Consider the following 57671-nt stretch of genomic DNA (forward strand, 5'->3'; position numbering starts at 1 on the left):
ATTGCTGATTTCCTTTCGGAAGTTTGTTTAAAGCTTGTAAATACTCTTCTTCAGTAAGAAAATCCCCTTTTTGAAAAGAAGATCCATCTAAACGGAACCCCAATCCTCCTTGAATAACAACATATCGTTCATAATAAATAATCATTTCAAGTTTCTTAGAAGGTAAACCCAATAAATATCCAATTTTATTAGGAGAAGATCGAAAACACCAAATATGAACAACAGGAACTACAAGACTTATATGTCCCATACGTTCTCTTCTAACTTTTTTTTCAGTAACTTCAACTCCACATCTATCACAAACAATCCCTTTGTAACGAATTCTTTTATATTTTCCACAAGCACATTCGTAATCTTTTACTGGACCAAAAATTCGTTCACAAAAAAGTCCATCTCTTTCTGGTTTGTGTGTTCGATAGTTAATTGTTTCTGGTTTTAATACTTCTCCATGAGATTCCTTTAATATAATTTCTGGAGAAGCAAATCGAATAGTTACTTTATTGAATTTATTGCTTTTTTTTCTATTCATTTTTATCATATTTATCATATAATATATAGAGATAACAAAAATTCATTCTTCTAAACGGATATCCAATCCTAATCCTTTTAATTCATAACAAAGAACATTAAAAGATTCTGGATTGTTAGGGTCAGGCATTGGTTCTCCTTTCACAATAGATTCATAAGTTTTAGCTCTTCCAACTACATCATCGGATTTAACAGTTAAAATCTCACGTAAAATATTGGAAGCCCCAAAAGCTTCTAAAGCCCAAACTTCCATTTCTCCAAAACGTTGACCACCAAATTGAGCTTTACCTCCTAAAGGTTGTTGAGTAATTAAAGAATAAGGTCCTATTGAACGTGCATGCATTTTATCATCTACCATATGACCTAATTTTAACATATATATCACTCCTACTGTAGCAGGTTGATCAAATCTTTCCCCCGTCCCTCCATCAAATAAATAAGTGGTTCCAAAACGAGGTATTTTCGCTTGATCTGTATGTTTGCAGATTTCTTCCATAGTGGCTCCATCAAATATAGGCGTTGAAAATTTAATATTTAATTTTTGTCCGGCCCATCCTAATACAGTTTCATATATTTGTCCTATATTCATTCTAGAAGGAACTCCTAAAGGATTTAAAACAATATCTACAGGACTTCCGTCTTTCAAAAAAGGCATATCTTCTTGTCTTAATATTCGAGCTACTACTCCTTTATTTCCGTGTCTTCCTGCCATTTTATCTCCTACTTTTAACTTTCTTTTCTTAGCAATATATACTTTAGCCATTTTTATAATTCCTGAAGGTAATTCATCCCCAACAGTGATAAAAAATTTCTGATGTTTAAAAATGCTATTCAAATCATTTACCGCTATTTTATAATTATGTAAAATTTCTGATATAAAATTATTAATTTCTACATGATGAGTCCAATCAATAGAATGAATTCCTATATAATCCTTTATATTATTAAGTATTTTCATAGTGAATTTCATCCCTTTTTTTATAATTTCCTGTTTTTTTTCATTAAAAATAGAACGATAACACAATTTACCATCTAAAATAGATTGTAATTTTTTAATCAATAAATTTCTAAGATCTAAAAATTTTTTTTCATATTCTTTTTCTAAACAAGCTATTTTAATCTTATCTTGAATTCTAGATGTTTTATCCTTGATACTTCTAGTAAAAAGTTTTGTATCTATAACAACTCCAAATAATGATGGATCTGCTCTTAAAGAAGCGTCTTTAACATTCCCTGCTTTATCTCCAAAAATAGCTCTTAATAATTTTTCTTCTGGAGTAGGATCGGATTCTCCTTTTGGAGTTATTTTTCCAATAAGAATATCGCCAGGTTTAACTTCTGCTCCAACTCTTATAATTCCATTTTCATCTAAATCTTTAGTAGCCTCCTCACTAACATTCGGTATATCATTGGTAAATTCTTCCATACCTAATTTTGTATCACGAACTTCTAATGAATATTCATCTATATGAATAGAAGTAAACCAATCTTCACTTACTACTTTTTCTGAAATTAAAACAGCATCTTCGAAATTATAACCATTACATGGAATAAAAGCGGCCTTTAAATTTCTTCCTAAAGCTAGTTCTCCATTTTCTGTTGCATATCCTTCACATAAAATTTGACCTTGAATCACTTTCATTCCTTTTCTTACAATAGGTTTCAAAGTTATACATGTATTTTGATTAGTTTTTCTGAATTTGATTAAATCATAAATCTCAATTTTAGGATCAAAACTAACTAAATTTTCTTTATCTGTTTTATCATAACGAATAATTATTTTTTTTGCATCAACATATTCTACAACTCCATTTCTTTTTGCATTAATCAATATACGAGAATCTCTTGCTACTTGTTCCTCTAACCCTGTTCCTACAACAGGAGCCTCAGGTTTTAATAATGGAACCGCTTGACGCATCATATTCGATCCCATCAAAGCTCTGTTTGCATCATCATGTTCTAAAAAAGGAATTAAAGAAGCGGATATAGAAGCGATTTGATTAGGTGCTACATCTATATAATCTACTTGATTAGGTTTAACTACAGGAAAATCACCATCTTCACGAACTATAATTCTGTCAGATAAAAAATTTCCATATTTATCAATTGCATTAGCTTGTGCTATAATTTTACCTTCTTCTTCTTCTGCACTTAAATATTTTACTTTAGATTTTAAATCCACTTTTTGATTTGACACAATTCGATAAGGTGTCTCAACAAATCCCATATTATTTATTTTTGCAAATACAGAAAGAGAAGATATTAATCCTATGTTAGGTCCTTCTGGAGTTTCTATAGGACATAATCTTCCATAATGAGAATAATTTACATCTCTAACTTCAAAACCTGCTCTTTCTCTAGATAATCCACCAGGACCCAATGCTGAAAGTCTTCTTTTATGAGTGATCTCAGATAAAGGATTTGTTTGGTCCATAAACTGAGATAATTGATTTGTTCCAAAAAAAGTGTTGATTACAGATGACAAAGTTTTAGCATTAATAAGATCTATAGGCATAAAAACTTCATTATCACGAACATTCATTCTTTCTCTTATAGTTCTAGACATTCTTGCCAATCCAATACTAAATTGAGTATAAAGTTGTTCTCCTACTGTTCTTACACGTCTATTAGATAAATGATCAATATCGTCGACTTCTCTTTTAGAGTTAAATAAAGCATTCAAATGTTCTACTATTGCAATAATATCTTTTTTGGTTAAAACTAAATAATCAGGATCTATATTTAGACCAAGACGTTTATTCAAACGATATCTTCCTACAGGGCCTAAACTGTATCTAGCATCAGAAAAAAAAAGTTTATCTATAACACCTTTAGCTGTTTCTTCATCTGGAGGCTCAGTATTTCTAAGTTGTCTATAAATATATTCTACTGCTTCTTTCTCAGAATTAGTAGAATCCTTATGTAAAGTATTATAAATAATCGAATAATCTTTTTTTCTTCCTCCTTCCTTATGTAATAAAATAGTTTTTATTTCATGATGAATCATCAGATCAATATGTTCTTCTTTTAAAAGAACATTTCTATCTATAAGAATCTCGTTTTTTTCTACAGATAAAACTTCTCCTGTATCTTCGTCAACAAAATCCTCATGCCAAATTTTTAACACTCTAGCTGCTAAAGTTCTATTTAAAATATTTTTTTCGTTTCCTGCTATTTTCATTTCTTCAGCTAAATCAAATATTTCTAATATATCTTTATCTCTTTCATATCCTATTGCACGTAGTAAAGTTGTCATAGGCAATTTTTTCTTTCTATCAATATAAGCATACATAACATTATTAATATCTGTTGCAAATTCTATCCATGATCCTTTAAATGGAATAATTCTAGCTGAATAAAGTTTAGTTCCATTAGCATGATGGGATTGACCAAAAAAAACACCAGGAGAACGATGTAATTGAGATACAATTACTCTTTCCGATCCATTAAAAATAAAAGAACCAGAAGGAGTCATATAAGGACATGTCCCTAAATAAACATCTTGATATACCGTTTCAAAATCTTCATGCTCAGGATCTGTACAATATAATTTTAATTTAGCTTTTAGAGGGACACTATAAGTTAACCCTCTTTCGATACATTCTTCGATTGAATATCTCGGAGAATCTATCGAATAACCTTTAAATTCTAAAACAAAAGAATTTCTAGCATCGGAAATAGGAAAATTTTCTGTAAAAGCTTTGAATAATCCTTCGTTTTTTCTATCTTCTGGGTTCGCATCTAATTGAAAAAATTCTTTAAATGATTTGATTTGAATATCCAAAAAATCAGGATATTCCACTTGTTTTGCTACTGATGCAAAAGTGATTCTTTCTTTTTCTATATTCACCAATTTTAATTTAATGGACATTTTTTTTTTAAAAATGTAAATTTTTTATTTTAATTCAATTTCAGCTCCTATTTCTTCAAATTTATTTTTTAAATCTTCTGCTTCTTTTTTGTTTATAGATTCTTTAATCACACTGGGAATATTATCTACTAAATCTTTAGACTCTTTGAGTCCTTTTCCAGTAATTTCTTTAACTAATTTTACTACAGATAATTTAGAATTTCCAGATGATTTCAAAATTATGTTAAAAACACTTTTTTCCTCTTTTTCATAGGTTTTTTCTTTTTTAGATAAAGTATTTTCTATTTGAACTGAAGGAGCTGGTTCTATTCCATATTCTTTTTTTAAAATAGTAGCTAATTCATTAACTTGTTTTACAGTTAAATTAACCAATTGTTCTGCTATCTTTTCTATCATTTTTTTATTTATTTTTTAAAGTATAATAGTAATTCATAGGAAATTTTTATTCTTTCATAACTTTATAAGAAGATAAAGACTTTAAAACTTCACATATTTTATATTTTGTTGAATTTAAAAGAGATGAAACAATATCTTTGATTGAAAATTGAAGTACATTTAAAATTTCAGTTATGATATCTTCCTTAGACTTAATATGTAATAATAGGTTTAAATCTTTATTTCCACCAAAATAAAAAGATTCTTGTGCATAAGCTCCTTTTAAATAAGGTTTATCAATTTTTTCCTGAATGTGAAAATTTTTTATAATTTTTGAAGAAACATTCAAAACATTCAAATTTGAAAATAATATAGTTGTATTTCCATTCAAAATCGGAAAAAAAGAATCAAATTTTTTATTTTTTATTTTATTTATAGCTTTTTTTAACAAAGTATTTTTTACCATTTTCATTCTAATACTATGTTCATGAAAATTTTTTCTTAAAGCAGATATTTGATTAGAATTTAAATCGGACATATCCATCAAATATATTGTCTCGTTATTCGATAAAATGGAAACTAATTTCAACAATTCTTTTTTTTTATTTTTTTTATTCATTTGTTCACAAAACTTTTTAAATCTAATGGAATCCCATAACTCATGGTACTAGATAAATAAATACTTTTGATATAAGATCCTTTAGATGTAGAAGGTTTATTCCTAACAATTATTTTCATAAACTTTTCTAAATTATCTAATAAATATTTATGTGAAAATGAAACTTTTCCTACTGAAGCATGAACAATTCCATAACGATCTGCTTTGAAGGTTATTTTTCCAGATTTAATTTCTTCTATAGATTTTTCTGGATTTATGGAAACAGTTTCCATTTTAGGATTTGGCATTAATCCCTTAGGACCCAATATTTTTCCTATTGTTCCCAATTGATTCATTACAGAAGGAGTGGCAACAATAACATCTACATCTGTCCATCCAGATTTAATTTTTTCAATATATTTTAATCCAACGTAATCCGCTCCTGCTTTTTTCGCTTCAGATTCTTTATTTTTAGGAACCAAAGCTAAAATACAAACATTTTTACCTGTTCCATGAGGAAGCAAAACTGTACCTCTTACCACTTGATGTGGTAAACGAATATCTATACCAAGACGAACAGAAATATCAACAGAAGCATCAAATTTTACAAAATCAATTTCTTTAATAAGAAATATTGCTTCTTCTAAAGAATACTTTTTTTTATAAATTTTATCTATAATTTTCTTTTTATTTTTAGTTAATTTTTTTGACATACTGTATAAATGAAGTTTTGTTTTAACTATCAATAATTTCTATTCCCATAGATCTAGCAGTTCCGGATACCATAGAGATAGCGGATTCTATAGAAAAACAATTAAAATCTTCCATTTTATTCTTCGCAATCATTTTAATTTCATTTAAACTTATTTTTCCTATTTTAGAACGATTAGATTCTTTGGATCCTTTTTCTTTTTTCACTATATTCAACAATTGAATAGAAACCGGAGGTCTTTTAATTGAAAAAGAAAATGATTTATCTTCATACACTGTTATTACTACAGGACAGATTTCTCCTATTTTATCTTGAGTAACAGAATTATATTGTTTACAAAACTCCATAATATTGACTCCAGAACTTCCCAAAATAGGACCTATAGGAGGGGCGGGACTCGCTTTTCCTCCATTTATTTTCTGTATTTTAATTTTTTTAATCACTTTTTTATTTGTTCTAATCATGATTTTATTAAATTTTTTCTATTTGTGTAAAATTCAATTCTAATGGAGTTTTTCTTCCAAAAATTAAAACAGCTAATTCTAATTTTCTTTTCTCTTCATGAATTTTTTCAATTGTACCATTGAATCCTGTAAAAGGACCATCTATTACTTTAATTGTTTCTCCTACTACAAAAGGAATACTAATATTTTCATAACTTTCAGAAAGTTGATCTATTTTCCCTAACATTTTATTTACTTCTTCTTTTCTCATAGGAATAGGAGTTGCGGAAGCTCCTTTCCCTTCACTTAAAAAATTTATAACACCTGGAACATTTTTTATTGCATGAGCCGCTTCTCCTTCTAAATTTGCTTCGACCATGACATATCCAGGATAATGAACTTTTTCTCTATGAATTTTTTTTCCTTTTCTCATTTGTATTACTTTTTCTATAGGGACTAATACTTTTCCTATATGTTCCTGAAATCCATTATCTCTAATTTCATTCTCGATATATGATTTCACCTTATTTTCTTGTCCACTCATAGTTTTTATTACATACCATTTTCTTTCCAAATCACTCATAAAGAAAATAATTTTTTAATCAAAAAAATGAAAAAACCATCAACTCCATATAAAAATATGGATAAGATCATAGAGAGAAAAGAAATGATCATTGTTATTATTTGTAAATCCTCCCATTTAGGCCATGTTATACAATGAAAAAATTCGTTATAAATTTCTAAAAAAAAATTATTTTTTTTCATGCATATATGTATGAATAATCAATGCACGGACGGTAAGAATCGAACTTACGACCTTCGGTTTTGGAGACCGATGCTCTACCAACTGAGCTACATCCGTTTGCAATTCAAATTATGTTTTTCAAATCAATCAATCTATTATATGAATTACTTGTCCCGCACCTACCGTTTTTCCTCCTTCACGAATAGCAAAACGTAAATTCTCACTTAATGCTATCGGTTGATGTAATTCAACCTCCATAGAAATATTATCGCCCGGCATAACCATTTCTATTCCATTTGGAAGATGAATCTCCCCTGTAACATCTGTAGTTCTCAAGTAAAATTGAGGACGATATTTATTATGAAAAGGGGTATGTCTTCCACCTTCTTCTTTTGTAAGAATGTATACTTCCGCTTTAAATTTTTTATGAGGAGTTACAGATCCCGGTTTTCCTATAACCATTCCTCTTTTGATATCTTTTTTTTCTATTCCACGTAACAACAATCCTACATTGTCTCCTGCTTGTCCTTTATCTAAAATTTTTCTAAACATTTCAACTCCTGTTACGGTAGATGATAATTTATTTTCTCCCATTCCAATAATATCTACTAAATCTCCTGTGTTAATAATTCCACTCTCAATACGACCTGTTGCTACTGTTCCTCTTCCAGTTATAGTAAAAACGTCTTCTACAGGCATCAAAAAAGGTTTTTCCATTTCACGAATGGGTTCAGGAATATAATCATCCAATATTTTCATCAAATCTTTTATTTTTTCTACCCATTTTTTTTCTCCATTTAAAGCGCCTAAAGCTGATCCTTGTATAATAGGAATATTTTCTCCATCATATTCATACTTGGAAAGTAACTCTCTAATTTCCATTTCTACTAATTCTAATAATTCTAGATCATCCACTTGATCTACTTTATTCATAAATACTACAATTTTTGGAACGCCTACTTGTCTAGACAATAATATATGTTCTCTAGTTTGAGGCATAGGTCCATCTGTAGCCGCTACAACTAAAATCGCTCCATCCATTTGAGCCGCTCCTGTGATCATATTTTTAACATAATCGGCATGTCCAGGACAATCTACATGTGCGTAATGTCTTTTTTCGGTTTCATATTCTACATGAGATGTATTAATGGTGATTCCTCTTTCTTTTTCTTCAGGAGCATTATCTATTGCATCAAAACTTTTCTCTTCTGCTAAACCAATTTCTGATAATACCTTTGTAATTGCAGCAGTTAGAGTGGTTTTTCCATGATCAACATGACCTGTGGTTCCTATATTTACATGCGGTTTGTTTCGTTTAAATCTTTCTTTTGCCATGATAAAATTATTAAAAATATTTCTTTTTTAATAAGCCAACGGCGGGAATTGAACCCGTGACCTCTCCCTTACCAAGGAAGTGCTCTACCACTGAGCTACATTGGCCATACTAATTCTTATATTTTTATCCGATTCATATATAAATAAATCATATAAGAGCGGAAGACGGGATTCGAACCCGCGACATTCAACTTGGAAGGCTGATGCTCTACCAACTGAGCTACTTCCGCAATATGGGGAGAGCAGGATTTGAACCTGCGAAGGCAAAGCCAACAGATTTACAGTCTGTCCTCGTTAACCAAACTTGAGTATCTCCCCAAAAGCCGATGGAGGGATTCGAACCCACGACCCCGAGATTACAAATCACGTGCTCTGACCAACTGAGCTACACCGGCTATTCAGATTTGATTCGTAATAATGAAAATCAAGGCGATACAAATCTATAGAGATTTTTATAATTCTCAAAAAAATAATAAATCTTATAAAATTTTTACATTTGTATTGCCTTTTTAATTTTATGTTTAAACATGAATAATAAAAGTACACCAATGGATATTACAAGATCAGATAAATTAAAAACGGGTTTAAAAAATTGAAAATTATAACCTCCAAAAAATGGAACCCAATGAGGAATATAAGTATCTATTATAGGTAAATAAAACATGTCAACAACACATCCTTCCATCAAAGAAGCGTATCCTTCTGTATGATTTTTTTTAAGATGAAAAATATTAGAATTTATTTTAGATATTCCAAAATAAGGAACCCATTTTTTAGATTCTTGACTATAAATTGTACCTGAATCAAATAATAATCCATATAAAGCACTATCCAAAAAATTTCCCATAGCACCTGACAAAATTAAACTAATAGGGATAGTCAAATATTTAGAAGATCCTTTCTTAATATTTCTATAAAGAAAAATAGAAATCAAAAAAACTAAAAAAAGTCGAAAAATACTCAATAATCTTTTTCCATGATATCCTCCTACAAAATTAATACCATAAGCCATTCCTGGATTTTCTACAAAAAGAATTCGGAAGAAAGAAAGTATAGAAATTCCACTTCCTAATTCAAAATGAGTTTTAATATAAACCTTTAAAATTTGATCTATTGACAATACAGAAAAAATAATGAAAAAGAATTTTTTCAAGAATCTATTTATTTATTTTTTCAATCAATTTTTTCCCTTCAATACTTAAAGTAGTATGAGGAACAGCCATGAGACGTTCTTTAGGAATTAATTTTTTGGTGATACGACAAATTCCATAATCTTGATTTTCTACTCTAATTAAAGCGGAATTTAAACTTTTTATAAATTTTTGTAAATGTTCCACAATTTGAGCATTTTGTTCCTTACTCAAAGTTTCTGATCCATCATCAAAAGCTTTGAAAGTAGAAGAAGTATCATCTGTTCCATTATTTTTATCATTAGAAAATGATTCCTTAAAAATTGATAAATCTTTTTTTACTTTTTTCAATTTTTCAAGTATAAGTTTACGAAATTCTTTCCTTTCTTCCATAGAATATCTTTTTTGTTTTACTTGTCCTTTCATTTTTTTATATTTTCTACTTTTCGTATCTGCATATATAATATGAATTTTTCTTCAAAATATATTTTTTCTTCCTTCTCTTCATGTTCATATTCTTGTAATTCTTGGAAAGAAACATCGACAGCAAGAGTTTCTTTACAAAGAAAATCTTTATTTTTTTGTAAAATAATTTTAACTTTATCTTTGAAATAATGATTTTTTTTTACACTTATATATACAAATATTTTTTCTATTACATTATATTCTCGATTTTTTCTTAATTTTTGTATATGTCTAATTAATTCTCTTACAAATCCTTCTTCCCAAAGAGAATTTGTAATACGTAAATCTAATGCTATTGTAAATTCAGAATCAAATAAAACTGACCAATTTTTAATATATTCAGTAGTAATTTTTACATCTTCTAAAGAAAGAATCACTTTTTCTTTTTTTATAAAAAGAATACATTTTTTGTTTTTTTCTATTTCTCTAATTTTTTCTTGATTAAATTTTTTTATAATCTCAGAAATTATCTGAACTTTATTTCCAAATTTAGGTCCAATAGATTTGTAATTAGGTTTTATATGTTTTATAAATTCAAGATTTTTGTATGATGAAGGAAATTCTACTTTTTTTACATTAGCTTCTTGGAATAGAATTTCAGATGACTGTTTCAATTGGAAACGCATTTTATTATCATAAACAAGAATAAGCAATTTTTGCAAAGGTTGACGAATTTTTATTTTATTCTTTTTTCTTATAGAAAAAACCATGGAAATTATTTTCTGAATCCAAAACATTTTATTTTCCAATTCTTTATTAATTAAATTGTAATTATAACTAGGAAAACTTGTTAAATGAATACTTTTAAAATTTTCTTTTTCAGTAATAGAATTTAAATCCACATATAATTTTTCAGAAAAAAATGGAACTATAGGAGAAATTAATTTAGCGACAACAATTAAACATTTATAAAGAATTTGATATGCAGATATTTTATTTTTTGTATATTTCTCTTTCCAAAATCTTCTTCTACATAATCTTACATACCAATTACTTAATTTATCTAAAACAAAAGATGAAATCAAACGCGAAGCTTTAGTTGGATTATAATTAGTATAGTAATTGTCTGTTTTTTTAATAAGAGTGTTTAATTCAGAAAGGATCCAAAAATCCAATTCTGTATAATTGTTAAAACATTCTTCTTCTTTGTAAGAGAACCCATCAATATTAGCATATAAAACAAAAAAAGAATAGATGTTATATAATGTTCCAAAAAATTTATTTATAATAGTATGAATATCTTTTATATTAAATTTTAAATTATCCCAAGGTTCAGAATGGAATATAATATACCAACGTATAGCATCAGGACCATAACTATCTATTAAATCAAAAGGATTTATGGTATTCCCTTTACTTTTTGACATTTTACGACCATTTTTATCTAAAATTAATCCTGTTGATACTACATTTTTGTATGCTATTGAATTGAATAATAAACTACTAATAGTATGTAAGGTAAAAAACCATCCTCGTGTCTGATCTATTCCTTCAGAAATAAAATCAGCAGGAAATAATAAATTTTTATCTATATATTCTTTGTTTTCAAATGGATAATGAAATTGTGCATATGGCATAGCACCAGAATCAAACCATACATCAACTAAATCAGATTCTCTTTTCATAGGTTTTTCTTTAGGAGAAACCAATATAATTTTATCCAAAATGTGTTTATGCAAATCTATTTTATCATAATTATTATCACTCATATCATCTAATATAAAATCTTTAAATACATTATGTGACATAAATCCATATTTAATAGATTTTTTTATTTCAAATAATAATTCTTTAATTGATCCTATTACGATTTCTTCATCTCCTTTTTCTGTTCTCCAAATAGGAAGAGGGGTTCCCCAATATCTTGACCGAGAAAGATTCCAATCTTTTGTATTTTTTAACCAAGAATCAAAACGTTTTTTTCCTATAAAATCAGGATACCATTGAATTTTTTGATTCAAACTAATCATTTTATCTTTCATTTCTGTAGTTTTTATAAACCATGAATTGAGTAGATAATAAAGAATTGGTTTTTCTGTTCTCCAACAGTGTGGATAAAAATGAACATGTTTTTCCGTTCTAAATATTTTTTGTTCTTTTTCTAAAAAGAAAATTATTTCTTGATCTACTGAAAGAGTATTTTTTTTATTGTTCGTATTAAATTCATTTTTAACATATTTTTTTGAAAATCCGTGAGGAAAATTTTTTATAAATTTTCCTTGAAAATCAACTAAAGAAACAGGAATATTATCTTCATTTAAAACTAACATTGGAGGTATATTATATTTCTTAGCTACTATAAAATCATCTATGCCAAATGTAGGCGAAATATGAACTATTCCTGTTCCTTCATTTACATTAACAAAATCTCCTGTTATAATTTGAAATGCATTTTTTTCGTTATAGTAAGGTTTAAACCAAGGCAATAATTGTTCATATTTACTGTATATTAATTCTTTACCTTTAAATTTTTCTACTATTAAATAAGGAATTTTATGATTTTTTATATTAATATCTAATTCAGTTTCATTTGAAACAGAATAAAATTGATTTGATAATAATATTTTATGAATTAATTTTTCAGAAAAAACAATATTTTCTTTTGAAAAAGTATATGTGTTATAAGTTTTAATCAAAACATAGTCTATCTCATAACCAAAAGCTAATGCAGTATTGGATGGAATTGTCCAAGGAGCAGTAGTCCATGATATAAAATATATGTCTCCTAAAATATTTTTAAATTTTTTAGGTAAAGTATTTTTAATTGCTTTAAATTTCAAAAATGGAGACAATTGTTTTACTTCTTTATAAGTTCCAGTCATGTTCAATTCATGATAACTTAATCCTGTTCCTGCTGCAGGAGAATAAGGCTGGATTGTAAGTCCTTTATAAAGAAGATTTTGATCATATAATTTTTTAATTAGCCACCATACACTTTCTATATATTTTGCATTGTAAGTAATAAACGAATGATCTAAATCTATAAAATATCCTATTTTTTCCGTAAATAATTGCCATTTTTTCAATGATTTATTGACGAAACTTTTACAAAAATTATTATATTTTTCTATACTAATTTTTTTTCCTATATCATTTTTAGTGATTCCTAGATACTTTTCTACATTTAATTCTACAGGAAGTCCATGAGTATCCCAACCTGCTTTTCTAAATACTTTTTTCCCTTTAAGAGTATGGTATCTACAAAAAATGTCCTTTATAATTCTAGTTATAATATGATGAACACCAGGATTTCCATTTAAAGATGGAGGCCCTTCATATAAAATATAAGAAATAGTATTTTTTTTATGATCATAAAAAAAATTAGAATTATTTTGAAAAATCTTATGTTTTTTCCAATATTGAGATATTTCTATAGTTATTTGACTAAGATCCAATTTTTTATATTCTCTGAATATTTTTGACATAAGGTTATAAATAATAAATTAACAATCTTCTATTTTGATATATTTTAATAATTATATTTTGATAATATGAATAAAAACGAAATTTTTTATTGCAAAAAAAAAGAAGAAACTCCATTAATTAAGCAATATAATGATATAAAAACTAAATATCCAGATACAATTTTATTATTTCAAGTTGGAGATTTTTATGAAACTTTTGGAGAAGATGCTATTCAATGTTCTCAAACATTAAATATCGTTTTAACTAAACGATTCAATATGCATTTAGCAGGGTTCCCCTACCATTCTTTGAATACTTACTTACCAAAATTGATACGTTCAGGATTTCGTGTTGCTATTTGTGATCAACTAGAAGAACAAAAAAAAGGTAAAAATATTGTAAAAAGAGGAGTAACAGAACTTGTTACTCCAGGAGTATCCGTTGATGAGAACATTATATCTCCAAAATCAAATAATTTTTTAGCTTCTATTTACGTCGAAAAAAATAAAAATTTTGGGTTAAGTTTTTTAGATATTTCTACTGGAGAATTTTTTGTAACAGAAGATACAAAAAATAATATTTTGCAATATATAAAACGTTTTCATCCTAGTGAAATTCTTTTTCAAAGAAAAGAAAAAAATTTTTTTGATAAATTGTTAAAAGGGGAATATTATACTTTTCTTCTGGAAGACTGGATGTTTGATTATTCATTTGCATATGAAAAATTAACGTCTCATTTTGAAATGAATTCTTTAAAAGGATTTGGTATTAATGATTTAAAATTAGGTATTATTTCTTGTGGAGTAATCTTATCTTATTTACATAATACTCTTCACTTCAATATAAAACATATTTCTAATATACGAAGAATAAAAAAGGAAGAACACGTGAGTATAGATGATTTTACTTTTAGAAATTTAGAAATATTTCATCCTTTGAACAAAGAAGGAGTTTCTTTGATAAAAATACTTGACCATACTATTACTCCTATGGGAGGAAGATTATTGAAAAATTGGATTATTTTTCCTTTAAAAAATATCTTTCGTATAAGAAAACGTCATCAAATAGTGGAAAAATTATCTACTAATAACGTAATACGTATTTTTATAAAAACAAAACTAAAAAATGTTTATGATATAGAAAGAATAATTTCTAAAATAGCTATTGGAAAAATTTCTCCACGTGAAATGTATACGTTATATAAATCTCTTATTTCTATAAATGAAATACAAAAAAAATGCCTATCTCAAGGAGATAAAATTTTAACCAATATAGGAAACTCTTTTGAAGATTGTAATATTATATGTGAAAAAATAGCTAATACAATACAAGAAAATCCTCCACATAAAATTGAAAAAGGGAAAGGAAATGTTATAAATCAAGGTTTTTCTAAAGAATTAGATGAAATTCGAACAATGTATTTTTTTCAAAAAAAATATCTAGAAAAACTTTGTTCAATTGAGAAATTGAAAACAGGAATTAATAATTTAAAAATTGGATATAATAATATTTTCGGATATTTTTTTGAAGTTAAAATTTCTAAAAAAGAAAAAGTCCCATTACACTGGATACAAAAACAAACATTGACAAATTCTATTCGATATATTACTGAGGAATTAAAAAATTATGAATTGAAAATTTTCAATGCAGAACAAAAAATATTTTCTTTAGAAAAAGAAATATTTAATAATCTAATCAATCATATGTTAGATAACATAAAATCTTTACAAAAAAATGCAAAAACAATTGCAAAATTAGATGTACTATGCTCTTTTTCTAGTTTAGCATTAGAAAATAATTATATAAAACCTAAAGTCAATGATTCTTTACAAATATCTATAATAAAAGGACGACATCCTGTTATTGAAAGACAATTCATTTCCAAATCCTCTTATATTCCTAATGATATTATTTTAAATAAATCAAATCAACAAATATTAATCATAACAGGTCCAAATATGTCAGGAAAATCTGCTATTTTACGTCAAACGGCCATTATTATACTAATGGCTCATGTTGGAAGTTTTGTTCCTGCTAAATATGCGGAAATAGGATTAATCGACAAAATATTTAGTAGAGTAGGTGCCTCAGATAACATTTCTTTAGGAGAGTCTACTTTTATGGTAGAAATGAATGAAACAGCAAGTATATTAAACAATCTTTCTAAAAGAAGTTTTATTATTTTAGATGAAATAGGAAGAGGTACAAGTACTTATGATGGAATTTCAATAGCAAAATCGATCATTGAGTTTTTGCATGAAAAGAATTTTCGACCTTTAACTTTATTTGCTACACATTATCATGAATTGAATGAAATGAGTCTTTTTTTTAAAAGAATAAAAAACTATCATATTTCTGTAAAAGAAATAAATGATAATATTATTTTTATGCGAAAACTAGTAACTGGAGGTAGTGAACATAGTTTCGGAATTTATGTAGCTAAAATATCGGGCATGCCTATAGAAATCATTGAAAGAGCAAAAAAAATATTAAATTCATTAAAATTAAAAAAAAACAAAACGGAAATTAATAACAAAAAAGTTTTTTATTTATTAAAAAAAATAATTTGTTCTTTAAAAAAAATTAAAAATATTGATTCTTTATCATTACAAGATATAACTGGAAAAATTCACGAAATCAAAAATTTATTAGATTATTAAAATTTGCTTATAAAGTGTATTTGAATTAGTTTTGTCGCGAGAATAGCTCAGTTGGTAGAGCACGACCTTGCCAAGGTCGGGGCCGCGGGTTCAAATCCCGTTTCTCGCTTTTTTCTTATTTATCCGGATGGTGGAATTGGTAGACACACAGGACTTAAAATCCTGTGATCATTGTGATCGTACGGGTTCAAATCCCGTTCCGGGTATTTTTATTTTCTGTCGTAATTAAAGTAATTAGGTGATTCTTTAGTTATATTTACACTGTGCGGATGGTTTTCTTTTAATCCTGAATTAGTAATTCTTACAAATTGCCCTGTTTTCATGAGCTCTATAATTGTGGAAACCCCACAATATCCCATTCCAGAACGTAATCCTCCACAAATTTGATAAATAACATCTTTCATTTTTCCTTTATAAGGCACTATAGCTTCTATTCCTTCTGGAACAGATTTTTCGTTAAATTGAAAATAACGATCTCTACTCCCTCTTTTCATAGCTATTAATGATCCCATTCCTACATAAGTTTTAAATTTTCTACCTTGAAAAATTACTTCTTCTCCTGGAGCTTCATCTGTTCCCGCGAATAAACTTCCAATCATAACAGAACTAGCTCCAGCAGCAATAGCTTTAACTACATCTCCTGAATATCTTATCCCCCCATCGGAAATAACGTTAACATTCCTTTTTTTAGCATATTCATATACATCATTAATAGCTGTAATTTGTGGCATTCCTACTCCAGCAATAACTCTTGTTGTACAGATTGAACCAGATCCAATTCCTACTTTTAAAACACTAGAACCTGCATCTATCAAATCTCTTGCCCCCTCCATTGTTACTACATTTCCTGTTAATAATGTTATTTCCGGAAAAGAATTTCTGATTAATTTTATTGTTTCTAATATTTTACAAGAATGACCATGCGCTGAATCTATAGCTATGATATCTGCCCCTACTTTGACTAAAGATTCTACTCTTTCTATAGTTTTTTTATCTATACCAATAGCTGCACCTACACGTAAACGTCCTCTAGAATCTTTACAAGCATTAGGATACTCAATCAAATTATCAATGTCTCTAATTGTAATTAATCCCACTAATTTATTGTAATTATCTACAATAGGTAATTTTTCAATTCTTTCTTTTAATAAAATATTTTTAGCTTCTTCTAGAGTTATATTTTTTTTAGATGTGATTAATTTTTCTTTTGTCATTACTTTTTCTACTAAAGTATCCAAATCCGTACGATATTTTATATCTCTTCTGGTAATAATTCCTACTAATGAATGATCTTTTTCTATAACAGGTAATCCAGAAATTTTAAACTTTTTCATAAGATATTGAGCATATCTTAATGTTGAATTTCTAGAAAGTGTAATAGGATCGTCTATCATTCCACTTTCACTTCTTTTGACTCTATAAACTTCTTCTGATTGATTTTCTATATTCATATTTTTATGAATAATTCCTATTCCTCCTTCTCTAGCTATAGAGATAGCTAAAGATGATTCCGTTACGGTATCCATGGCGGCACTTAATATAGGAATATTCATAGTAATATCTAGGGTAAGACAAGTTTTAAGAGAAACTTCTGATGGAATAATTGAAGAATAAGAAGGAACAAGTAAAACATCATCAAAAGTAAGAGCTTCTTTTAAAATTTTTTTATTTAAAGACATAATTTTTTATTTTAAAATAATTTTGTATAAAATTAAAAAAACATAATATTCTTATTTTCAAAGTTTTTTTTTTGAAAAAAAAAAGAAAATTCAATTTTACTCCCCTTTTAAAAAAAAATACAAATAATGATATATTTTTTCATTCCAAATTTTTATATAAATTTGCCCAGAAAATGTAATAACTGAAATACTATCGATTATGATGAAAAAATTAAGAATTACAGTCACTACGATTTTGTTAGCAATATTTTTGTTTACTATTAGTTGCAATAACAAAAATAAAAATGAAAGTAACTCTGCGACTACAGAAGAGGAAAAAACAGCTAATAACAACAATGAAAATCAAACAGATTCCAATAACAACAATACACCTCCTGCAACTCCTAGTGAGGAGCCCTCAAAAAACAATAATGAGGAAAATAACAGCAATACAGCTGAAAAAGAAAAAGGAACAACTGAAGAAAACGATAAGAATAACAAATAAATAAAAAATAGGTATTAGCGAAAAAAAAGTGAGTTCACTTTTTTTTCGCTTTTCAACTTTTTACTCTTGCTTTCTTCCCTTTTAAGGATCTTAAATAATAAATTTTTGATCTTCTGACCTTTCCTTTCTTGTTTACTTCTATTTTTCGTATGTTAGGTTGATTGAAAATAAATACACGTTCTATTCCTATCCCTGCACTTATTTTTCGAATAGTAAATGTTTTAGTTAATCCTTTTCCTTGTTTTTTTATAATTACTCCTTTAAAAGATTGAATCCTTTTTTTTTCTCCTTCTTTAATTTCAAAAAAAACAGTGATTGTATCTCCTGAATGAAATAACGGAAAATGATTTTTAGATAAAAATTTATCTTCTGTGTATTTTATAATATTTTTAAACATAATTGATCATGATTTTTGAATATCATATATAATTTTTTTAGATAAAAAATCAGCTCTTTTTTTTGAAGTACTTTCTGAATGTATTCTAATAATATTTTCAGTATTCGATTTTCTTATATGTATCCATTCATTATGTTTAAAATAAATTTTAATTCCATCACTAAAATCCATTTTTTTTCCTTTATATTTTTTTCTTATTGTTTGTAATAATATTTTAATTCCTTCATGAGAACAAAATCGAATTTTTTTTTTCGACATAAAATAATTGGAATATCTTTTTTTTAATTTAGATAATGGAATATTGGAAAGTTTAGCTATTTGAGTTAAAAATAATGCAATTCCAATCAATGCATCTCTACCATAACGTAAATTAGGATAAATAATTCCTCCATTTCCTTCTCCTCCAATAACTGCATGAACTTCTTTCATTTTTTTTACAACATGTATTTCTCCAACAGGAGTAGAATAATAAGGAACTCTTTTTTTTATGGAAAGATCTTTTAATGCATGAGAAGATGATAAAGTAGAAACAATAGGACCTAATTTATTTTCCAATATATAATCTGCTATAGATACTAAAGTATATTCTTCTCCAAAAAAATCTCCGTTTTCACAGACAAACACCACACGATCCACATCAGGATCTACGCAAATTCCTAAATTCGCTTTCAGATTCGTTACTTTTTTGCATATTTCTCTCAAATTTTTTTCAATAGGTTCAGGATTATGAACAAAATCACCATGAGGATCACAATATATTTTAATCACATGAACCCCCAAACATTTTAATAAAATAGGAACAGCTATTCCCCCCGTAGAATTAATTCCATCTACTACAATTTTTAATTTAGCTTTTTGAATAACATTTTTGTCTATAATAGGCAACGAAATAATTTTTTCTATATGTTTTTGAATGTAATTCGCTTTATAAAAAAGATTGCCTAATTTTTTATATGAAGAAAAATTAAAATGTTTTTTTTCTACTATATATAACAATTTTTTAAAATCTTCTTCAGATAAAAATTCTCCATAAGAATTAAACATTTTTAATCCATTCCAATTTTTAGGATTATGACTTGCCGTTAACATTACTCCCCCATCAGCTTTCTCATTTATAACAGCAATTCCAACAGTAGGTGTTGTAGATAAACCAATATTTACAATGTCCACTCCAAGACTTTGAAAAGTAATTATTAAAAATTTTTGAAATAAAACAGAAGAAACTCTTCCATCTCTTCCTAAGATTAGGATAAATTTTTTTTTCTTTTTATATTTTCTTTTCATCCAGGAAACATATCCTGCCGAAAATTGAATTATATCTATAGGAGAAAAACCAGTTCCAACCTTCCCACCTAATGTACCTCTTATTCCAGATGAAGATTTTACAAGTACCAAAAATAATTTAATTTTTTATTAAACAAAAATACAAAATTTAATATAGATAAATAGATAATTTGTGATTTATTCAAGTTCTATAACTTTTGTAGGATAGATTTTATGGATGAAGAATAAAGAAGAAAAAAATATTGTCATAAAACAAATAAAAATAATAGATAAATTGATAAAGATAATATGATGTATATTAAAATAAATAGGAACATAATCAATAAAGTATTCTGTTTTATTTAATGATATTAAATGAAATTTTTTTTGTACTATTAATAAAATGATTCCAATACAATTCCCTATAATTAACGAAGGAATCAATGTTTGTATGATATAAAACAAAAATATTTTATGTATAACTTTATTTTCAGCTCCTAAAATTTTTAAAATCCCTATAGTTTTAATTCTTTCTAAAAAAAGTATTAGAATAAATACAACCATATTAATAGTTATAGATAGAAAAATAATAAGACTAATAACAATAATATTTGCATCAAATATGTTTATCCATTTTACGATATCATAATTATTTTGAATTTTTTTTACTAAAAATTTTTTAGGTATTTTCTTAAAAATTTTTTTCTCTATATTTTCATAGGAAACAAAAATTTCAAATTTTTCTACTAAATCTTTTTTACATCCGTAAATTTTTTGAATAGATTTTATGTTCCCAATAATATATATATCATCAAATTCTGATATTCCAGTTTCATATAAACCAGAGACTTTAAATTTATCAGAAATCATAATAGGGCTTCCTTTTTCATCAAAAAAAAGAAAATTTATTTTAATGTTTGATCCAATATTTAATCCTAATGATAAGGATATTTTTTTAGATAAAATCACATTTTTATGATACAATAATTTTTTTTGATTTTCTGTAATTAAGAAATACTGAAAAAAAATAGGATTATAATTATTATATAATCCTTTAAATATATATCTATCTATTTTTTTATTTTTAGAAATAATCACATTATTTTCAGAAATTCCATGAATTTGTTGAACTAAATTAGATTTTAAAAATTTTTTTAATAAATATTTTTTTTTTACAGAAAAAAAAGGATTATTTTTTTCTGAATTATCCTTATGCAAAAGAATTTGTCCTCTAATATTTAATAGTTTGTCTTTTATAATTTTTTTAAATCCAAATCCTATAGAAAAAGTTAAAATAGCTATAATTAGACCAAAAATTATTGTTGTTTGTGTTATTACAACTATTATTCTAAGAGTTGGATTTTTTCTAAAATCTTTCCAAACTGTTTTTTTAGAAAAAAACCATTCAAAATTCATTTTTATTATTTTAATAATCTAAATATCTTCATTCAAAGAATTATAATCATCATTATTGGTATCTATTTCATTTTCATTATTAAATGAATCTGATAATGGATTACTTTCAAAATCGTCATAAGAATAAGAAGGAGATACAAAAAAATGTTCTTGATCAAGAACATTTTTTTTGTAATCTTCTTCCCAAACTAATGAAGTCTGTTTTTTTTCTTCTAAGTTTACAAACTTAGCTTGATCACTTATAAATTTTAAACGAAATTTGTCTAGTCCTCCATTTCTATGTTTAGCAATTATAATTTCTGCTTGACCTACACAAAAATCATTATCGTCATCTGAATCCCAAATTTTGAATCCATAATATTCGGGTCTGTAAATAAATAAAACTATATCTGCATCTTGTTCAATAGCTCCTGATTCCCGTAAATCAGATAATACGGGTCGTTTACTTCCTCCTCTTGTTTCTACAGCTCTAGAGAGTTGAGACAAAGCTATTATTGGGATGTCAAGTTCTTTGGCTATAGATTTTAGACTTCTAGAAATAACTGATATTTCTTGTTCTCTATTTTGTAATTTAGATCCATAATTATTAATTCCCATCAATTGCATATAATCTATAAATACTATTTTAATTCCATGTTGTGAAATTAAACGACGACATTTTGCACGTAAACTAAATATAGATAAAGAAGGAGTATCATCTATAAATAATGGAATATTCTTTAAATTTTTTGTTTTATGAAGTAAACGTTCCCAATCTAACTTAGATAAATTTGCTCTTTTAATTTTGTCTGATGAAATTTCGGTTTCTGAAGAAATTAACTTTGTAATTAATTGAATTGAAGACATTTCTAATGAAAAAATTATAATTGGAATTTTTTGATCTACAACTATATTTTTCACCATAGATAACATAAAAGTCGTTTTACCCATTCCAGGTCTGGAAGCTAATATAATTAAGTCAGAATTCTGCCATCCAGAAGTAATATAATCCAGTTTATGAAATCCAGAAGAAATTCCACTTAATCCTTCTTTTTCTGTTTTTTTAATTTTTTCAATAGCTTTTTGTATAAGAGATTGAGTTGTTTCATATTTTTTTTCTATTAAATATTTTTGATTAATTTCAAAAAGTTTTGATTCGGAATGATCTAAAAGATCAAAAACATCTGTATTTTCCTCATAACATTTTTGAATGATATCAGAAGATATACTGATTAATTTTCTTAAAATAAATTTTTGCAACACTATGCGACTATGATACTCTATATGTGCAGAAGAAATAACTTTTTGTGTTAATTCGATTAAATATAATTCTCCTCCTATTGATTCCAATTTTCCGATTATGCGAAGTTCATTTAAAACAGTATATAAATCTACAGGTTCAGAATTATGATACAATTTTTGTATGGCAAAAAATATTTCTTGATGTTCTTTTTTATAAAAAATTTCAGGAAAAAGTATATCAATAACTTCATCTAACCCTTTTTTATCTATCATAATAGCACCTATGATAGCTTCCTCTAAATCTAATGCTTGAGGAGGTATTTTTCCTTTTTTCGTTATTGAATTGAAAAAAAATTTATTTTTTTCTTCCTGTATAATATTTTTCATTATATAATTATGAAAATTTATTCATCAAAAAAACCAATAGAAATATACTTATTTTTTCTTTTTTTAATAATAGATTCTATATGGGTTTCAGATAATCGTTTATAATGTTTAATAATTTGTTTTTTTACAAGCTTGTATGCTTTTTCAGGACAAAAATGAGCCCCTCCTAAGGGTTCTTTAATGACATCATCTATAAGATTAAACTTATGCATATTTTCTGCTGTTAATTTTAATGCTTCTGCTGATTTTTCTTTATTATCGCGAGTCCCCCAAAGTATTGTAGAGCAACTTTCAGGAGAAATAACTGAAAACCAAGAATTTTCCATCATTAATACTTTATCTCCGATTCCAATACCTAAAGCTCCTCCACTTGCTCCTTCTCCTATAATTAAAACAATAATAGGAACTTTTAAACACATCATTTCATAAATATTTTTACCAATTGCTTCTCCTTGACCTCTTTTTTCCGCTTCAATTCCAGGAAAAGCACCTGGTGTATCAATAAAAGTAATAACAGGTTTTTCAAATTTTTCTGCTAATTTCATAAGACGTAAAGCTTTTCTATATCCTTCCGGATTAGGCATTCCAAATCTTCTATATTGTCTATCCTTGGTATTTTTTCCTTTTTGAGTCCCTATTAGCATAAAAGTATAATCTTCTATTTTACCAAACCCTCCTACTATAGCTTTATCATCACCAAAATGACGATCTCCATGTAATTCTATAAAAGAATCTTTTTTTGTTATGGAATGTATGTAATCTAAAGTATAAGGTCTATTTGGATGTCTAGATAATTGTACTCTTTGCCAAGGAGTTAAATTACTGTGTAATTTTTTAATGGTTTTTTCCAATTTGAATTGCAATTGATCACAAACTTCTTTCATGTTTATTCCACTGTTTTTTTCTATTAACACACAATTAACATATTGATCCTGAATTTCTTGTATTGGCTTTTCGAAATCTAAATATTCCATATTTAAAAAAAAAATAAAATGATAAAATTAGGGAGTAAATGATTGAAGAATATATTCTCGATTCATAAAAGAAATATATTCTGTGGATATTCCTTTTGGACATTCAATTTCACATGCTTTAGTGTTTGTACAGCTTCCAAATCCCTCCTCATCCATTTTTTTTATCATATTTATAACTCTTTTTTTTCTCTCTATTTTACCTTGAGGCAATAAAGCTAATTGTGAAACTTTTGCTGAAACAAATAACATAGCGGATCTGTTTTTGCATGCGGCAACACATGCCCCACAACCAATACACGTAGCCGCATCAAAAGCTTTATCTGCTTTTTCTTTTGAAATCGGAATCATATTTCCATCTATTGTTTTTCCAAATGTATTTACAGATATGTATCCACCTGATATAATAATTCTATCAAAAGAAGATCTATCTACAATAAGATCTTTAATTATAGGAAAAGGTTTTGCTCTCCAAGGTTCTACATATATAATTTCTCCATCACGAAAATTACGCATATGAAGTTGACAAGTAGTAATTGAATTATCTGGACCATGTGGTCTTCCATTAATATATAGAGAACACATTCCACAAATTCCTTCACGACAATCATGATCAAATGATATAGGATATAAATCTGGTTTTTTACTGCATATGATTTGATTGTTTAAAATATCTAACATTTCTAAAAATGAACTATTAGGAGATATATTATATATTTTATAAGTCTTAAAAGAACCTTTTTCTTTTCGATTTTTTTGTCTCCATATTTTTAACTTAAAATTCATAAGTTTTTTCATCCAATTATTTTTCTTTATTTATAAGAACGAGACTGTACTTTTACAAAAGTAAAATCTAAATTTTCTTTGTGCATAATTTCATCACTTATAGGATGATTCTCCCTGTATTCCCATACAGAAACATATTTATAATGTGTGTCATTACGAAGTGCTTCTCCTTCTTTTGTTTGATATTCTTCGCGAAAATGACTTCCACAAGATTCTTTTCTATTTAAGGCATCCATAGCCATTAATTCTCCCAATTCTAAAAAATCTGCTACCCGTCCAGCTTTTTCTAATTCAAAGTTTAATCCGTCATCAACATTTCCGGGAACAAAAACATTTTTCCAAAATTCATTGCGAAGTTCTTGTATATTTTTTATCGCTTTATGTAAGCCTAAATGATTTCTACTCATTCCTACATATTTCCACATAATATTTCCAAGTTTTTTATGAAAAAAATCAACAGACATATTTCCATTATTTTGAATAAATTTTTTAATTCTGTTTTTTACATTTTTTTCCGATATCTGAAATGCAACATGTTTTGTAGATATTTTTTCTGTTATACATTCAGACAAATAATCAGCTATGGTATATGGTAAAATAAAATAACCATCACCTAATCCCTGCATTAATGCAGAAGCTCCAAGTCGATTTGCTCCATGATCAGAAAAATTAGCTTCTCCTATAACATAACATCCAGGGATAGACGACATCAAATTATAATCAACCCACAATCCTCCCATAGTATAATGAACTGCTGGATAAATTTTCATAGGAGTTTGATAAGGATTACTATTGGTAATTTTTTCGTACATATGAAATAAGTTACCATACTTAGATTCCATTATCTTTTTTCCTAATTTCTTTTTTTCTAATGAATATAGATTTTGAATTCCAAGTTCATTAGCTTTTTCTTTTCCATATTTTTCTATAGAGAAACTAAAGTCTAAAAATACACCTTCTTTGGTTTCATTGTTTTCTATTCCAAATCCTTTATCACAACGTTCTTTAGCTGCTCTAGAAGCAACATCTCTTGGAACAAGATTTCCAAATGATGGATATCGTCTTTCAAGGTAATAATCTCTATCATCTTCGCTTATATCCTCTGGCATTTTAGACCCATTTCGTATGGAAATGGCATCTTCTAATTTTTTTGGAACCCATATTCTTCCATCGTTTCTTAATGACTCAGACATTAATGTTAATTTCGATTGATAATTTCCATGTACCGGAATACAAGTAGGATGTATTTGAGTGTAACAAGGATTCGCAAAAAATCCTCCTTTTTTATGAACTTTCCATATTGCACTAGCATTAGACCCCATAGCATTGGTTGATAAAAAGAATAAATTTCCGTAACCTCCAGAAGCTACAACGATAGCATGTGCTGCATGTCTTTCGATTTCTCCAGAAATTAGGTTCCTAGCAATAATCCCTCTAGCGATCCCATCTACTATAACTAAATCTAACATTTCATAACGATTATACATTTTGATTCTTCCTATTCCTATTTGTCTAGACATAGAAGAATAACATGCTAATAGTAGTTGTTGTCCTGTTTGCCCCTTTGCATAAAAAGTTCTAGAAACTTTTGTTCCACCAAAAGATCGAGTTTCCAAATATCCGGCATAATCACGAGCAAAGGGAACTCCTTGAGCTACACATTGATCTATAATATTAGAAGAAATCTCTGCTAAACGATATACATTTGCTTCTCTCGATCTATAATCTCCACCTTTTATCGTATCATAAAAAAGTTGATAAATTGAATCATTATCTCCTTTATAATTTTTTGAAGCATTAATTCCACCTTGTGCCGCTACAGAATGAGCTCTTCTGGGAGAATCTTGATAACAAAAAGCTTTAACTTGATATCCTAATTCTGATAAAGTAGCTGCAGCTGAACTTCCAGCAAGTCCTGTTCCAACAACAATAATTTCAATATTAGATCTATTATTAGGAGATACTAATTTTAAAGTAGATTTGTGATCTTTCCATTTATGAATTAAAGAACTGACTGGAATTTTTGAATTAAATTTATAGGTCATCAATTATTAATTATCATTCATTAAAAAAAAACCAAATAGCAATAATAGAAAATCCAGAACAAATAAACCATAGATATAAAGAACCAAATTTTTGTATCCAAACCGATTTTTTGTCATTGGATAATCCTAAAGATTTAAAAGAAGATTGAAATCCATGGTTTAAATGAATCCCTAAAATTAAAAATGAAAATACATATATAAATGTGTAAAAAGGATTCTTAAATAAACTAACAACTATATAATAATCAGAAATTATATGATTTGAATATTTCATAGGAATCATGAAATTAATAAGATGTAAAACTAAAAAACATAAAATTAAAATTCCTGTATATACCATTGTACGACTACTAAATGAAGTAGAAAAATAATAATTTATAGCGTAATCTACTTTTCCTTTTGTTTTTTTATTTTCTAAATGCAACTTAATTCCGAATAATATATGAATTATAAAACCTATAGCAAGTACATATTCCATAATTCGAATAAATATATTTTCTCTCATAAAAAAGACAGCATCGTTAAAAGCTTTTTCTCCTGAAAAAAGAAATAAGTTCACACTCAAATGCAATAGTAAAAAAATCATTAAAAAAACTCCTGTAGAAGCCATGATCACTTTTTTTCCAACAGAAGATTGAAAAAAATTGCAATGATTCACTGAAACTGAATATATTGTTTATGGAGTAAATATAAATAAGATATTTGAAATTTTTAAAATTACTTTATTTTCTAATTCTTTGTATTCTTTGTAGAGATTCTATAAGTAAATCTATATCTTTTTTTTCATTAAAAATACCAAAAGAAATTCGAATGGGCATTGTTTGATTTAATAAATTTATATCTGTTATTGATTGAATCACATGAGATTTTTTTTTACTATTGCAAGAACTTCCTTCAGAAACAGCTACACCCATTAAATCTAAATGAAAATATAATAAATAATCTTTTTTTTTTGTGGGATACAAAAAGTTTAATATAGAGGGAATACTTTTATCAAGATCATATGATAATCCATTAAAAATAATATTGGGAATTATTTTTTTTAATTCTGAAATGCAATAAGATTTTAAATTTTGCATTTTTTTTATATGACTTGTAAAATCGAAATAGGACAATCGTAAAGCTTCTGATAATCCTGCTATTCCATGTATATTTTCTGTTCCTGAACGAATACTATATTCCTGATATCCACCAGTCATAAAAGGTCTCATTTTTTTTAAAATATTATTTCTTATAAAAGCAAAACCTATTCCTTTCGGACCATAAAATTTGTGTGCACTTGCAGTAGCAAAATCAAAGGATAATTTTTCCATATTAATAGGAAAATTCCCTATAACTTGTATTGTGTCTGAATGAAAATAAGCATTATATTTTTTACATAAAAAAAATACTTTATCTATCTCTAACAAATTTCCAATTTCATTATTAGCATACATTAAACTTACAAGTGTTTTTTTATATATATTTTTTTTCAATATTTCTTCCATATTATTAAAATCTAATATTCCTTTTTCATGAATTGAAATAAAATCTACAGTTATTTTATATCTAATAGATAGATCTAAAATTGTTTGTAATACAGATGGATGTTCCAATTGTGATGTTAAAATATGTCTAATTCCTAAATCTAATATTGAAGATCTTAATACAAGATTATTTGCTTCAGTTCCTCCTGAAGTAAAAATAATCTCTGAAGGAGATGCTTGAATATTTTTAGCTATACAAATTCTAGATTCCTCTATAATAGAACGAGCTTCTCTACCGTAACTGTGTTGCACTGAAGAAGGATTTCCTAATGAACATTTTAATGTGTTTATCATAACTTTCACAACTTCGTTTCTTATAGGGGTCGAAGCTGCGTTATCCAGATATGCTCGTTTCATTTATTCTATTGAAAATTTTACATATACATACAAATATAATGTATTCAAATCCCGTTTGTTAAAAATGTTTTCTACATTTTTAATTTTGTATATTTATCATAGTTATATTGGGATTCAAATATTTAAAAAAAAAACTTTATAGCTCTTTATAGCTTTTATTAAATATTTATAATTAATAATGTATTAAAATGTCTATTTTATTTTTATTTAAATTGAGTGAATATGATAATAAATGTTGGATTTTCGGTCCTCATGGGGTTTATGATGGGAATTATTACATGTTTTTTTTTTGGGAAAAAAACTATATTAAAAAAATATATTCAATTATTAGAAAAAGCTAATTTTCATGCAAAAAATATCATAAATAATGCAGAAAAAGAAGGGGAATCTATAAAAAAAAAGAAAATGCTTCAAGTAAAAGAAAAATTTACAGAACTGAAATCTAAACATGAAAAAGATGTTTATTTAAGAGAAAAAAAAATAATTGATATCGAAAATAAAACAAGAGAAAAAGAAAATAGATTGTCTAAAGAAATAGAAATTTATTTTAAAAAAAATAATCGTTTGGAAGCACAAATATATGACTATGAAAAAAAATACAAGATTCTTAAAAAAAAACAAGAAGAATTTAAAAATATGCATATTCAACAAGTAGAATTACTTGAAAAAATATCTAATTATTCTTCTGAAGAAGCTAAAAACGAATTAATTGAAATTCTAAAAGTAGAAGCCAAAGCAAAAGCACAAACTCACATACAAAATATTATAGAAGAATCACAATTAACTGCAAAAATGGAAGCAAAAAAAATTGTTATTCAAGCAATTCAAAGAATTGGAACAGAACAAGCCGTTGAAAATTCCGTATCCGTTTTTAACATAGAATCAGATGATGTTAAAGGTCGTATAATCGGAAGAGAAGGAAGAAATATAAGAACTTTAGAAAAAGCAACAGGAGTAGAAATTATTGTAGATGATACTCCAGAAGCAATTCTTTTATCTTGTTTTAATCCTATACGAAGAGAAATAGCAAGATTGTCCCTTCACAAATTAGTTCTAGACGGACGTATACATCCAGCTAGAATTGAAGAAATAGTTACAAAAACGGAAAAACAAATTGAAGAAGAAATAATAGAAATAGGAAAAAAAAATATTATAGATTTAGGAATTCATGGAATACATCCAGAATTAATCCGAATGATAGGAAGAATGAAATATCGTTCTTCTTATGGTCAAAATCTTTTACAACACTCTCTGGAAGTTTCTCATTTATCAGGAATATTAGCTTCCGAGTTAGGATTAAATGCTAAATTGGCGAAACGTGCCGGATTATTACATGATATAGGAAAAGTTCCAGAAAACGAGTCAGAATTGCCTCATGCCATTTTAGGAATGCAATGGGCAGAAAAATATGGAGAAAATGTGGAAGTTTGTAATGCAATAGGTTCACATCATGATGAAATAGAAATGAAAGTATTAATATCTCCCATAATACAAATTTCAGATGCTATTAGTGGAGCTCGTCCTGGAGTCAGAAGAAATTCTTTTGAATCTTATTCAAAAAGACTAAAAGATTTGGAAAATATAGCGTTTAGTTTTGATGGAGTCAATAAAGCTTTTGCCATTCAAGCAGGAAGAGAATTGCGTGTATTAGTTGAAAGTGATAAAATTGATGACAAAAAAGCTTTTCAATTATCTTGTGATATAACAGAAAAAATAAAAAACGAAATGACTTATCCTGGTCAAATTAAAGTGACAGTGATCAGAGAAACTAGAGCTGTACAAATAGCTAGATAAAATAATAAAATTATGAAAGACTCTCCTATTACTTATTTTATTAAAAAATACTTTCTTCATTTTAATGCTTTAACTTTATTAGAAGCAGCTAAAGCATATAAATATCATATCCAAAATAATGGAAAAATGATGATTACATTAGCAGGAGCAATGAGTACGGCAGAATTAGGAAAAATTCTATCTGAAATGATACGAAAAGATCAAGTTCATATTATTTCTTGTACAGGAGCTAACTTAGAAGAAGATATATTGAATTTGATAGCTCATTCTTATTATAAAAAGATACCCAATTATAGAGATTTAACTCCTGATGAGGAAAAAAAATTTTCAAAAACAGGCTATTATAGAGTAACAGATACTTGTATTCCAGAAGAAAAAGCTTTTAAAAGATTACAAAAATATATCTTAAAAAAATGGATAAAAGCTCAAGAAAAATCAAAACGTTATTTTCCTCATGAATATATTTATCAATTATTAGAGGAAAATATTTTAGAACCCTATTACAACATAGATCCAAAAGATAGTTGGGTATTAGCTGCTGCTAAAAAAAATTTACCTATCATAGTTCCAGGATGGGAAGATAGCACAATAGGAAATATTTTTGCTTCATATTGTATGAAAAAACTATTAAACCCATTTCTTGTAAAAAATGGAATTGAATATATGATATATTTAGCAAAATGGTATCAAGATGAATCTGTCAAACATAAAATAGGTTTTTTTCAAATTGGAGGTGGAATATCTGGAGATTTTCCTATTTGTGTAGTTCCTATGTTATCTCAAGACATAGGATTTTATCCTACTCCATTTTGGTCTTATTTTTGTCAAATTTCTGATTCAACGACCAGTTATGGATCTTATTCTGGAGCTGTTCCCAATGAAAAAATAACTTGGGGAAAAATAGATAAGGAAACTCCAAAATTTATCATTGAATCAGATGCAACTATAGTTGCTCCGCTTATTTTCGCATATATATTAAATATGTAATTTATTTAGTATGTAACTTTGATAGATAAAAATATTTTTGTAATGAAAAATTTATATGATATTGTCGTTATTGGATCTGGTCCAGGAGGATATATATCTGCAATTAGAGCAAGCCAATTGGGCCTTCGTACTGCTATTATAGAAAAATATCAAGAATTGGGTGGAACATGTTTAAATGTAGGGTGTATTCCTTCTAAATCTCTTTTGGATTCTTCTAAATATTTCTCATTAGCTAAAAATAGTTATTCTTCACATGGAATTTTTTTTGAAAAATTATTTTTTGATTTCGGAAAAATGATGGATAGAAAAAATGAAATAGTAAGGAATATAAATAGTGGGATAAAATATTTAATGAAAAAAAATAAAATTGATTTATATCAGGGAATAGGTTCGTTTAAAACAAAAAATATTCTATCTGTTATAGATAAAATATCGTTTCAAAAAAAAAACGAAATACAATTTAAATATTGCATAATATCCACAGGATCTAAACCTTTATGTTTATCTCACTCTAATTTTGATATAGAAAATAGAATTATTTCATCAACAGATGCTATTAATTTAAAAGAAATTCCAAAAAAATTAATCATAATTGGAGGAGGAATAATTGGATTAGAATTAGGTTCTATTTTTAATAGATTAGGAAGTAAAGTTGTTATCATAGAAACAATGGATCAAATCATATCAAATATGGATGATTCTTTAAGTAAAGAAATGCGTAAAATATTAGAAAAATCTTCCATTCAAATAGAAACTTCTTTATCTGTTTCCAATATATTTAAAGAAAATCATGAAAAAATATCAGTTATTGCAAAACATCACCATAATGGAAAAAAAGTTAAATTCATAGGAAATTATTGTCTTTTATCAATAGGAAGAAAACCATATACAAAAAATCTAGGTTTGGAAAATATAAATATTAAAATAAATGAAAAAGGATTTATACTCGTAAACAATGATTTACAAACTTCTATTGACAACATATATGCTATCGGAGATGTTGTAGGAGGTAAAATGTTGGCGCATAAAGCTGAAGAAGAAGGATTATATGTGGTAGAACATATAGTAGGACAAAAACCTAATAAATTAAATTATGATTTAATGCCTTCTATAATTTATACTTATCCAGAAGTAGCCAGTGTAGGACAATCAGAAAATGAAATTAAAAAAAATAAAATAGAATATAATGTAGGGATTTTTCCTATGAAAATTTTAGGAAGAGCTCGGGCTAGTGGTTGTACTGACGGTTTTTTAAAAATGATTTCTCACAAAAAAACAGATGACATCCTTGGGGTTCATATTATTGGAGATCATGCTGCAGATATGATTATGGAAGCATCTGTTGCTATGGAATTTAGATCCTCTTCAGAGGATATATTTAGAATATGTCATCCTCATCCTACTTTTAGTGAATCATTTAAAGAAGCAGCTCAATTAAATTTTGATCGTCGTTCTATACATACGTAATCTATATGTATGTTAACACCAAAAAATAGTTTCTTTTCCTATTTTTTTTAAAAAATTATTAGTTTTTTCAAAATGTTTAGATCCAAAAAAACCCATATGAGCAGAAAAAGGAGATGGATGTGATGTTTTTAAAACGTAATGATTATGATTAAAATTAATTAAAGATATTTTTTTTTGAGCATATTTTCCCCACAAAAGAAAAACAATATTTTTTTTTCTATCAGAAATAATTCGAATTATTTGATCTGTAAAAAATTCCCATCCTATATTCTTATGAGATAAAGGATTATCTTTTCTTACTGTCAATATTGAATTTAACAATAATACTCCTTGCTCAGCCCAATGAATCAACGATCCACTAGTGGGACGTAAATTATTGTGAAAATTTGAATTCACTTCCGTAAATATATTTCTTAACGAAGGAGGAAGAGTAATTCCATCAGGAATAGAAAAACAAAGACCATCAGCTTGATTTTCTTTGTAATAAGGATCTTGTCCTATAATAACTACTTTTAATTTATTAAAAGAACAATATTTTAAACAAGAAAATATATTTTCTTGTTTAGGAAAACAAGTAAAACGATTATACTCAATTTTAAGAGTTTTTAACAATTTTATGAAATAAGGTTTATGATATTCATTTTTTAATAACAAATTCCAATGAAAATTTATATATTTTTTTAGCATGTATATTTTAATCTAAGCATGCAAAAAATTTTTCTTTTTAAGAAGGACCTCTTTATTTTCATAATTTTTATGATCCGGAATACAACATTTAACTGGACAAATCATAACACATTGAGGTTCATCGTAAAATCCTACGCATTCTGTGCATTTTTCCGGAACAATGAAATATATATTTTTTTCTTTTGGTTCTTGAAGTATAGTTGGATCCAATGTTTTGTTTTTTTTTAAAGAAGTCCCATCTGACATTCTCCATTTCTTTCCTCCTTCATAAATTGCTTGATTAGGACATTCGGGTTCACAAGCCCCGCAGTTTATACATTTTTCTGTAATTTTTATGGACATTAAATTTATTAAATAATGATTAAAACCTTTGATAAATTAGGATATTTTTTGAGAGAAGTTAAAAAATTTTATGCACATGACAAATATATTTCAAAAAATTATCAAAAATTTTTTCCTTGTTTTCAAAAAATTATTAATAAAATAGCTATTGTAAATCATTGGTTTAGAATAGAAGATTTATTAATAACTTTTCACCAATGGGGAGAAACTCTTAAAAAAGAAAAGTTAGAATGTTGGATAAATCAATATTCATTCGCAATAAATAAATCTAAAAAAATTCTTGTTATTATGCCTGGAAATATTCCGATGGTGGGATTTCATGATTTATTATGTGTTCTTTTATCAGGACATAAGATCATAATTAAATTATCTGAAGAAGACAATTTATTACTTCCATTTTTATGTAAGATAATAACACATGAAAAACCTATATTGAAAAATAAAATAAAATTTACAAATAACATTTTTCATGAAAAATTTGATTATGTAATAGCTACGGGAAACAATAATACAGCTCGTTATTTTGAATATTATTTTAGAAAATATCCTATTTTACTTAGAAAAAGAAGAACTTCTATAGCTGTATTACAAGGAACTGAAACAGAAGAGGAATTGATTTCTTTAAATCAAGATATGTTAACTTATTCAGGAAGAGGATGTAGAAATGTAGGAAAAATATTTATACCTCATAATTATGATATTCATTTGATTTTAAAAAGATCATTTATATCCGAATATATTACAGAAAACTATAAATATACAGATAACTATAGATATTATCTGTCCATCTATACGATGAATAAAGTTTTTTTTCAAAAAAATCATTTTATTCTTTTCAAAGAAGAAAAAAATTATCACAGTCCAATATCTGTAGTTTATTATGAGTTTTATGATAATTTAGATCAGTTAAAAAAAATAATTTCAGAAAACAATCTACATATACAATGTATAGTTTCTAAAAATATCATGAAAAAAGAAATTTCTTTCGGAAAAACACAATATCCAGAATTAAGAGATTATGCAGATGAAATTGATACAATTCAATTTTTAAATAGATAATATTTTAAGTTGATCTTTATCAAGATTAATTTTTTTTGATATTGTTCCTTTTATTTCAGGTGCTTTTAGTCCACTTTTTAATACTCTTTTGCATGTGAAAATACGGCATTCATCCCAAATATTTTCTTTAATAAAATTTTCTAAAGTATCTTTTCCTCCTTCCACTATTAAAGATAATATTTTTTTTTTATGCAAAAAATTTAATATTTGATTTATTATTTTCTTTTCATTTCCAAAAGAAATTTGAATATATTCTATATTTTTTAGGTTTTTCTTGTATTTTTCTGTAAATACAATAGTATGTTGTGAGCCATCCAAAATAAAATGAGAGTTAGAAATATTTAATTTTTGATCAAAAAAAATTCGAATAGGATTTTTTCCAAACCATTTTCTAACATTTAATTTCGGATTATCCTTTAATACAGTTTTTCTTCCTACTAGAATTCCATCTTCTTCAGATCTCCATTTATGATTTAATTGTCTAGCATATATTCCACTGATCCAATTATTTTTTTTATTTTCTGAATATATAAAACCATCATCACTTTGTGCCCATTTTAATATAATATAAGGACGTTTTTTTTTATAAAAAGTAAAAAAACGTTTATTTAAAATCCGACATCGATCTATTAAAACATTTTCTATAACTTCAACTCCATATTTTTTTAATTTTTTTATACCCAATCCTTTAACTTTATCACAAGGATCTTGTATTCCCACTACTACTCTTGGTATATTTTTTTGAATTATAAAATCAACACAAGGAGGTGTTTCTCCGAAATGAACACATGGTTCTAATGTAACATATAGAGTACAGTCTAAAAATAAATATTTATTTTTTATATTATTAATAGCCAAAAATTCCGCATGATATATTCCTTTTTTGAAATGCCATCCTTCTGACAAAACAAGCCCATTTCTCTCTATAACGCAACCAACCATAGGGTTTGGAGATGTAAGCCCTAATCCATTTTTAGCTATTTGTATAGCTCTTTTCATAAATATTTCTTTATATTTCATTTATGAATTTTATTTATATTTTCTATTTTTCCATATGTTCCACGATTCTTCTGCTTGAAGATATAACATTTCTAATCCATTTTTAATTAAAGCGCCTTTTTTTTCTGCCTTTTTTAAGAACAAAGTTTTGTTGGGATTATAAACTAAATCATAAAAATAATGTTCAGAAGAAATATATTGATAAGGTATATTTGGGCATAAATCTACATTAGGATATGTTCCTACAGGAGTACAATTTATAATGATTTTGTGTTCTTCCAATAAATTTTGATTGAGATCTTCATATACTAAAAAATTTTTATTTTTTTTCTTATTTCTAGATACATATTTATATGAAATTTGTAATTTTTCTAAAACAAATGAAATTGTTTTAGAAACTCCTCCCGTTCCTAAAATTAATGCTTGTAAATTTTTTTTATTTTTTTTTATAAATTGATTATTCAAATCTTTTTTAAAAGAAGACTCAAATCCTAAAACATCTGTGTTAAATCCAGTTTTACATTGATTGTAAATTTTTATTACGTTTACAGATCCTATAGATTTAGCTTCAGGAACTATTTTAGTTAAAAAAGGAATAATACTTGTTTTATAAGGAATAGTCACGTTACATCCTTCCAAATAAGGGGTTTTAAATACATACAACACATTTTCTATTTTTGGAATATCAAAAATTTCATAATTTGTATTCACAATAGATTCTTTTTGGAATTTTTCTAAAAAAAATTTTTGAGAAAAAGAATACTTAATATCTTTTCCTATTAATCCATAAATTTTTATTTTTTCATTCATGTTTTATAAATAAAAAAAAATCAAAATTTATTCTTCTTTTTTTAATTTCATACGTTCTCTATATTTTGCTCTTAGTATTTCATTTCTTCTTCCTTCAGAAGGTTTTATATATTGTTGTCTTTCTCTAAACTCTTTTAAAATACGAGTTTTATCAAATTTTTTTTTACATTTTTTTAAAGCTTTCTCAATGGATTCTCCTTCTCTAACCGTAGTAATTAATATCATAATAATAAATAATAATTCTTGTGGAAATTCTTGTGGACATTACCGGATTTGAACCGATGACCTCTACTCTGTCAAAGTAGCGCTCTGAACCTACTGAGCTAAATGTCCTTTAAAATCAAAACAAAATTATATATTTTTTGATTATAATTAACTTTTTATGACCTGTAATACTCTAAAAAAATCTATAAAATATTTAAAAGGATTAAGTTTAAAAAAAGCTTATTTATTTAATACTGAATTAAATCTTTATACATATGAAGATTTACTTTTTTTTTATCCTAAGGGATATATGCATATATATACATTAAATAATATATCAGAATTGTCAAATAATAATAATAATAATAATGATTTTGTACAAATATTAGGTAAAATAACTAAAATAGAAGAAATAAATTACAAAAATAAAAAAGGAAAAATGTTAATAGCATGTCTGGAAGATAAAACGGGTTTCATTGAGTTGATTTGGTTTCGAAAAAATAATTTTATAAAAAATATAACAAAAAATATTACAGTAATAGTTTCTGGAAGAATTAAATATTTCCAAAAAAAAATTCAAATTGTTCACCCAAATATTAAAGAATTTCAATCTTCATCCTCAATAAAAAACCATTCTATATTTCCTGTATATTCTATTCCTATAAATTTAAAAAAAAAAGGAATAAATAATTCTTTTATGATTCATTTATTACAAAATCTTTTAAAAGAGTTAAAAAATGATATAAACGAATTTTTTTTTCAAGATTTTATTAATAATAAAAAATTAATGTCAAGAAAAAAAGCTTTAATTCAAATTCATTTTCCAGAATCTTTAGATTCTTTATCACAAGCACAACATTCTCTGAAATTTGAAGAATTATTTATATTAAAACTTTTTTTTCTATATAAAAAAAAAGTATCACACAGTTATCCTTTTACAAAATTAGGTAAGAATTTTCATTTTTTTTATAAATATTTTCTTCCTTTTTCTTTAACAATAGAACAAAAAAAAGTATTTAAAGAAATCTGGAATGATCTGAAAAAACCCATTCAAATGAATAGATTATTACAAGGAGAAGTCGGATGTGGAAAGACTATTATAGCTATATTATCCATGCTTGTGGCTTTAGATAACGGATTTCAATCTTGTTTGATGGCTCCTACTGAAGTTTTAGCTATACAACATTACTATTCTATCAAGAAAATGTTTTCAAAAATTGGAATTAAAATAGCTTTATTAACAAGTTCTATTTCTGATTCTATACGAAAATCTATCTATCATGAAATATTAACAGGAAAAATCTCTATTATAATAGGAACACATTCTTTAATTCAAGAAAAAGTTCAATTTCAAAATCTTGGATTAGCAATAATAGATGAAGAACAACGTTTTGGAGTAGAACAAAGAGAAAAAATTTGGAAAAAAGATAATAAACCTCCTCATATTTTAATTATGACAGCAACTCCTATTCCTAGAACCTTAGCTAAGATCATTTATCATGATTTGAATATTTCTATTATAAGAAAACTTCCTTTAGGAAGAAAACCTATTAAAACCATTCATTTTTGGAATAAAAATAGAGATCAAGCTTTTCAAATAGTGAAAGATCAAATTTCAATAGGGAGACAAGTTTATATTATATATCCCACCATAAATACTTCTTTTAAATATAAAAACTTAATAAAAGGACATCAGGAAATCAGAGAAAAATTTAAAAATTTGGAAAATAAAATTGGAATTCTCCATGGAGAGATGAATTTTCAAGAAAAAAATATACAAATTAACCGGTTTTTACGTGGAGAAACTAAAATTTTAATAGCTACTACAGTTATAGAGGTTGGAGTCAATGTCCCTAATGCTTCAGTTATTATAATAGAAAATGCAGATTTTTTTGGATTATCTCAATTACATCAATTAAGAGGAAGAGTTGGAAGAGGAATTCATCAAAGTTATTGCATTCTTATTACTGACAAAAAAATCAGTGTCGAAGGTTTTTTTAGAATTAAAAAAATGTGTGAAACCAATAAAGGATTAGAAATCGCTAAAGAAGATCTAAAATTACGTGGAGGTGGAGATTTAATAGGAACTAAACAAAGTGGAAAAAATTATTTTCGTATTGTAAATCTGATCAAAGATTATAAATTAATAAAAGAAGTTTTTCCAATTGCTAAAATATTTTTTAAAAAAAATCCTAATTTTTTAAATAACACAAAAAATATATTTTATGAATATTATAGAAATAAATGGAAAATTTTTAAATAAAAGATTCCATGAATTCTCTGAATAATTCTCAACGTAAAATTATAGAAATTATTAAAGGTCCCATACTGGTTATTGCTGGAGCAGGATCAGGAAAAACTCGTGTTATTACACATCGTATTGTTCATATGATTCAAAATATAGGAATATCTCCTTCTAACATATTGGCTTTAACTTTTACCAAAAAAGCGGCTAAAGAAATGAAAGATCGTATTTCTAACATGATGATGAATCAAATAAATTTTGATCAAATAACACTAGGAACTTTTCATTCGATATTTTCCAGCATTTTAAGGAAAGAATCTCATTGGTTAGGATTAAAATCAAATTATACTATTTATGATCATAAAGATTCAGAGAATATCATAAAAAAAATATTAAAAGATTTCGAAACAAATTTATCTTTAAATTATAAAGAAATAAGAATAAAAATTTCTCAGTACAAAAACAATTTGTACTATTTTAAAAACAAATTTCAAAATAAAAAATTAGATTTTTTTACTAAAATCTATAAATCTTATATAAAACGTTGTTTTCAAGCAAATTCGTTAGATTTTGATGATATATTACTTTATACTAATCATTTATTTTCTTATTTCCCAAATGTACTTGAAAAGTATCAAAAAAAATTTAAATATATATTAATTGATGAATATCAAGATACTAATTTATCTCAATATACCATTATAAAAAATTTAGTCTCTCAACACAAAAATCTTTTCGTGGTAGGAGATGATGCTCAAAGTATTTATTCTTTTCGTGGAGCTAATATTTCAAATATTTTAAATTTTCATCTTGATTATAAAAATGCTAAAATTTTTCGTCTTGAACAAAATTATCGTTCAACCAACCATATAGTGCAAGCATCTAACAATATTATTTCTTTTAATAAAAATCAAATTTTTAAAAAAATATGGACAAATAATGAAAAAGGAGAAAAAATCAGAATATATTGTGCTTCTTCTGAACTAGAAGAAGCACAATATATTGCATCTTCTATTCTTTCAATAAAAAAGAAAACAAATTTACGATATGAAAATTTCGCTATTCTTTACAGATCAAACAGACAATCACATATTATTGAATATTCGCTTAAGAAAAATAATATTCCATATAATATATATGGATCCATTTCCCTTGAAAATAGAAAGGAAATTCGATATTTTCTAGCTTATCTTAGAATTATTGTGAATCCAAATGATGAAGAATCTTTATTACGCATTGTAAAAAAAGTGAACCAAAAAATAGTAAAAAACATTTTAAGTTTATCTAAAAAAATAAAAGGAATCACGGTTTATAAAATAATAAAAAATGTTGAAAATTATCAATACTTATTAAAAATAAGTAATAAAACAATAAATAGACTTAAAAATTTAATTTTAACAATAGAAAAGTTACGTATTAACGTAGAACAAGATCATGCATATACAATAGCAAAAAATGTAGAAAATTTTTTGTTAAAGGAAAATTATAATCATGAAGATTTTCAATATATACTTGATCATACATTTCAATATGTTCAAGAACAAAAAAAATTAAAAAATAATGGAGATACAAGTTTGTTTGGTTTTTTACGTTTTTTTTATTTGGAAATAAATGATGATATAAATCATGAAGAAAATAAAAATAATAAGGTTTCATTAATGACGGTGCATTTATCCAAAGGATTAGAATTTTCCATTGTTTTTATTGTAGGATTAGAAGAGAATTTGTTTCCCTTAAAGTCTGATTTTGAAAATCAGTTTAAAATAGAGGAAGAACGTCGTTTATTTTATGTTGCTTTAACTAGAGCTCAAAAAAAAGCTGTGCTTACTTATGCTAAGTATAGATTCATATGGGGTAAAAAAAAAGAAAATGTTCCTAGTCGTTTTATTAACGAACTTAATAAAAATTTTGTAGAGAATCAGAAATACATATCAAAAAAAAAAGAAATTCATTCTTTGAATCATTTTAATCAAGAAAATCAAAATTCTAGATATTTAGAAATAAAAAAAGGAGTAAAAGTTTTTCACAAAAATTTTGGAATAGGAACCATTGTAGAATTGCAAAATAAAAATCAAATAGCTTTAATAAAATTTAAACAATCAGGAGAAAAAAGAATTTTGATAAAATTAGATAAACTTGTTATTTACTCATAACAATAATTTATGGATGATTCAATAAAAATTAAATTAAATTTTTTTTTTCAAAAAATGATTTGTTTTGTAGCAATTATTTTATTTTTCATAAAATTAATTACTTGGCATATTACTTCTTCCCTTTCTATATTTAGTGATGCTATGGAAAGTTTAATCAATATCATAAGCGGTTTTATTGGATTATGCAGTCTTTATATATCATCTTTACCTAAAGATCAGAATCATCCATATGGACATGGTAAAATAGAATTTATATCAACAGCTATAGAAGGTGTTTTAATTTCTATAGTAGGAATTACTATTTTTATAAATACTTTTATACGTATTATTAAATATAACATGCATGAAATTCTTTTATCAAGACTAGATTATGGTCTTCTTTTAATGTCCTTTACCGGAATTATTAATTATTTTTTAGGATTTTTAGCTTGTAAGCTAGGACATAAAAATGGATCTTTAACATTAGTAGCTAGTGGAAAACATCTTCAAATAGATACTTATTCTACTTTTGGAATAGTTGTAGGATTAATTTTATTGAATATTACCAAATGTGCATGGATAGATCCTATTATTTCTATTATTTTTTCATCCGTAATTTTATATACAGGATTTCAATTATTAAGAAATGCTACAGCTGGTATTATGGATGAATCTGATAAAAAACTTTTAAAAAAATTATCTTTCTATCTAAATGAAAAAAGAGATATTCATTGGATAGATCTTCATCATTTAAAAATCATTAAATATGGAAGTGCATTACATATAGATTGTCATCTAACAGTTCCATGGTTTTTTAATATAAAAGAAGCCAATCAGGAAATCAAAAAGTTAACTCAATTAACTAAAAATGAATTTGGATATAAAGTAGAATTATCGGTTCACGTTGAAGCTTGTTCTAATAATCATTGTGCATTTTGTTTTAATCATTCTTGTCAAGTAAGAAAAAATATTTTTCAAAAAAGAATTCTTTGGACTTTAGACAAAATATCTTATTACAACAATAATACTAAACTTTAAATAGATATTATGGAATACAACACTAATCGTTTCAAATTGGTGATCCCAGAATATGGAAGAAATATTCATAAGATGATAGATTACGCTATACAAATAAAAAATAGAAAAAAAAGAAATCGTTGTGCATGGGGTATAATAAAATTAATGACAAGTTCTGTTCATACTAAATTTAACAAGTCAATCTCTTTTTTTCAACATAAACTATGGAATCAATTATTTATTATGTCTAAATACCAATTAGATATTGATACACCTTTTCCTAAACCCAATTCAAAAGAAACCTATAAAATAAGTTTTTTTAATAAAAAAGTAGTATACCCTGAATACTTAACTAATTTTAGATATTATGGAAAAATAATAAGAAATATGATCCATGCAGCAATACGTTGCAAAAATACGCAAAAGAAAGAAGGATTATTTTATGCGATAGCTAATACCATGAAAAAAAATTATTTAAGATGGAATAAAAGTATGGTAGAAGATGACGTTATATTTAAAGATTTAAAAAAACTGTCAAAAGGAAAAATATGTTTGATGAAAAATACAGATCCGTTATTACAATGTTCTCATATTTTGAAATATAAAAAAAGTATTATTAAAAATTAGCTAAATCACTATAATGGGGACTTTTATAATAAAAGGAGGATCTTCTTTAAAAGGAGAAATTAAACCTCAAGGGGCGAAAAATGAATCTTTACAAGTGTTATGTGCTGTATTATTAACTCCAGAAAAATTGAGAATTCAAAATATTCCAGAAATAGGAGATGTTAAATGTTTAATGCAAATTCTTAAAAATTTAGGAGTTTCAATAAAAAAGAACGGAATTGGAGATTATACTTTTCAAGCAAAAAATATAAATATTGAATATTTAAATACGAAAAAATTTCGTGAATATGGAAAATCCATAAGAGGATCAATTATGATTGCTGGGCCTTTACTTGCTAGATTTGGAAAAGTTTGTATTCCAATTCCTGGAGGCGATCGAATAGGTAGACGACGTTTAGATGCTCATTTAACAGGATTAAGATTGTTAGGGAGTAATATTCATTATGATAATGAATCCAAATATTTTGATTTACGCATAATAAATAAAAACAGTTTGACTGGAGAGTATATTTTAATGGAAGAAGCTTCTATTACAGGAACAGCTAATGTCATTATGGCGGCCACTCTGGCTAAAGGAAAAACTACTATTTATAATGCAGCTTGCGAACCTTATATTCAACAGTTGTGCAAATTATTAAATAAAATGGGAGCAAAAATTAAAGGAATAGGATCGAATTTGATTAACATAATTGGAGTAAAAGAATTAGGAGGATGTACCCACACTATACTTCCTGATATGGTTGAAATAGGGAGTTGGATTGGGTTAGCTGCTATTACTTGTTCTGAAATTAGAATTAAAAATGTTAGCTGGAAAAATTTAGGAATCGTTCCTAACACATTTCAGAAAATGGGAATTAAATTGGAAAAAGATAAAGATAACATTTATATTCCATCACAAAAATATTATAAAATTAAAAAATCATTAAATAATGTAATATTAACAATATCTGATGCTCCATGGCCTGGATTAACTCCAGATTTATTAAGTATTTTAACGGTAGTCGCCACTCAAGCTAAAGGAAGTGTTTTAATTCATCAAAAAATGTTTGAAAGCAGATTATTTTTTGTAGATAAACTTATTGAAATGGGAGCTCAAATTATATTATGCGACCCTCATAGGGCTACTGTAATAGGACTAAATCATAAATCACCTTTAAGAGGATCTATATTAAATTCTCCAGATATAAGAGCTGGAATCTCTCTTCTTATAGCTGCTCTTTCTGCTAAAGGAACCAGTATAATTAAAAATATAGAACAAATAGATAGAGGATACGAAAATATAGATCAAAGACTACGTGTTTTAGGGGCAGATATTATAAGAATGAAATGAAATGATCTAAATCGATTTTTTAGCTTTTATTTTGATTTTTAAAAAAAATAAACTAAAAAAATTTTTTTTCTCATTTTAAATTATGAAACAAAAACACAAAAATTCGTAATTTTAATTTGATCAAAATATAATATACGTTTAATGTTCTTTTTTTTAAACAAAAAAATGAAATGCGTTTTTTTTTGTTACATATGAAACATGTGTTTTATTTCAAAATCACATAACTTTATATATATATCATAAATAATATAAATAGATAAATTGAATGAAAAAGATCAGAAAAAAATGAAAAATTATGGAAAAATTTGAATATATAACTAAAAAAGGATTAGAAAAGTTACAAAAAGAAATAGAAAGACTAGAAAATATAGAACGGCCAAAAATATCCATGCAAATAGCGGAAGCTAGAGATAAAGGAGATCTATCAGAAAACGCAGAATATGATGCCATAAAAGAAGCTCAAGGTTTTTTAGAAATGAACATAGCCAAGTTAAAAAAAAAATTATCCAATGCACGTATTATAGATGGATCACAAATTAATAGAACTAGAGTTTCTATTCTTTCTACTGTAAGAGTCAAAAATTTAACCCATGGAGGAGAACAAATATATACTTTAGTTCCAGAGGGAGAAGCAGACTTAAAATCAGGAAAAATATCGATAAATACTCCTATATCAACAGGATTACTTGGAAAACAAGTAGGACAAATAGCTCATATTAAGTTACCTAATAAAATGATACTTGATTATGAAATTTTAGAAATAGCATTTAATGAATAATAATAATATTTTTCAGAAAATAATTAACAATGAAATTTTAGCTTATAAAGTAGCAGAAAATTATGATCATCTAGCTTTTTTAGACATTTATCCTATAAAAATAGGACATACTTTGATCATACCTAAAAAAAGTAATAGAGATAAAATTTTTTCTCTATCGGAAAAAGAATTTATCTCTATTATGTCTTTTACAAGAAAAGTAGCTATAGGTATAGAAAAAGTTATTCCTTGCAATCGTGTGGGGATATTTGTTATGGGATTCGAAATTCCTCATGTACATATTCATTTAATTCCTATGGATAAAGAAAGTGATGGAAATTTCTCCAAAAATAGAATGGTTTTGTCTTCAAAAAAATTTCAAATTTTATCAGAAAAAATAGAAAAATCTATTCAAAAAATATAAACAAAGATTATTTGGAATGATTACAATGAAATAATATTTTTAATCCTTTTATTGTGTGTAATTTATCTTTTATATGAATTTTTTTTGTTAAAGGGGTATATATATGAGAAAGACCTCCGGTCGCAATAACAAAACAATTTGTTTTCAATTCTTGATTAACTCTATTTATTAACCCTTCAACCATGCTTAAACACCCATATATGATTCCACTTTGAATACATGTTTCTGTATATTGTCCTAATACACTAGAAGGTTTTTTTAATTCAATTTGTGATAATTGTGCTGTATTTCCAATTAATGCCATTAAAGAAGTATTAACTCCAGGAGCAATAATAATACCTTTAAGTTTTCCATATTTATCGGTACAAGTTAAACTTAATGCCGTTCCAAAATCTACTACTAAAGTAGTATTTTTGTTTTTGTATAATGTATGGGCAGCAATAGCGTTAGCATATAAATCTGTCCCTAACTGATGAGAATAATGTTTTACAGAAGAAACTGAGTTTCTATCAACAATAATAGGTTTTATTTTATGTATTTTATACAAAGATTGTTCCACAATATTTGTAAGAGGAGGAACTACAGATCCAATAACAATATTTTGTATAAATTTATAAATTATGCCATATTGATTATAGATATTTTTAAATAAAAAAATATATTCATCTAACGATCTATGTGGATTACTATTAATGATCCACGAACAATTACATTCTAAATTAGAATTGTTATCAAATAGGCCAAAACGAAGACTAGAATTTCCAATATTTATTGTTAATAACATGATTCATTTCATTTTTGAATGTTAGAAAAAAAAATGAATTTTATGTAATTTCATACATATCATACATACATAAAATTATATATATGACTAATATTTGTAAAATAAATTTAAAAATCAAAGGAAAAGGAATTCCTATCGTATTATTACATGGATTCATGGAAAGTTTAGAAATATGGAATTATATATATTGTAGTATTTCTAATAAATATAGAGTTCTTTCAATTGATTTTCCAGGTCATGGAAAAAGTATTTTAACATTAAAAGAAAATACAGTTTTTACCATGGAAAAATCTGCAGAAATTGTAAAAAAAATTGTAGAAAAAGAAAATATACAAAAAGCTGTTTTTGTAGGTCATTCTATGGGTGGATATGTTGCTTTAGCTATGGCAGAAAAATATCCAGAAATGTTTTTAGGTTTATGTTTACTACATTCTACAACAGAATCAGATACACTTGAAAAAAAAAAAGGACGCATTCAATCTATTCAATTGGCCATTAATAATTATCCATTATTTATCTCTACAAGCATAAAAAGATTATTTCATCATGAAAAATTTTTTTCTTTACAAAAAGAGATTACTTTTGTAAAAAAAATTTCTTCATATACCTCTATTAATAGCATTATTGCTTTTTCAAAAGGAATGTTCATGCGAAAAAATAGAAAATTTTTGCTAAAAACAACTAAATTTCCAAAATTATATATAGCTGGTTTATACGATTTAATTCTTGATGTAAAAAAAATTTATGAAGAAACTAAATATGGAAATAAAACTTATTTTTTTGCAATTCCTACAGGTCATATGGGGCATATAGAATATCCTAAAGAAGTAATAAAAATATTAGAAAATTTTATAGATTTTTCTATTATTAAAAATTAAGATATAAGTTTATTTTGTTTAATAAAAAAAAATTACGTGAAAAATATTTACATATGAGAAAATCTATTTCTCAAAAGGAAATTATAAAAATGAGTTATGAAATTTTTTTTCAACTAAAAAAAATATTTTTTATATGGGAAAAAACATATTATCACATTTTTTTACCCATACGTGAATATAAAGAAATTGATACATTTATTATTATCAATTTTTTACTAAAAATAGGAAAATGTGTTACTGTTCCATGCTCTAACTTTCATAAGTTATCCATAGAAAATTGTTTATTACATGAAAATACTATTTTAATAAAAAAAAAATATGGAATTCTGGAGCCTATTTCTAAGCATAAATACATTATTTCGATATCTATTGTAGAAGTAATATTTATTCCTTTATTAATATTTGATTCAAGAGGGTACAGAATAGGTTATGGAAAAGGTTTTTATGATAGATTTATTCCTTTATGTGAAAAAAATGCTATTAAAATAGGTTTAAGTTTTTTTTATCCTATAAGAAAAATTAAAGGTATACATAAAAACGATTTATTAATAGATATAGGAGTCACTCCCGATCATATTTTTTTATTTAAAAAATTCAATTCAAAGGAAAACTTTGAAAATATCCCAAGTAATGATAAACATCATAATTAAACTCATAATTACAAATCCATAAATAGTACAACGTTCAATAATTTCTTCATTTATTTTTTTTCTTGTTATCATTTCTATCATGATAAATAATATGTAACCACCATCTAATGATGGGATAGGAAATAAATTTAAAAAAGCTAACCAAATGGATAAAGTAGCAGTTAAAGTCCAAAAAATATCCCAATTCCATTTAGATGGAAATTCTTTAGCTATGGAAAAAAAACTACCTATTTGTTTATAAGCTTTAGTTTCTATATGGAAAACATTTTTCAAAAAAAAGATTTGATTTTTTAAAACATCCCAAGCTTTTTTTATTCCGTAAGGAATACTCTCAAAAAAAGAGTAATTCTTTTTTTCAAAGAAAAAAATTTGATCCAAATCCATAAAATTTTTTAAATAAATTCCTAAAATTCCTTTTGAGTCTAAAAAAATTTCTTTTTGAATAAATTTTCCATTTCTATTAATGGATATTAATATGTTTTCATTTTTATATTTTGATAATAAATCTTTCAATTGATCAGAAAAAAGAACAAATTCAGAATTAATAGCTAATATTTCGTCATTATTTTTTAATCCATATTTTTCGGCTTCAGAATTTTTTATCACATAATTGATTATAGGGGGAACACGAGGTTTAATAAAAAAATTAAGTTTTTTTCTATCAAAAAGAAATTTTTTTTTGCTATTACTTAATGATAATTTTATAATATTTCCCATACGATCTACAGTAATAGAATTACCCAATAGAATTTCTTTAGGAATATCATTGAAATATGGAACATATTTTTCGTTGACGAATAAAATTTTATCTCCATTTTTCAATCCGATTTTCTCTCCTAAAGAATCAACTTCTATTCCATATTTAACATTTTTTGTAGGAAGAGAAGTTTCTCCATATTTAAACAATAAAAAAGTAAAAATAAAAACGGATAATAATATATTAAAAATAATTCCTCCAGAAATGATTAATAGTCTTTTTATCGCTGATTTAGAACGAAACTCCCAATTTTTAGTTTTTTTTTCTGATTCTGATAAAACATTTTTATCATCCATCATCATTCCAGATATTTTAACATATCCCCCTAAAGGTAACCAACCTATTCCATAAATAGTATGTCCTATCTTTTTTTTTAAAATAGAAAACCAAGGATCAAAAAATAAAAAAAATCTCTCAACTCTTACTTTAAAAACTTGAGCTATAATAAAATGACCTAATTCATGAACAATAACCAATATAGAAATGCTAAGTAGCAATTGTATAGATCTAATTAAAATTGATGACATTTCTAAAATTTAAAAAATAAAAAAGATAAATTTAAACCTTTATTACAAAATAAAAATATATTATGAATTTATCTAATCTTAAAAAAGGAGAAAAAGGAATTATTAAGGGATATAAAAATGATAATTTTCCCATAAAATTATTAGAATTAGGAATTTTACCGGGGGTAAAATTCGAAATACTTTTTGTTTCTATTTTTTATGATCCATTGTGTATAAGCTATGATCAATCTTGTTTAGCCTTACGAAAAAAAGAAGCTGAAAATATCATAATAGAACCTATTTAATTAGAATAGAAAATAATGCCAAAAATTAAATTAGCGCTTGTTGGAAATCCAAATGTAGGAAAAACTTCTTTGTTCAATAAATTAACTGGACTCAATCAAAAAGTTGGAAATTATGTAGGAGTTACAGTGGACAAAAAAATAGGATATTTTCATTATGAAAACATATGCTATAAAATTATAGATCTTCCTGGAATTTATAGCATATATCCTTCATCTGAAGATGAAGAAGTAGTTAGCAGATTGCTAAGCAATACAAATGATTTAGATTATCCAGATAAAATCATAATAGTAGCAGATTCCTCGAATATAAAAAAAAGTCTTCTTTTACTTAGACAAGTCCAAGATTTAGGATTTCCTGTTCTTTTTGTATTAAATATGCTTGATGAAGCAAAAAAAAAAGGAGTATTCATCAATGTAGAAGAATTGAAAAGATTTATTGTAACAGAAATTGTATTAATTAACGCAAGAAAAGGAATAGGATTGAATGAAATTAAAAGAAAAATAAAAAAATTAAATCAAAAAACAAAAGAAACCTATTTCTTCAATCCAGAATTACATTATTCTCTTGCAATTAATGATGTGAAAAATAATTACCAAGTAAACACTTATAAGGCTTGGTATTATTTAGCTTATAATAGAAAATTTTTTAAAGAAAAAGAAAATTATTTATTAGATAAAATAAAAAAAAAATATAATATTATACCAAAAAGATTACAGGTAAAGGAAATATTATATAGATATGAAGAAATAGAAAAAATTTTATCAAAAGCAGTTTCGAAATTGATTTCGAACAAAGAAAAAAATTATTTGAAATTTTCAAAAAAAATAGATAATTATTTAATTCTACATCCTTTTTGGGGTTATTTCATTTTTTTATTTTTTTTATTTTTCATTTTTCAATGTATTTTTTTTTGGTCAGAAATTCCTAAACAATTTATAGAGTTTTTTTTTTCTTTTATACAAAAAAAATTAGAAAATATTTATCCTGGTCCTTTAAATAATTTTTTTTTGCAAGGAATATTGCCTGCAATCAGCACCATTATTTCTTTTATTCCACAAATTTTTATTTTACTATTTTTTATTCTTATTATGGAAGAAAGTGGTTACATAAGCAGAGTTATATTTTTAATGGATAAAATTATGCGACCTTTTGGATTAAATGGAAAAAGTGTTGTTCCTCTTATTTCTAGTATAGCTTGCGCGATTCCTGCAATTATGTCAACTAGATATATAGAAAATCCCAGAGATCGTTTAATTACCATTTTAGCGACTCCTTTTATGACTTGTTCTGCAAGATTACCTATTTATACTTTAATTATATCGGTAATTATCCCGGATCAAAAATGGTATTTCATTCAACTAAGAGGAATTGTGCTCATGGCTATGTATATTTTGGGAATTATATCTGCTTTGAGTGTATCAATGATTTTGCATCAATTCTTGAAAAAAAATTATAAAAGTCATCTTATCATGGAAATTCCCACTTATAAAATTCCTATGTTAAAAAACGTTTTAATTACTCTATGGATCAATCTTAAATCGTTTATTATAAATGCGGGAAAAATGATTTTATTAATTAATATATTGATTTGGGTTTTGGGAACTTTTGGTCCTTCTGAAAATTCATCAAGCAGTAATTCGGGAATAAATATACAAAAAAAAGAATTGTCTCATTCTTATTTGGGTCTATTAGGAAAAAAAATGGAACCTGTAATTCATCCATTGGGATTCGATTGGAAAATTGGAATAGGATTGTTATCATCTATTGTAGCAAGAGAAGTTTTTGTGAGTACAATGGCTTCTGTGTACAGCATAGAAGAAAAAGAAATGTACACCAAAACTAAAAAACCGATTTATGATTTCGCAACAGGGATTTCTTTACTATTTTTTTATGCATTTTCTATGCAATGTATGAGCACTTTATCCATACTAAAAAAAGAAACAAAATCTTGTAAGTGGCCAATCATACAATTTTTTTTTATGACTTTACTAGCTTATACAACTTCATTATTAACATATCAAACATTAAAAAAATAAAATGTGTCAATATATTATAATAGGTTTATTTTTTTTATATTCAGTTTTTTGTTTATTGAGTCGATTATTGAATTTTTTTTGTATAAAAGAAAAAAAAAACTTTTATCAAAAAAAATGCAATTGTAAATTATGAAATTTTTATTCATTTTTATTCATTTTTTCAATGGAAGCATATATAGAATCTTTAAATACATCGGATAAAGAAATCCCAACTATTTTCAATTGTTTAGGAAAAATACTCTCTTCTGAAAGACCTGGAACGGTATTGATTTCTAAAAAAAAAGGTTCATCATTGACAATGATATATTCTGCTCTAGATATTCCTGATAAATTTAGAAATTTATATACTTTTTTTGCGATTTTTCGTATTTTATTCTCAATGTTAGGTAATAATTTTGCGGGGGTAATTTCTTTAGATTTTCCAGAATATTTTGATTCAAAATCAAAAAAATCATTTTGACTAATTATTTCTGTTATTGGTAAAACAATAACTTCATTTTTAAATGAAAAAACACCTACTGAAACCTCTTTTCCTTCAAGAAAAGATTCTATAATAATTTCTTCATCTTCTAGAAAAGCTTTTTGCATGGCATCAAACAAATCTTTTTCTTCATAAACTTTACTGATCCCTAAACTAGATCCAGATCTATTAGGTTTTACAAAACAAGGTAGTCCTATTTTTTTTATAATTTTTTTTATACAAAAAGCTTGATTTTTATTTAAAAAAAAAGATTCAGCTGTATTAATTCCAAAATATTTCAACAAAGTTAAACAATACTTTTTATTAAAAGTAACATTAGCGTGATGGAAGTTACATCCTGTATAAGGAATTCTTAATAACTCAAAATAAGCTTGTAATATTCCATCCTCTCCTGGAGTTCCATGTATAGCATTAAATACACAATCAAATTTAATATGTTTCATTCCAAAAACAGTAAAATCTTGTTTATTTATAAAATACTCTTTATTCTTATCATCTTTCATAAACCATTTCTCCTTGAGAATATATATTCGATAAGAATCAAATTCTTTTTTGCATAAGTTTTCATAAACTACTTTTCCGCTTTTCAATGAAATAATAGATTCTTTTGAATATCCGCCCATAATAACAGCTATTTTTTTCATTATTTATTTTTAATTTTATTAGTTTGTTTATTTTTTTCATGAACTATTCAAAATATTTTATAATATTCATCATAAATTTTTTGATTGCCATATTAATTTTATATAAAATTACTCAATTGGCATTGAAATGGGTAGATATTTACACAAAACATGGTTCTTATGTTGTAGTTCCTGATTTGAGAGGTTTTTCTTTACCTCAATCTAGGTCTAGATTAAAAAAACTAGGTCTTAAATACGATATAAATACATCACGTTATGATCCTAATTTTAAAATGAATCAAATTATTTCCTTTTCTCCAGAAGCTGGAGATCATGTAAAAGAAGGAAGACATGTTTATATACAAGTTAATTCTAAATCATCCCAATATATTTTACCTAATATCATAAATAAAAATAAACAAATAGCCATAAAACTGCTTCATGCTAATCATATATCTGTTAAAGAAATCATATATATTAATGAGATGGATAAAGATACCGTTTTAAAAGTTTTATATAAAAATAAATCTATTCAATTTGGATATAGATTTCCATCTAATCAAGATGGAATCACTTTGATCATTGGAAAAGGATATGAAAAAAATAATTTGATTGTTCCTAATGTTATTGGAATGTCATTACATTCGGCAATGTATATTTTAAAAAATCAATTATTTCATATAAATTTTTATTATGATCATGTTATAACAAATCCTTACAAAGACGCAAAAGTATATCGTCAAAAACCTGATCCAGGATCAATTCATGAAAAAAATAAATCTGTTGAACTTTGGTTAACTTCAAAAGAATTGTTCGATCATTTAATTCAAACACAAACAGAAGAAAAAGATTCTAAAAAACAAACAAAAGAAATTCAAACAGAAGAAAAAGATTCTAAAAAACAAACAAAAGAAATTCAAACAGAAGAAAAAATAGAATCAGACTAAATGAAAAAAATTAAAATTATTGCAAAAAAGAATAAAAAAGAAATTCGCATTGATAAGTTTTTGAAAAAAAATATACAAAACATTAGTAGAAATCAAATTCAAAAATTAACTATTTCAGGAAAAGTGATAGTGAATCAACATATTGTAAAAAAAAAAAATTATAAAATAAAACCTTTAGATTTTGTGGAAATAGAAATATCTAATATTAATACATTAGATTGTTTAGAATATAGAAACATTATTGCGGAAAAAATGAATCTTGATATTATACATGAAGATGAAGACATTATTGTAATTAATAAACCTGCAGGAATGGTAGTACATCCTGGATATGGAAATCAAAAAGGGACATTAATTCATGGAATAAAACATCATTTTCAAAAATCAAATTTGAATAATTTTGATTTATACAGAAGTGGATTAGTTCATAGATTAGATAAGGATACATCAGGTTTATTAGTTTTAGCGAAAAATGAACATTCTAAAGAATATTTATTTAAACAGTTTTACTATAAAACAATTAAAAGAGAATATAGAGCTTTAATATGGGGAAATTTGCTTGAAGAAAATGGTATAATAACTGGTTTTATTGGAAGAGATCCTAAAAATAGAAAAAGAATGACTATTTTTAAAAAAAATGAATATAAAAAAGGAAAATATTCTGTAACACATTATAAAGTATTAGAAAGGTTTAAGTATTTAACTTATGTTTCTTGTTCTCTAAAAACAGGAAAAACACATCAAATCAGAGCTCATTTCAAATATTTGGGCCATCCATTATTTCACGACTCTATTTATGGGGGAAATAGGATTTTTATGAAAAAAAAATGTTCAAATCAAAGTATAGAATTTTTTAAAACTTGTTTTAAAATATTACCAAGACAAGCTTTACATGCTATATCTATTTCTTTTATTCATCCAAAAAATGGAACATGTGACTTCTACTGTCCAATTCCTGAAGATTTTAAAATTGTTTTACAAAAATGTAGAAAAACATTTTTATGATTATAATAAAGTTCCATGCAGAAGAAGACAAGATATAGAAAAATATATAATTAATCCAACAACATCTACTAATGTAGCGACAAAAGGAGCTGAAGAGCTAGCGGGATCTCCTCTTAATTTTTTAATGATAAAAGGCAACATTGAACCACTTAATGTTCCCCATAAAACGACTCCAATCAAGGATAAAAATACCGTAATACCTACCAATATCCAATGAGAACCATAATTAAATAAATTGATTTTATGCCAAGCTACTATACGTATAAAACCTGTTAATCCCAAAATGCTACCTAAAAAAAAACCGCAAATAATTTCCCTTCGCATCACAATCCACCAATCTTTTATTTTCACCTCTCCCAAAGACATTGCTTGTATAATTAAACTTGCAGCTTGAGAGCCACTATTCCCTCCACTTGAAACAACTAAAGGAATAAACAAAGCAAGAACTACGGCTTTTTCTATAACACTTGAAAATTGTTGCATTACTGTTGTTGTTAACATTTCTCCTATAAACAATAAAATCAGCCATCCAGCTCTTTTTTTAATAAGTTGATATAAAGGAACATTTAAATAAGATTGATTTAAAGCTTCCATTCCTCCTATCTTTTGAAAGTCTTCTCTATAATTTTCATTTAAAACCCATAAAATATCATCGATAGTTACAATTCCCAATAAAAAATTTTTATCGTCTATAACTGGAAGTGAAATTCTATTACTCATAGAAAACATTCTATTCGCTTTTTCTTCTGTATCTGTAATATTTAAAAATTCAGTATATCGACCATCTATTAATAACTCAGAGACTCTTGTTTTTGGATCTACTAATAAAAATTCTCGTATTTTTATATCGTCTATTAATTTTCCTTTTTGGTTTACTATATATACAATTTCTATAACATCACTATTTTTTACTTCTTTACGAATATAATCTAAAACGTCTTGTACTCTCCAAGTTTCTTGAACTGCGATATAATATGGAATCATCAAACGACCTATACTATTTTTAGGATATCCTAGAGATTCTAAAGTTTTATATTTTTCTTCTGGATTTAAATATTTGATTAAATCTTTTAAAATATTTTTTGGAAGATTTTCTAAAAAATCAACACGATCATCTACCGGTAAATTATTTAATAATTCCATTTTTTTAATAGAAGATAAACCTTGTATTATTTTTTTTTTTATAGAAAAGTCTAATACTTTAAAAGTAGTAATTGCTTTACATCGTTTTAACAAACTAAATATTTTTACAACATCATTAGGATGATGATGAATAATTTTTATTAATCTACTTATAGTTATACGATTTAGAAACTGATCGTTATTTATTAAATAATCTTGTTCCTCATTAAACATTTTTTCTTTTCTTTTTTTTGAAATAATAACATGACTGAATTTATTCGAAAATAAAACAATTTCTATATTGTTATGCATAAAAAAAAATTAAAATATGGAATATAATTTTCGTGAAATAGAAAAACGTTGGCAAATATATTGGAAAAAACATAATATTTTTCATACAAAAGAGGATAAAAGAATAAAAAAATACTATATTTTGAATATGTTTCCTTATCCTTCTGGAACAGGACTTCATGTAGGACATTGTTTAGGTTATATAGCATCAGATGTTTATGCTAGATATAAAAGAGCAGAAGGATATAATGTATTAAATCCCATAGGATTTGATTCCTTTGGCCTTCCTGCAGAACAATACGCTATACAAACAGGAAAACATCCTTACGATACCATTTGTGAAAATTCACGTAGATACAAAAAACAAATGAATAGAATAGGACTTTCTTTTGACTGGAATAGAAAAATATATACTAGTAATCCTAATTATTATCGATGGACTCAATGGATATTTATTCAAATTTTTAATTCTTGGTATGATAAAAACAGTGAACAAGCCAAACCTATAGATTTTTTAATTAAAGAATTTAATAAAAACGGAAATAATTTCATTAACGCGAGCACTACGTTTAATTATAAATTTGATTCGAAAACATGGAATCAATTAAATTTATACGAAAAAGAATCTATTCTTTTAGATTATAGATTAGCATTTTTATGTAATAATATAGTGAATTGGTGTCCAGATTTAGGAACAGTATTAGCCAATGATGAAATAAAAAATGGAAAAAGTGAAAGAGGAGGATATCCAGTTTACAAAAAAAAAATGTTACAATGGCATATAAGAATTTCTTCATATGCAGAAAGACTCATAAAAGGATTAAATTTTATTGATTGTTCTCAATCTTTAAAAAAATTACAATATAATTGGATAGGAAAATCAATAGGCATTTCTATTTTATTAAAAATTATTCATCCTATTGGTAAAATCAATCAAATTGAATTATTTACTTCTTCTCCAGAAATGATGTTTGGGATGACTTTTATCATATTATCAACTGATCATCCTCTTGCAGAGAGAATAAGCATTTTTTCTTTACAACACCATAAAAATGTTTTAACATATCTGACTAAAGAATTTTATATAGATAAAAAAACGAAAAATATTTCTGGAATTTTTACAGGAAATTATGTATTCCATCCTTTTATTAAAAATAAAAAGATCCCCATTTACATTAGTAATTTTTTTACTGTAAATAATCAAACTAAATCTATAATAGGAATACCTGGACATGAAGAAAAAAGTAAAAAATTTGCCAAAAAATTTGGCATAGAAATCATAAAAATTTTAGATTCTAATGAAATATGTATTAATTCTAATTTTTTAAATGGATTTAATCGTAAACAAGCAAAAGAAAAAATCATAAAAATTTTAGTAAATAATAAAATAGGAGAAACTAAAACTAGTTATAAGATTCGTGATGCTATTTTTTCCAGACAACGATATTGGGGAGAACCCATTCCTATTTATTTTAAAAATAAAATTCCCAAAACTATTCCCGTTGAGAAATTACCTATTCTTCTTCCAAAAATAGATAAATTTCATCCTGAAAAAGGAAAATCCCCATTAGTTCTAGCCAAAAATTGGGCTTGGGATGAAAAAAA

The 57671-nt window shown here is 25.7% G+C and carries 51 protein-coding genes and 8 tRNA genes (2 of these 59 only partly in view); 22 read left to right on the forward strand and 37 right to left on the reverse strand.

Annotated features, from left to right (window positions below; translation table 11 throughout):
- From rpoC to ileS, 17 genes are all read right to left on the reverse strand, one after another.
- Positions 1–529: the 5' portion of a DNA-directed RNA polymerase subunit beta' gene (gene rpoC, locus BGIGA_RS02225; protein ID WP_041178394.1), read on the reverse strand. Its footprint begins 3704 nt before the window's first position; only the first 529 of its 4233 coding nucleotides appear in the window; the start codon lies at positions 527–529; its stop codon lies beyond the left edge, outside the window.
- Positions 530–571: 42 nt separating this feature from the next.
- Positions 572–4399, reverse strand: coding sequence for a DNA-directed RNA polymerase subunit beta (gene rpoB / locus BGIGA_RS02230; RefSeq protein ID WP_014726753.1), 3828 nt, complete (start codon positions 4397–4399; stop codon positions 572–574).
- Positions 4400–4423: 24 nt separating this feature from the next.
- The gene (gene rplL / locus BGIGA_RS02235) at positions 4424–4795 is read right to left on the reverse strand and encodes a 50S ribosomal protein L7/L12 (protein ID WP_014726754.1); all 372 of its coding nucleotides are present in this window, start codon (positions 4793–4795) and stop codon (positions 4424–4426) included.
- 46 nt (positions 4796–4841) lie between these two features.
- Entirely contained in the window at positions 4842–5393 is a 552-nt protein-coding gene (gene rplJ / locus BGIGA_RS02240) for a 50S ribosomal protein L10 (RefSeq protein WP_014726755.1), read from the reverse strand.
- Entirely contained in the window at positions 5390–6085 is a 696-nt protein-coding gene (gene rplA / locus BGIGA_RS02245) for a 50S ribosomal protein L1 (RefSeq protein WP_014726756.1), read from the reverse strand. The genes rplJ and rplA overlap by 4 nt, the downstream gene beginning before the upstream one ends.
- Before the next feature lie 22 nt (positions 6086–6107).
- On the reverse strand, positions 6108–6548 hold the full coding sequence (rplK, locus tag BGIGA_RS02250) for a 50S ribosomal protein L11 (protein ID WP_014726757.1): 441 nt from the start codon (positions 6546–6548) through the stop codon (positions 6108–6110).
- Positions 6549–6555: 7 nt separating this feature from the next.
- Complete coding sequence (gene nusG / locus BGIGA_RS02255; protein ID WP_014726758.1) at positions 6556–7110, reverse strand: transcription termination/antitermination protein NusG; 555 nt, start codon at positions 7108–7110, stop codon at positions 6556–6558.
- Entirely contained in the window at positions 7107–7292 is a 186-nt protein-coding gene (locus BGIGA_RS02260; RefSeq protein WP_014726759.1) for a preprotein translocase subunit SecE, read from the reverse strand. Before BGIGA_RS02260 ends, nusG begins: the two co-directional genes overlap by 4 nt.
- Before the next feature lie 24 nt (positions 7293–7316).
- Positions 7317–7389: transfer RNA gene (locus BGIGA_RS02265), tRNA-Trp, on the reverse strand.
- A 30-nt stretch (positions 7390–7419) separates the two neighbouring features.
- Positions 7420–8607 (reverse strand): elongation factor Tu, encoded by a 1188-nt coding sequence (gene tuf, locus BGIGA_RS02270; protein ID WP_014726760.1) that lies wholly within the window; start codon positions 8605–8607, stop codon positions 7420–7422.
- Positions 8608–8640: 33 nt separating this feature from the next.
- Positions 8641–8712 (reverse strand) — tRNA-Thr (locus BGIGA_RS02275).
- A 52-nt stretch (positions 8713–8764) separates the two neighbouring features.
- Positions 8765–8837, reverse strand: a tRNA-Gly gene (locus tag BGIGA_RS02280).
- 4 nt (positions 8838–8841) lie between these two features.
- Positions 8842–8925, reverse strand: a tRNA-Tyr gene (locus tag BGIGA_RS02285).
- 3 nt (positions 8926–8928) lie between these two features.
- A tRNA-Thr gene (locus tag BGIGA_RS02290) sits at positions 8929–9002 on the reverse strand.
- 95 nt (positions 9003–9097) lie between these two features.
- The gene (locus BGIGA_RS02295) at positions 9098–9760 is read right to left on the reverse strand and encodes a lipoprotein signal peptidase (protein WP_041178350.1); all 663 of its coding nucleotides are present in this window, start codon (positions 9758–9760) and stop codon (positions 9098–9100) included.
- A 4-nt stretch (positions 9761–9764) separates the two neighbouring features.
- Positions 9765–10163, reverse strand: coding sequence for a TraR/DksA C4-type zinc finger protein (locus BGIGA_RS02300; protein ID WP_014726762.1), 399 nt, complete (start codon positions 10161–10163; stop codon positions 9765–9767).
- Entirely contained in the window at positions 10160–13627 is a 3468-nt protein-coding gene (gene ileS, locus BGIGA_RS02305) for an isoleucine--tRNA ligase (protein ID WP_014726763.1), read from the reverse strand. Before ileS ends, BGIGA_RS02300 begins: the two co-directional genes overlap by 4 nt.
- Positions 13628–13693: 66 nt before the next feature.
- On the opposite strand from ileS, the gene mutS reads away from it, so the two are divergent.
- The 3 genes from mutS (at position 13694) to BGIGA_RS02320 (ending at position 16473) form a co-directional block, all read left to right on the forward strand.
- Positions 13694–16267 carry a DNA mismatch repair protein MutS gene (mutS, locus tag BGIGA_RS02310; protein WP_014726764.1) on the forward strand — a complete coding sequence of 858 codons (2574 nt, stop codon included), beginning with the start codon at positions 13694–13696 and terminating at the stop codon, positions 16265–16267.
- A 36-nt stretch (positions 16268–16303) separates the two neighbouring features.
- Positions 16304–16376 (forward strand) — tRNA-Gly (locus BGIGA_RS02315).
- Between the two features lie 12 nt (positions 16377–16388).
- Positions 16389–16473, forward strand: a tRNA-Leu gene (locus tag BGIGA_RS02320).
- 3 nt (positions 16474–16476) lie between these two features.
- Here BGIGA_RS02320 and guaB read toward each other — a convergent pair.
- Positions 16477–17946, reverse strand: coding sequence for an IMP dehydrogenase (guaB, locus tag BGIGA_RS02325; protein ID WP_014726765.1), 1470 nt, complete (start codon positions 17944–17946; stop codon positions 16477–16479).
- Between the two features lie 199 nt (positions 17947–18145).
- Between guaB and BGIGA_RS03160 the strand changes: the two genes are divergently transcribed.
- On the forward strand, positions 18146–18430 hold the full coding sequence (locus BGIGA_RS03160) for a hypothetical protein (RefSeq protein ID WP_014726766.1): 285 nt from the start codon (positions 18146–18148) through the stop codon (positions 18428–18430).
- 52 nt (positions 18431–18482) lie between these two features.
- Here the strand turns inward: BGIGA_RS03160 and rplS are convergent, their stop codons facing one another.
- From rplS to BGIGA_RS02375, 9 genes are all read right to left on the reverse strand, one after another.
- Positions 18483–18827 (reverse strand): 50S ribosomal protein L19, encoded by a 345-nt coding sequence (gene rplS, locus BGIGA_RS02335; protein ID WP_014726767.1) that lies wholly within the window; start codon positions 18825–18827, stop codon positions 18483–18485.
- 6 nt (positions 18828–18833) lie between these two features.
- Positions 18834–20222, reverse strand: coding sequence for a phosphoglucosamine mutase (gene glmM / locus BGIGA_RS02340; protein ID WP_014726768.1), 1389 nt, complete (start codon positions 20220–20222; stop codon positions 18834–18836).
- Between the two features lie 66 nt (positions 20223–20288).
- Positions 20289–21506, reverse strand: a complete 1218-nt coding sequence (locus BGIGA_RS02345; RefSeq protein WP_014726769.1) for an ABC transporter permease — start codon at positions 21504–21506, stop codon at positions 20289–20291.
- Positions 21507–21524: 18 nt separating this feature from the next.
- Positions 21525–23114 carry a replicative DNA helicase gene (gene dnaB, locus BGIGA_RS02350; RefSeq protein WP_014726770.1) on the reverse strand — a complete coding sequence of 530 codons (1590 nt, stop codon included), beginning with the start codon at positions 23112–23114 and terminating at the stop codon, positions 21525–21527.
- Positions 23115–23131: 17 nt separating this feature from the next.
- A complete protein-coding gene (locus BGIGA_RS02355) occupies positions 23132–24088 on the reverse strand; it encodes an acetyl-CoA carboxylase carboxyltransferase subunit alpha (protein ID WP_014726771.1) in 957 nt (318 codons plus the stop codon).
- Positions 24089–24115: 27 nt separating this feature from the next.
- Complete coding sequence (locus BGIGA_RS02360; RefSeq protein WP_014726772.1) at positions 24116–24883, reverse strand: succinate dehydrogenase/fumarate reductase iron-sulfur subunit; 768 nt, start codon at positions 24881–24883, stop codon at positions 24116–24118.
- 14 nt (positions 24884–24897) lie between these two features.
- Positions 24898–26916: a fumarate reductase/succinate dehydrogenase flavoprotein subunit gene (locus BGIGA_RS02365; RefSeq protein WP_014726773.1), complete on the reverse strand. Its 2019-nt coding sequence runs from the start codon at positions 26914–26916 to the stop codon at positions 24898–24900.
- Between the two features lie 13 nt (positions 26917–26929).
- On the reverse strand, positions 26930–27574 hold the full coding sequence (locus tag BGIGA_RS02370; RefSeq protein ID WP_041178351.1) for a succinate dehydrogenase cytochrome b subunit: 645 nt from the start codon (positions 27572–27574) through the stop codon (positions 26930–26932).
- A gap of 64 nt (positions 27575–27638) precedes the next feature.
- Positions 27639–28799: a cysteine desulfurase family protein gene (locus BGIGA_RS02375; protein ID WP_014726775.1), complete on the reverse strand. Its 1161-nt coding sequence runs from the start codon at positions 28797–28799 to the stop codon at positions 27639–27641.
- 222 nt (positions 28800–29021) lie between these two features.
- Here BGIGA_RS02375 and rny point away from each other — a divergent pair, with 222 nt between their 5' ends.
- The 3 genes from rny to lpdA are packed head-to-tail and all read left to right on the forward strand — an operon-like array spanning position 29022 to position 33047.
- Entirely contained in the window at positions 29022–30593 is a 1572-nt protein-coding gene (rny, locus tag BGIGA_RS02380; RefSeq protein ID WP_014726776.1) for a ribonuclease Y, read from the forward strand.
- Between the two features lie 12 nt (positions 30594–30605).
- The gene (locus BGIGA_RS02385) at positions 30606–31580 is read left to right on the forward strand and encodes a deoxyhypusine synthase family protein (protein ID WP_014726777.1); all 975 of its coding nucleotides are present in this window, start codon (positions 30606–30608) and stop codon (positions 31578–31580) included.
- A gap of 42 nt (positions 31581–31622) precedes the next feature.
- A complete protein-coding gene (gene lpdA, locus BGIGA_RS02390) occupies positions 31623–33047 on the forward strand; it encodes a dihydrolipoyl dehydrogenase (protein WP_014726778.1) in 1425 nt (474 codons plus the stop codon).
- Between the two features lie 12 nt (positions 33048–33059).
- Here lpdA and BGIGA_RS02395 read toward each other — a convergent pair whose 3' ends face one another.
- Together BGIGA_RS02395 and BGIGA_RS02400 are read right to left on the reverse strand one after the other, a co-directional pair.
- Positions 33060–33734 (reverse strand): uracil-DNA glycosylase, encoded by a 675-nt coding sequence (locus tag BGIGA_RS02395; protein ID WP_014726779.1) that lies wholly within the window; start codon positions 33732–33734, stop codon positions 33060–33062.
- A gap of 12 nt (positions 33735–33746) precedes the next feature.
- Positions 33747–34076 (reverse strand): 4Fe-4S dicluster domain-containing protein, encoded by a 330-nt coding sequence (locus BGIGA_RS02400; RefSeq protein ID WP_014726780.1) that lies wholly within the window; start codon positions 34074–34076, stop codon positions 33747–33749.
- 15 nt (positions 34077–34091) lie between these two features.
- On the opposite strand from BGIGA_RS02400, the gene BGIGA_RS02405 reads away from it, so the two are divergent.
- Positions 34092–35135: an acyl-CoA reductase gene (locus BGIGA_RS02405; RefSeq protein WP_014726781.1), complete on the forward strand. Its 1044-nt coding sequence runs from the start codon at positions 34092–34094 to the stop codon at positions 35133–35135.
- Here the strand turns inward: BGIGA_RS02405 and ribD are convergent.
- The 4 genes from ribD to BGIGA_RS02425 all read right to left on the reverse strand — a co-directional run bounded on the left by ribD (position 35124) and on the right by BGIGA_RS02425 (position 37277).
- Entirely contained in the window at positions 35124–36155 is a 1032-nt protein-coding gene (ribD, locus tag BGIGA_RS02410) for a bifunctional diaminohydroxyphosphoribosylaminopyrimidine deaminase/5-amino-6-(5-phosphoribosylamino)uracil reductase RibD (protein ID WP_014726782.1), read from the reverse strand. The two genes, BGIGA_RS02405 and ribD, sit on opposite strands and share 12 nt — an antisense overlap.
- Before the next feature lie 9 nt (positions 36156–36164).
- Positions 36165–36944 (reverse strand): shikimate dehydrogenase, encoded by a 780-nt coding sequence (locus BGIGA_RS02415; protein WP_014726783.1) that lies wholly within the window; start codon positions 36942–36944, stop codon positions 36165–36167.
- A gap of 27 nt (positions 36945–36971) precedes the next feature.
- Positions 36972–37169, reverse strand: a complete 198-nt coding sequence (rpsU, locus tag BGIGA_RS02420) for a 30S ribosomal protein S21 (protein ID WP_014726784.1) — start codon at positions 37167–37169, stop codon at positions 36972–36974.
- A 33-nt stretch (positions 37170–37202) separates the two neighbouring features.
- A tRNA-Val gene (locus tag BGIGA_RS02425) sits at positions 37203–37277 on the reverse strand.
- A 49-nt stretch (positions 37278–37326) separates the two neighbouring features.
- On the opposite strand from BGIGA_RS02425, the gene recG reads away from it, so the two are divergent.
- The 7 genes from recG (at position 37327) to BGIGA_RS02460 (ending at position 45680) form a co-directional block, all read left to right on the forward strand.
- Entirely contained in the window at positions 37327–39411 is a 2085-nt protein-coding gene (gene recG / locus BGIGA_RS02430; protein ID WP_014726785.1) for an ATP-dependent DNA helicase RecG, read from the forward strand.
- Positions 39412–39419: 8 nt separating this feature from the next.
- Positions 39420–41546: an ATP-dependent helicase gene (locus BGIGA_RS02435; protein WP_014726786.1), complete on the forward strand. Its 2127-nt coding sequence runs from the start codon at positions 39420–39422 to the stop codon at positions 41544–41546.
- A 9-nt stretch (positions 41547–41555) separates the two neighbouring features.
- On the forward strand, positions 41556–42563 hold the full coding sequence (locus BGIGA_RS02440; RefSeq protein WP_014726787.1) for a cation diffusion facilitator family transporter: 1008 nt from the start codon (positions 41556–41558) through the stop codon (positions 42561–42563).
- A gap of 9 nt (positions 42564–42572) precedes the next feature.
- Positions 42573–43169, forward strand: coding sequence for a DUF4290 domain-containing protein (locus tag BGIGA_RS02445; RefSeq protein ID WP_014726788.1), 597 nt, complete (start codon positions 42573–42575; stop codon positions 43167–43169).
- 13 nt (positions 43170–43182) lie between these two features.
- On the forward strand, positions 43183–44499 hold the full coding sequence (murA, locus tag BGIGA_RS02450) for a UDP-N-acetylglucosamine 1-carboxyvinyltransferase (protein ID WP_014726789.1): 1317 nt from the start codon (positions 43183–43185) through the stop codon (positions 44497–44499).
- A 295-nt stretch (positions 44500–44794) separates the two neighbouring features.
- Positions 44795–45277, forward strand: a complete 483-nt coding sequence (gene greA, locus BGIGA_RS02455; RefSeq protein ID WP_014726790.1) for a transcription elongation factor GreA — start codon at positions 44795–44797, stop codon at positions 45275–45277.
- Positions 45270–45680: an HIT family protein gene (locus tag BGIGA_RS02460; protein WP_014726791.1), complete on the forward strand. Its 411-nt coding sequence runs from the start codon at positions 45270–45272 to the stop codon at positions 45678–45680. The genes greA and BGIGA_RS02460 overlap by 8 nt, the downstream gene beginning before the upstream one ends.
- A gap of 7 nt (positions 45681–45687) precedes the next feature.
- Here BGIGA_RS02460 and BGIGA_RS02465 read toward each other — a convergent pair whose 3' ends face one another.
- A complete protein-coding gene (locus BGIGA_RS02465) occupies positions 45688–46464 on the reverse strand; it encodes a type III pantothenate kinase (protein ID WP_014726792.1) in 777 nt (258 codons plus the stop codon).
- Positions 46465–46547: 83 nt separating this feature from the next.
- Here BGIGA_RS02465 and BGIGA_RS02470 point away from each other — a divergent pair, with 83 nt between their 5' ends.
- Both BGIGA_RS02470 and BGIGA_RS02475 read left to right on the forward strand, forming a co-directional pair.
- Positions 46548–47342 (forward strand): alpha/beta fold hydrolase, encoded by a 795-nt coding sequence (locus tag BGIGA_RS02470; protein ID WP_014726793.1) that lies wholly within the window; start codon positions 46548–46550, stop codon positions 47340–47342.
- Positions 47343–47395: 53 nt separating this feature from the next.
- Positions 47396–47992 (forward strand): 5-formyltetrahydrofolate cyclo-ligase, encoded by a 597-nt coding sequence (locus BGIGA_RS02475; RefSeq protein ID WP_014726794.1) that lies wholly within the window; start codon positions 47396–47398, stop codon positions 47990–47992.
- On the opposite strand, the gene rseP is transcribed toward BGIGA_RS02475, so the two are convergent.
- Positions 47942–49276 (reverse strand): RIP metalloprotease RseP, encoded by a 1335-nt coding sequence (gene rseP / locus BGIGA_RS02480; protein ID WP_014726795.1) that lies wholly within the window; start codon positions 49274–49276, stop codon positions 47942–47944. The genes BGIGA_RS02475 and rseP overlap by 51 nt on opposite strands.
- A 62-nt stretch (positions 49277–49338) precedes the next feature.
- On the opposite strand from rseP, the gene BGIGA_RS02485 reads away from it, so the two are divergent.
- Both BGIGA_RS02485 and feoB read left to right on the forward strand, forming a co-directional pair.
- Positions 49339–49560: a FeoA family protein gene (locus BGIGA_RS02485; RefSeq protein WP_014726796.1), complete on the forward strand. Its 222-nt coding sequence runs from the start codon at positions 49339–49341 to the stop codon at positions 49558–49560.
- Between the two features lie 15 nt (positions 49561–49575).
- A complete protein-coding gene (gene feoB, locus BGIGA_RS02490; RefSeq protein WP_014726797.1) occupies positions 49576–51597 on the forward strand; it encodes a ferrous iron transport protein B in 2022 nt (673 codons plus the stop codon).
- Positions 51598–51735: 138 nt separating this feature from the next.
- Here feoB and BGIGA_RS02495 read toward each other — a convergent pair whose 3' ends face one another.
- Positions 51736–52722 carry a D-alanine--D-alanine ligase gene (locus BGIGA_RS02495; RefSeq protein ID WP_014726798.1) on the reverse strand — a complete coding sequence of 329 codons (987 nt, stop codon included), beginning with the start codon at positions 52720–52722 and terminating at the stop codon, positions 51736–51738.
- 38 nt (positions 52723–52760) lie between these two features.
- Between BGIGA_RS02495 and BGIGA_RS02500 the strand changes: the two genes are divergently transcribed.
- Entirely contained in the window at positions 52761–53648 is an 888-nt protein-coding gene (locus BGIGA_RS02500) for a PASTA domain-containing protein (protein WP_014726799.1), read from the forward strand.
- The gene (locus BGIGA_RS02505) at positions 53649–54653 is read left to right on the forward strand and encodes an RluA family pseudouridine synthase (protein WP_014726800.1); all 1005 of its coding nucleotides are present in this window, start codon (positions 53649–53651) and stop codon (positions 54651–54653) included. It begins immediately after the preceding gene.
- Here the strand turns inward: BGIGA_RS02505 and mgtE are convergent, their stop codons facing one another.
- Positions 54654–56009, reverse strand: a complete 1356-nt coding sequence (gene mgtE, locus BGIGA_RS02510) for a magnesium transporter (protein ID WP_041178395.1) — start codon at positions 56007–56009, stop codon at positions 54654–54656.
- Between the two features lie 94 nt (positions 56010–56103).
- Between mgtE and leuS the strand changes: the two genes are divergently transcribed.
- Positions 56104–57671: the 5' portion of a leucine--tRNA ligase gene (gene leuS / locus BGIGA_RS02515; protein ID WP_014726802.1), read on the forward strand. It continues 1222 nt past the right edge of the window; the window shows 1568 of its 2790 coding nt (coding positions 1–1568); it begins with the start codon at positions 56104–56106; the stop codon falls past the right edge of the window.

Source organism: Blattabacterium sp. (Blaberus giganteus), assembly GCF_000262715.1.
Classification (GTDB): domain Bacteria; phylum Bacteroidota; class Bacteroidia; order Flavobacteriales; family Blattabacteriaceae; genus Blattabacterium.

Coding starts and splice junctions, on each gene's coding strand:
- rpoB (WP_014726753.1), bottom strand. CDS start 4,399: ATGTCCATTAAATTAAAATTGGTGAATATAGAAAAAGAAAGAATCACT.
- rplL (WP_014726754.1), bottom strand. CDS start 4,795: ATGATAGAAAAGATAGCAGAACAATTGGTTAATTTAACTGTAAAACAA.
- rplJ (WP_014726755.1), bottom strand. CDS start 5,393: ATGAATAAAAAAAATAAAAAAAAAGAATTGTTGAAATTAGTTTCCATT.
- rplA (WP_014726756.1), bottom strand. CDS start 6,085: ATGTCAAAAAAATTAACTAAAAATAAAAAGAAAATTATAGATAAAATT.
- rplK (WP_014726757.1), bottom strand. CDS start 6,548: ATGATTAGAACAAATAAAAAAGTGATTAAAAAAATTAAAATACAGAAA.
- nusG (WP_014726758.1), bottom strand. CDS start 7,110: ATGAGTGATTTGGAAAGAAAATGGTATGTAATAAAAACTATGAGTGGA.
- BGIGA_RS02260 (WP_014726759.1), bottom strand. CDS start 7,292: ATGAAAAAAAATAATTTTTTTTTAGAAATTTATAACGAATTTTTTCAT.
- tuf (WP_014726760.1), bottom strand. CDS start 8,607: ATGGCAAAAGAAAGATTTAAACGAAACAAACCGCATGTAAATATAGGA.
- BGIGA_RS02300 (WP_014726762.1), bottom strand. CDS start 10,163: ATGAAAGGACAAGTAAAACAAAAAAGATATTCTATGGAAGAAAGGAAA.
- ileS (WP_014726763.1), bottom strand. CDS start 13,627: ATGTCAAAAATATTCAGAGAATATAAAAAATTGGATCTTAGTCAAATA.
- mutS (WP_014726764.1), top strand. CDS start 13,694: ATGAATAAAAACGAAATTTTTTATTGCAAAAAAAAAGAAGAAACTCCA.
- guaB (WP_014726765.1), bottom strand. CDS start 17,946: ATGTCTTTAAATAAAAAAATTTTAAAAGAAGCTCTTACTTTTGATGAT.
- BGIGA_RS03160 (WP_014726766.1), top strand. CDS start 18,146: ATGATGAAAAAATTAAGAATTACAGTCACTACGATTTTGTTAGCAATA.
- rplS (WP_014726767.1), bottom strand. CDS start 18,827: ATGTTTAAAAATATTATAAAATACACAGAAGATAAATTTTTATCTAAA.
- BGIGA_RS02345 (WP_014726769.1), bottom strand. CDS start 21,506: ATGAATTTTGAATGGTTTTTTTCTAAAAAAACAGTTTGGAAAGATTTT.
- dnaB (WP_014726770.1), bottom strand. CDS start 23,114: ATGAAAAATATTATACAGGAAGAAAAAAATAAATTTTTTTTCAATTCA.
- BGIGA_RS02355 (WP_014726771.1), bottom strand. CDS start 24,088: ATGGAATATTTAGATTTCGAAAAGCCAATACAAGAAATTCAGGATCAA.
- BGIGA_RS02360 (WP_014726772.1), bottom strand. CDS start 24,883: ATGAAAAAACTTATGAATTTTAAGTTAAAAATATGGAGACAAAAAAAT.
- BGIGA_RS02365 (WP_014726773.1), bottom strand. CDS start 26,916: ATGACCTATAAATTTAATTCAAAAATTCCAGTCAGTTCTTTAATTCAT.
- BGIGA_RS02375 (WP_014726775.1), bottom strand. CDS start 28,799: ATGAAACGAGCATATCTGGATAACGCAGCTTCGACCCCTATAAGAAAC.
- rny (WP_014726776.1), top strand. CDS start 29,022: ATGATAATAAATGTTGGATTTTCGGTCCTCATGGGGTTTATGATGGGA.
- BGIGA_RS02385 (WP_014726777.1), top strand. CDS start 30,606: ATGAAAGACTCTCCTATTACTTATTTTATTAAAAAATACTTTCTTCAT.
- lpdA (WP_014726778.1), top strand. CDS start 31,623: ATGAAAAATTTATATGATATTGTCGTTATTGGATCTGGTCCAGGAGGA.
- BGIGA_RS02395 (WP_014726779.1), bottom strand. CDS start 33,734: ATGCTAAAAAAATATATAAATTTTCATTGGAATTTGTTATTAAAAAAT.
- BGIGA_RS02400 (WP_014726780.1), bottom strand. CDS start 34,076: ATGTCCATAAAAATTACAGAAAAATGTATAAACTGCGGGGCTTGTGAA.
- BGIGA_RS02405 (WP_014726781.1), top strand. CDS start 34,092: ATGATTAAAACCTTTGATAAATTAGGATATTTTTTGAGAGAAGTTAAA.
- ribD (WP_014726782.1), bottom strand. CDS start 36,155: ATGAAATATAAAGAAATATTTATGAAAAGAGCTATACAAATAGCTAAA.
- BGIGA_RS02415 (WP_014726783.1), bottom strand. CDS start 36,944: ATGAATGAAAAAATAAAAATTTATGGATTAATAGGAAAAGATATTAAG.
- rpsU (WP_014726784.1), bottom strand. CDS start 37,169: ATGATATTAATTACTACGGTTAGAGAAGGAGAATCCATTGAGAAAGCT.
- recG (WP_014726785.1), top strand. CDS start 37,327: ATGACCTGTAATACTCTAAAAAAATCTATAAAATATTTAAAAGGATTA.
- BGIGA_RS02435 (WP_014726786.1), top strand. CDS start 39,420: ATGAATTCTCTGAATAATTCTCAACGTAAAATTATAGAAATTATTAAA.
- BGIGA_RS02440 (WP_014726787.1), top strand. CDS start 41,556: ATGGATGATTCAATAAAAATTAAATTAAATTTTTTTTTTCAAAAAATG.
- BGIGA_RS02445 (WP_014726788.1), top strand. CDS start 42,573: ATGGAATACAACACTAATCGTTTCAAATTGGTGATCCCAGAATATGGA.
- murA (WP_014726789.1), top strand. CDS start 43,183: ATGGGGACTTTTATAATAAAAGGAGGATCTTCTTTAAAAGGAGAAATT.
- greA (WP_014726790.1), top strand. CDS start 44,795: ATGGAAAAATTTGAATATATAACTAAAAAAGGATTAGAAAAGTTACAA.
- BGIGA_RS02460 (WP_014726791.1), top strand. CDS start 45,270: ATGAATAATAATAATATTTTTCAGAAAATAATTAACAATGAAATTTTA.
- BGIGA_RS02465 (WP_014726792.1), bottom strand. CDS start 46,464: ATGTTATTAACAATAAATATTGGAAATTCTAGTCTTCGTTTTGGCCTA.
- BGIGA_RS02470 (WP_014726793.1), top strand. CDS start 46,548: ATGACTAATATTTGTAAAATAAATTTAAAAATCAAAGGAAAAGGAATT.
- BGIGA_RS02475 (WP_014726794.1), top strand. CDS start 47,396: ATGAGAAAATCTATTTCTCAAAAGGAAATTATAAAAATGAGTTATGAA.
- rseP (WP_014726795.1), bottom strand. CDS start 49,276: ATGTCATCAATTTTAATTAGATCTATACAATTGCTACTTAGCATTTCT.
- BGIGA_RS02485 (WP_014726796.1), top strand. CDS start 49,339: ATGAATTTATCTAATCTTAAAAAAGGAGAAAAAGGAATTATTAAGGGA.
- feoB (WP_014726797.1), top strand. CDS start 49,576: ATGCCAAAAATTAAATTAGCGCTTGTTGGAAATCCAAATGTAGGAAAA.
- BGIGA_RS02495 (WP_014726798.1), bottom strand. CDS start 52,722: ATGAAAAAAATAGCTGTTATTATGGGCGGATATTCAAAAGAATCTATT.
- BGIGA_RS02500 (WP_014726799.1), top strand. CDS start 52,761: ATGAACTATTCAAAATATTTTATAATATTCATCATAAATTTTTTGATT.
- BGIGA_RS02505 (WP_014726800.1), top strand. CDS start 53,649: ATGAAAAAAATTAAAATTATTGCAAAAAAGAATAAAAAAGAAATTCGC.
- mgtE (WP_041178395.1), bottom strand. CDS start 56,009: ATGTTTAATGAGGAACAAGATTATTTAATAAATAACGATCAGTTTCTA.